This is a genomic window from Microcoleus sp. A006_D1, from assembly GCF_036702805.1.
Lineage (GTDB): Bacteria > Cyanobacteriota > Cyanobacteriia > Cyanobacteriales > Microcoleaceae > Microcoleus.
In genome coordinates, this window is the sequence record NZ_JAUBVZ010000028.1 from 1 (window position 1) to 48157 (window position 48157).

General features: G+C 46.0%; 42 protein-coding genes, 1 tRNA gene and 2 pseudogenes. 28 read left to right on the forward strand and 17 right to left on the reverse strand.

The annotated features are described in order from the left end of the window. Positions 1-168: 168 nt before the first annotated feature. From QUB68_RS29060 to gshA, 4 genes are all read right to left on the reverse strand, one after another. Positions 169-241: transfer RNA gene (locus QUB68_RS29060), tRNA-Met, on the reverse strand. Between the two features lie 138 nt (positions 242-379). Next, positions 380-2785 carry a peptidoglycan DD-metalloendopeptidase family protein gene (locus tag QUB68_RS29065; protein WP_332998382.1) on the reverse strand — a complete coding sequence of 802 codons (2406 nt, stop codon included), beginning with the start codon at positions 2783-2785 and terminating at the stop codon, positions 380-382. A 591-nt stretch (positions 2786-3376) separates the two neighbouring features. Beyond that, the gene (locus QUB68_RS29070) at positions 3377-3838 is read right to left on the reverse strand and encodes a tRNA (cytidine(34)-2'-O)-methyltransferase (protein WP_332998383.1); all 462 of its coding nucleotides are present in this window, start codon (positions 3836-3838) and stop codon (positions 3377-3379) included. Positions 3839-4176: 338 nt separating this feature from the next. Continuing rightward, positions 4177-5328 carry a glutamate--cysteine ligase gene (gene gshA / locus QUB68_RS29075; RefSeq protein ID WP_332998384.1) on the reverse strand — a complete coding sequence of 384 codons (1152 nt, stop codon included), beginning with the start codon at positions 5326-5328 and terminating at the stop codon, positions 4177-4179. Positions 5329-6086: 758 nt separating this feature from the next. On the opposite strand from gshA, the gene QUB68_RS29080 reads away from it, so the two are divergent. Continuing rightward, on the forward strand, positions 6087-6485 hold the full coding sequence (locus tag QUB68_RS29080) for a helix-turn-helix domain-containing protein (RefSeq protein ID WP_332998385.1): 399 nt from the start codon (positions 6087-6089) through the stop codon (positions 6483-6485). On the opposite strand, the gene QUB68_RS29085 is transcribed toward QUB68_RS29080, so the two are convergent. Continuing rightward, positions 6478-6723 (reverse strand): hypothetical protein, encoded by a 246-nt coding sequence (locus QUB68_RS29085; RefSeq protein ID WP_332998386.1) that lies wholly within the window; start codon positions 6721-6723, stop codon positions 6478-6480. The genes QUB68_RS29080 and QUB68_RS29085 overlap by 8 nt on opposite strands. 181 nt (positions 6724-6904) lie before the next feature. Here QUB68_RS29085 and QUB68_RS29090 point away from each other — a divergent pair, with 181 nt between their 5' ends. Further along, positions 6905-7465, forward strand: a complete 561-nt coding sequence (locus tag QUB68_RS29090; RefSeq protein WP_332998425.1) for a Uma2 family endonuclease — start codon at positions 6905-6907, stop codon at positions 7463-7465. 482 nt (positions 7466-7947) lie between these two features. Here the strand turns inward: QUB68_RS29090 and QUB68_RS29095 are convergent, their stop codons facing one another. Further along, complete coding sequence (locus QUB68_RS29095; RefSeq protein ID WP_332998387.1) at positions 7948-10419, reverse strand: ATP-dependent Clp protease ATP-binding subunit; 2472 nt, start codon at positions 10417-10419, stop codon at positions 7948-7950. A 533-nt stretch (positions 10420-10952) separates the two neighbouring features. After that, positions 10953-11519, reverse strand: coding sequence for a hypothetical protein (locus QUB68_RS29100; RefSeq protein ID WP_332998388.1), 567 nt, complete (start codon positions 11517-11519; stop codon positions 10953-10955). Between the two features lie 122 nt (positions 11520-11641). Here QUB68_RS29100 and QUB68_RS29105 point away from each other — a divergent pair, with 122 nt between their 5' ends. After that, on the forward strand, positions 11642-12664 hold the full coding sequence (locus tag QUB68_RS29105; protein WP_332998389.1) for a hypothetical protein: 1023 nt from the start codon (positions 11642-11644) through the stop codon (positions 12662-12664). A gap of 46 nt (positions 12665-12710) precedes the next feature. Here QUB68_RS29105 and QUB68_RS29110 read toward each other — a convergent pair whose 3' ends face one another. From QUB68_RS29110 to QUB68_RS29125, 4 genes are all read right to left on the reverse strand, one after another. After that, a complete protein-coding gene (locus QUB68_RS29110) occupies positions 12711-13532 on the reverse strand; it encodes a CheR family methyltransferase (protein ID WP_332998390.1) in 822 nt (273 codons plus the stop codon). A gap of 156 nt (positions 13533-13688) precedes the next feature. Then, positions 13689-14123: a chemotaxis protein CheW gene (locus QUB68_RS29115; protein WP_332998391.1), complete on the reverse strand. Its 435-nt coding sequence runs from the start codon at positions 14121-14123 to the stop codon at positions 13689-13691. 23 nt (positions 14124-14146) lie between these two features. Further along, positions 14147-15646 (reverse strand): chemotaxis protein CheW, encoded by a 1500-nt coding sequence (locus tag QUB68_RS29120; protein ID WP_332998392.1) that lies wholly within the window; start codon positions 15644-15646, stop codon positions 14147-14149. After that, positions 15573-16448 (reverse strand): Hpt domain-containing protein, encoded by an 876-nt coding sequence (locus QUB68_RS29125; protein WP_332998393.1) that lies wholly within the window; start codon positions 16446-16448, stop codon positions 15573-15575. The genes QUB68_RS29120 and QUB68_RS29125 overlap by 74 nt, the downstream gene beginning before the upstream one ends. Positions 16449-16927: 479 nt before the next feature. On the opposite strand from QUB68_RS29125, the gene QUB68_RS29130 reads away from it, so the two are divergent. The 11 genes from QUB68_RS29130 to QUB68_RS29180 all read left to right on the forward strand — a co-directional run bounded on the left by QUB68_RS29130 (position 16928) and on the right by QUB68_RS29180 (position 28867). Then, complete coding sequence (locus tag QUB68_RS29130; RefSeq protein WP_332998394.1) at positions 16928-18232, forward strand: ATP-binding protein; 1305 nt, start codon at positions 16928-16930, stop codon at positions 18230-18232. A gap of 75 nt (positions 18233-18307) precedes the next feature. Then, entirely contained in the window at positions 18308-19867 is a 1560-nt protein-coding gene (locus tag QUB68_RS29135) for a response regulator (RefSeq protein ID WP_332998395.1), read from the forward strand. A gap of 632 nt (positions 19868-20499) precedes the next feature. Next, positions 20500-20862, forward strand: coding sequence for a response regulator (locus QUB68_RS29140; protein WP_332998396.1), 363 nt, complete (start codon positions 20500-20502; stop codon positions 20860-20862). A gap of 11 nt (positions 20863-20873) precedes the next feature. Beyond that, positions 20874-21473, forward strand: a complete 600-nt coding sequence (locus QUB68_RS29145) for a chemotaxis protein CheC (RefSeq protein ID WP_332998397.1) — start codon at positions 20874-20876, stop codon at positions 21471-21473. A 145-nt stretch (positions 21474-21618) separates the two neighbouring features. Next, entirely contained in the window at positions 21619-22089 is a 471-nt protein-coding gene (locus tag QUB68_RS29150; RefSeq protein WP_332998398.1) for a HAMP domain-containing protein, read from the forward strand. 60 nt (positions 22090-22149) lie between these two features. Then, positions 22150-23937 carry a methyl-accepting chemotaxis protein gene (locus QUB68_RS29155; protein ID WP_332998399.1) on the forward strand — a complete coding sequence of 596 codons (1788 nt, stop codon included), beginning with the start codon at positions 22150-22152 and terminating at the stop codon, positions 23935-23937. A 317-nt stretch (positions 23938-24254) separates the two neighbouring features. Next, on the forward strand, positions 24255-24845 hold the full coding sequence (locus QUB68_RS29160; protein ID WP_332998400.1) for a Uma2 family endonuclease: 591 nt from the start codon (positions 24255-24257) through the stop codon (positions 24843-24845). A 103-nt stretch (positions 24846-24948) separates the two neighbouring features. After that, positions 24949-25962: a chemotaxis protein CheX gene (locus QUB68_RS29165; protein ID WP_332998401.1), complete on the forward strand. Its 1014-nt coding sequence runs from the start codon at positions 24949-24951 to the stop codon at positions 25960-25962. Between the two features lie 6 nt (positions 25963-25968). After that, complete coding sequence (locus QUB68_RS29170) at positions 25969-27069, forward strand: protein-glutamate methylesterase/protein-glutamine glutaminase (RefSeq protein ID WP_332998402.1); 1101 nt, start codon at positions 25969-25971, stop codon at positions 27067-27069. A gap of 126 nt (positions 27070-27195) precedes the next feature. Then, a complete protein-coding gene (locus tag QUB68_RS29175) occupies positions 27196-28305 on the forward strand; it encodes a glycosyl transferase (protein ID WP_332998403.1) in 1110 nt (369 codons plus the stop codon). Between the two features lie 145 nt (positions 28306-28450). After that, on the forward strand, positions 28451-28867 hold the full coding sequence (locus tag QUB68_RS29180; RefSeq protein WP_332998426.1) for a secondary thiamine-phosphate synthase enzyme YjbQ: 417 nt from the start codon (positions 28451-28453) through the stop codon (positions 28865-28867). Here QUB68_RS29180 and QUB68_RS29185 read toward each other — a convergent pair. Next, entirely contained in the window at positions 28854-29369 is a 516-nt protein-coding gene (locus tag QUB68_RS29185; RefSeq protein WP_332998404.1) for a heme-binding protein, read from the reverse strand. The two genes, QUB68_RS29180 and QUB68_RS29185, sit on opposite strands and share 14 nt — an antisense overlap. Positions 29370-29800: 431 nt before the next feature. On the opposite strand from QUB68_RS29185, the gene QUB68_RS29190 reads away from it, so the two are divergent. Together QUB68_RS29190 and QUB68_RS29195 are read left to right on the forward strand one after the other, a co-directional pair. Continuing rightward, positions 29801-31003 carry an EAL domain-containing response regulator gene (locus tag QUB68_RS29190; protein WP_332998405.1) on the forward strand — a complete coding sequence of 401 codons (1203 nt, stop codon included), beginning with the start codon at positions 29801-29803 and terminating at the stop codon, positions 31001-31003. 164 nt (positions 31004-31167) lie between these two features. Beyond that, a pseudogene (locus QUB68_RS29195) lies at positions 31168-31902 on the forward strand (prohibitin family protein). A 199-nt stretch (positions 31903-32101) separates the two neighbouring features. Here QUB68_RS29195 and QUB68_RS29200 read toward each other — a convergent pair. Then, complete coding sequence (locus QUB68_RS29200) at positions 32102-33130, reverse strand: LysR family transcriptional regulator (protein ID WP_332998406.1); 1029 nt, start codon at positions 33128-33130, stop codon at positions 32102-32104. A 296-nt stretch (positions 33131-33426) separates the two neighbouring features. Between QUB68_RS29200 and QUB68_RS29205 the strand changes: the two genes are divergently transcribed. From QUB68_RS29205 to QUB68_RS29240, 8 genes are all read left to right on the forward strand, one after another. Continuing rightward, positions 33427-34278, forward strand: a complete 852-nt coding sequence (locus QUB68_RS29205) for an APC family permease (protein WP_332998407.1) — start codon at positions 33427-33429, stop codon at positions 34276-34278. Between the two features lie 12 nt (positions 34279-34290). Further along, positions 34291-35004: a cadmium resistance transporter gene (locus tag QUB68_RS29210; RefSeq protein ID WP_332998408.1), complete on the forward strand. Its 714-nt coding sequence runs from the start codon at positions 34291-34293 to the stop codon at positions 35002-35004. Between the two features lie 11 nt (positions 35005-35015). After that, a complete protein-coding gene (locus QUB68_RS29215) occupies positions 35016-35678 on the forward strand; it encodes a cadmium resistance transporter (RefSeq protein WP_332998409.1) in 663 nt (220 codons plus the stop codon). 251 nt (positions 35679-35929) lie between these two features. Next, on the forward strand, positions 35930-36565 hold the full coding sequence (locus tag QUB68_RS29220; protein ID WP_332998410.1) for a hypothetical protein: 636 nt from the start codon (positions 35930-35932) through the stop codon (positions 36563-36565). A gap of 93 nt (positions 36566-36658) precedes the next feature. Continuing rightward, complete coding sequence (locus tag QUB68_RS29225; protein ID WP_332998411.1) at positions 36659-37084, forward strand: YidH family protein; 426 nt, start codon at positions 36659-36661, stop codon at positions 37082-37084. Positions 37085-37262: 178 nt separating this feature from the next. Beyond that, positions 37263-37685 carry a YidH family protein gene (locus QUB68_RS29230; RefSeq protein WP_332998412.1) on the forward strand — a complete coding sequence of 141 codons (423 nt, stop codon included), beginning with the start codon at positions 37263-37265 and terminating at the stop codon, positions 37683-37685. 179 nt (positions 37686-37864) lie between these two features. Then, the gene (locus tag QUB68_RS29235; RefSeq protein ID WP_332998413.1) at positions 37865-38368 is read left to right on the forward strand and encodes a hypothetical protein; all 504 of its coding nucleotides are present in this window, start codon (positions 37865-37867) and stop codon (positions 38366-38368) included. A gap of 134 nt (positions 38369-38502) precedes the next feature. Beyond that, positions 38503-39297, forward strand: coding sequence for a sulfite exporter TauE/SafE family protein (locus QUB68_RS29240; protein ID WP_332998414.1), 795 nt, complete (start codon positions 38503-38505; stop codon positions 39295-39297). 251 nt (positions 39298-39548) lie between these two features. Here QUB68_RS29240 and cysK read toward each other — a convergent pair whose 3' ends face one another. Next, entirely contained in the window at positions 39549-40529 is a 981-nt protein-coding gene (cysK, locus tag QUB68_RS29245; protein ID WP_332998415.1) for a cysteine synthase A, read from the reverse strand. Between the two features lie 17 nt (positions 40530-40546). Further along, complete coding sequence (locus QUB68_RS29250; RefSeq protein ID WP_332998416.1) at positions 40547-40984, reverse strand: RrF2 family transcriptional regulator; 438 nt, start codon at positions 40982-40984, stop codon at positions 40547-40549. A 739-nt stretch (positions 40985-41723) separates the two neighbouring features. On the opposite strand from QUB68_RS29250, the gene QUB68_RS29255 reads away from it, so the two are divergent. Then, a complete protein-coding gene (locus QUB68_RS29255; protein WP_332998417.1) occupies positions 41724-42275 on the forward strand; it encodes an REP-associated tyrosine transposase in 552 nt (183 codons plus the stop codon). Between the two features lie 191 nt (positions 42276-42466). Here QUB68_RS29255 and QUB68_RS29260 read toward each other — a convergent pair whose 3' ends face one another. After that, positions 42467-42838 carry a hypothetical protein gene (locus QUB68_RS29260; protein WP_332998418.1) on the reverse strand — a complete coding sequence of 124 codons (372 nt, stop codon included), beginning with the start codon at positions 42836-42838 and terminating at the stop codon, positions 42467-42469. A gap of 692 nt (positions 42839-43530) precedes the next feature. Here QUB68_RS29260 and QUB68_RS29265 point away from each other — a divergent pair. Then, positions 43531-43893, forward strand: a pseudogene (locus QUB68_RS29265) (phage integrase N-terminal SAM-like domain-containing protein). A 65-nt stretch (positions 43894-43958) separates the two neighbouring features. Here QUB68_RS29265 and QUB68_RS29270 read toward each other — a convergent pair. Then, positions 43959-44990 (reverse strand): sulfate/molybdate ABC transporter ATP-binding protein, encoded by a 1032-nt coding sequence (locus tag QUB68_RS29270; protein ID WP_332998419.1) that lies wholly within the window; start codon positions 44988-44990, stop codon positions 43959-43961. A 423-nt stretch (positions 44991-45413) separates the two neighbouring features. Between QUB68_RS29270 and gltD the strand changes: the two genes are divergently transcribed. Further along, the gene (gltD, locus tag QUB68_RS29275; RefSeq protein WP_332998420.1) at positions 45414-46898 is read left to right on the forward strand and encodes a glutamate synthase small subunit; all 1485 of its coding nucleotides are present in this window, start codon (positions 45414-45416) and stop codon (positions 46896-46898) included. Positions 46899-47468: 570 nt separating this feature from the next. After that, on the forward strand, positions 47469-48157 hold a 689-nt coding region (locus tag QUB68_RS29280; protein WP_332998421.1), incomplete at its 3' end, for a phospholipase D family protein.

The following is a 48157-nucleotide window of genomic DNA, read 5'->3' on the forward strand; positions in this document are numbered from 1 at the left end:
GACAGTTGACAGTTGCATAACCCGAATCAAACCATTGATGCAGTACGGGTATCGGCTCTATTCATCAAGTTATTTATCTCCTCACCTATGTGGCGGTTGCTATATCTTGGATAAAAATCACAAAAACACGCTCTCAAAATAGAGAGCGTGTTTTTGTGGATGAAATCATGGCTCAGGCGGGATTTGAACCTGCGACCTTGGGCTTATGAGTCCCCTGCGCTAACCACTGCGCCACTGAGCCAAACGTTCCTCACGATTTACTATCCTAGCACGGTAGGGCGAGCTATGTCTCAGGCTCAAACAACAGAGTTTTTAATACCTAGCGAGGAAAGTTATGAGTTTTGCTAATCAGTCAAAACCCATAACTTGCGACCCGTGCTTACCGAGAAGCGCTGGACGCATCATCGGGCAGAAAAGCCATCGGATTGACAGCACCCTGTCCGGCAGGATGGACTTCAAAGTGTAAGTGCGGCCCGGTACTGAAGCCCGTGCTGCCCATTTCTGAAATCTGTTCGCCCCGAGCGACTTTTTGGCCCTTTTGCACCAAAATTCGGCTGTTGTGGGCGTAGACCGTCTCCGAACCGTCTGGATGGGTAATTTCCACCAGATAGCCGTAGCCACCGTCGTTCCACTCTGCATAGGTAACCACCCCGTCAGATGCTGCCATAATTGGCGTGCCGATCGGCCCTGCAATATCAATTCCCTTGTGCATCCGTCCCCAGCGCCAGCCGTAGCCAGAAGTGAGAACGCCCTTAGCAGGCCAACTAAACCCGTTAGCCGACTGTTGTTTGCTGCCGTTGGGCAGATAAGTATCAGCGCCCGATAGCGGAGGCAGTTCCGGAGAAACCATGCGTCCCAAAGACGGGTTGCTCAGGGGGTCGTAACCCTCGGCTCCCAAAGGAGCAGTGGCTACCACGGGCCGCTCAGCAGCACTTGTCGGCGTCAGGTTAATCGGTTGCAGTTCCGCTGCGCGAGCCGGGTCAAAACGCTCTTGCTGCTTCTGAACCTGCTCTGACCACGCTCTCGATGGCGGTCTGCTGATTTCATTCTGCACCGCCCCAGCATACTCGGGGGTGTAGAGGTCGGGATTGAGACTTGGCAGATTCTCAGACGGGTTGCCCGAGGCGAATTGCGTCTCTTGCCCGTCACTTGGAGCCAGGGAAACCGCCCCAGACCCGATCGCATTGCGCGAGGCGCGATATTCCTCTCGCAGCCTGAGCACTTCTGCCCTCAAGCGTTCAGCATAAGGGTTGAGAGCCGACGGGTTCGACTCAGGTAAAGCGCTAGTTGGAGCGGCATTTAAACCTTGGGGCCCAGCATTTGACACGTAGCTGACCGTCTGCGGGTATGCTCCTGTCTCGATCGCGGTAGCAGTCGCACTTGCCGGCATTGGCAGGGCGCTGGTATCAACGGCACCTGTAAATGTGGGTTCTCCTTGAAGCTCCAGCTTTCTGGTGTCGCTAATTGTTTGAGAAACTTGAGTTAGCGGAATGCTGTTAATTTTGGGAACCATCGGCGCTGAAATATTGTTCAGACCTTCCAAGTTCGCCAAGGGAGAGACAACCGCGACTGTGGGCGCGGGTTCTACAACGCCAGCACTGGGTATGGACGGGGTAGACGAGCTGTTGTTCAAAGATGCCGGAACCGCAGCCGACCAGACAGATGTAGAGTTGGAGCCAGAATTAGAGGCTGCCGCCACCGCCGCTGAATTATTCCAGCCAACTTGGGGAATTTTCAGCCGTTGATTGACATTCAGCAAGTTGGGGTTGCCGAGCTTGTTGGCGGCGATCAGCTCTTTGGGGGATACGCCGTGACTGCTGGCGATCGCATCTAAGGTATCTCCCGGACGCACGCTGTAGAGCGCCTGGGATGGCGCGGCGGTACTGCCCGCAGGGGGGACTACCAAAGCGGATGGCAAACTCGGTGTTGCCAGAGATTGTTCTATTGACTCTAATGCTCGATCGGGCGATGCTGCTTGACCGACCGCGGCATTGGGAATTACAGGTATGTTCCTGAGGTCGGGAATTGCTGTCTCACTGGCCGATCCCGGGGATGCCAGCGTCGGTACAGCAGGTGTAGATGAATTTGCTCCCACCTCATAGTCCAACAGGGGCCGACCTGATGCTGTGGTGCGGTTTTCCTGTTTTTTCAAACTGTCGATCGCCCCGTTTGCGTTCGGGCTGTCGATCGAGCTTTGTGCCGGTACCGGAGTAGCCAGCGGGGTCGCTGCGGTTGGCTGCCCAGACAGGGCTGCACTATCCAACGACTCGGAGCCAGTCAGATTTAATTTTTGTTCGGGATTGACCGCGGCCGTATTGCCAGCGTTCTGTTGTGGCGCGGCTTCAGTCGCCTGCGGAATTCTGAGTTCTTGGCCAACTTGGAGTACGGTATCGGGTTTGATGCCGTTAGCAGTTGCTATTGCCTTCGGTTCAACTTCATAGTCCCGAGACAGCTCCCAAAGGGTTTGTCCCTGCTGAACCTTAACCCCTGGCTGTGCGGCTGAGGAACCGTCAACTTGTGCGGAGGTAGCTGGCCCGTTGGTCGAGACTGGCTGTACTTCAGCGGTGGATTCTGCTGTCGGTGTGAGTTCAGACGCGCGAGCGCTGTCTCCGTTTCTCGGCATCAGGATGCCAGAAGCACCTACCGATATTGCCAGCCCGAGCGTGGCGAGAGAGCGAACCCTGCCAGTGCTGAGCGTTGTCTGTTTTGACGGTTCCGCAGAACCGTCTCTGTCGATTTCACTAGCCTGAACAGACTTAATTTTTTTGGGGTATGTTCGTTTCAAAAAAACGACCTCCTACTGAGAAGCGCTAACTGTCCTTGGAAACACTCAAGGGGATCGCATGACGCTGAATTTAAATCAACAGCCAAAAATATTCTGATTGTTGATAGCGATCGTGCTTAGGCCAGATTACCTTGCTTTTTTAATTTAGACAAGCTCGAACCGTCAGAAATTTTGAAATTCTCGGTCAAACCCGCTGCATTTACACCCCAAAAGCCTTACACCGCAATAGGTGGAACGAATACATAAAATATGCGTTCCCGTACAGGCTAAGACTCTCACCTATTATCCGACTTTATGCTAATTTCCGGACTACCTACAACCGTATATTTACTAGATATCAATAGCGTTCAGGCACAAGCAGGTGATCCCTGACAACATAAATCGCTGAAATCCTGTGTTTTTGTAGGTAAATCATCTTCAGAGGAATTTGGTATTGCTGATAACAATATGTTTTTGGCTCGATAAAATATATTAATTTCGGCTATCTAAATCCTCATCGCTTTGATACAAATTTCTTATATTTAAAAGTAGATTTCGCAGCCCCATGCAGCTATTAAATATCTATATGTGTATGTAGGTGTCGATCGCGATTTATCCCAGCTCGCCCAACTGTCGTTTAGCCTCAAATAAACCTACAGCAGCGCTGACAGAAAGGTTCAAACTCCTGACTCCAGGCTGGCTCATGGGAATAAAAACTGTCGCGTCGCAGGCATCTAAGACGAATTGGGGAATGCCGACAGTTTCCGAGCCAAACATCAGCCAGTCGGTGGGCTGAAATTGAAATTCGGCATAACTGCATCGCCCGCCAGTGCTGAATCCGATCGCTCTCCCCCCACGAGAATGCCGACAAGCCTGAAAAGCTGCTAAGTCTTCATGACAGTGGAGATTGACGTAGGGCCAGTAATCTAAGCCGGCCCGTTTCAGGTAGCGATCGCTAATTTCAAAGCCCAGCGGGCCGACTAAATGAAGTTCCGTGCCTGTGGCAGCGCAAGTGCGGGCGATATTGCCAGTATTCGGGGGGATTTGCGGGTGAATCAAGACAAGTTGGGGCATGAAGCTAATTAAAAGCGAAAAATACAGCTATTGGGAAATCTCTAAATCTACCCAAAGGTAGATACAACTTATAGCTTTTATTTATAACCTGTATCGCGTTCGATTGATTAAATATTCTGATTTGTTTTTGGGTGCCGCTTTTCAATTTTTTGGCGGGAAGTTCAGGCTATGTGGATTATTGGCTGAGTACGCGCCTGGGGGCTAGTGAAAGCCCCCACGATCGCAATGACGGTTATACCCTTGAAGAATTGAAGAATTGAAAAATGGGCAATGACTGACTAGATATGGGCTTGGGGCACTGGCTGCAAGTAGCGTTCTTTGGTGAAACTAATATTAGTTTAGGCAACTAACAGGGCGCACAAGTTATCTTCGAGCTCGAATTCTTGGTGAGCCATGCCATCAATCCCTTGGAGAATAATACTGCGGGTGTCCAAACCGGACTCGTGCAGCTTCAACCACTGCTGGGCGGTGTTGCCTTCCCGGAGAATCTTTTTGAGCGGCGACAAAAAGCAGCTAAATCCGCGTTTTTTGGCGAAAGGCCAGACTTCCTGGTAAATTTCCTCAATCCAATCTCGTGCCAAAATCTTTCTGCCGTCTTGCCAGTGCGTGAGTTCGGCATCTAAACTTTGCCGGGATGCAGCAATTTCGTTGGCGTCTGTGAGGGCAACTAAGTCTTGGTTGCGGGTGTCTGCCGGTAAGGTACTGACTTCTAAAGGGTCTAAGCTAGGGTCTTCCATCATCTGCCAAATGCGAGCTTCTAGCAAGGCAGTGATGGCCAACAAAGCCAGAGGATTGACTTCGAGATCGCAAATTCTCAGTTCGAGGCGGTTGAGACAGTAGGGGCGACGATCGCCATTTGGGCGTACAGCAGACCACAAATGGCGGACATTTTGCATGGTACCGAGTTCTAACTGTTCTTCAGTCCACTGGATATAATGCTTGTGACTTTCAAACAGGGGGACGATGGCGGGAGTTTTGGGAAACAAGCCCCAGCGCGTGGAATGATAGCCGGTGACTGCGCCGTCGAGGAAGGGAGAAGAGGCGCTCAAGGCAAGGTACAGCGGTGCTTCGACGCGGGCGATGCGGATGGCGCGCATCAGCATTTCTGGTTGGGAGATGCCGATGTTGATGTGGATGCTGGCGGTGACGACTTTGGTGCCGTAGGTTTGCTCGATGTAGGTGTGGTAGGGGTTGTTGGGATCGGATCTGTAAAATCGATCGCTTCCCCCGAGAGATAGGGTACTTCCCGGGAGCAAGGTGTAGTCGCCCAATTGTTTGAGATACTCGCGCAGCCGGACTCGCGGCTTGACTAGAGCGCACAGCAGGCGATCGTAGCTGCACAGCGGGGCGGTCGTGTACTCCACATTGCGGCTATCAGGCTCCCGCACAAATCCCTCTAGATCGGCGACTATGCGATCGGACAGACCGACCACCTCACCTTCGGGTGTGCCGGTATACATTTCTACTTCAAAGCCTTTTGATAGCAGCACGTTTGTTCCTCAGCTATGTTGAGTGCTAGTTTCTAGTATCCCAAAAATTGAGCTGTTCGTACTATCTGCCGCAAGGCAGAGTTGATTTTTTTGCCCGCTGGCGCTGAAACCGGGTATTTCGCCCTCAACCAAGTTCGATCGTTGTAGGGCGCGCCTCTTGGTATAGCAACCGCCACATCGGTGAGGACATAAATAACTTCATGAATAGAGCAGATACCCGTACTGCATCAATGATTTGATTCGGGTTATGCAACCCTTCGGCTCCCCTCGACTACGCTCGGGGCAAGTCGCTCAGGGCGAGCTGTCCACTGTCCACTGTCCACTGTCCACTGTCCACTGCTATAGACCTCTTGCAAAAATACCTAGGACGGGCGGGACGCCCATCCCACGATCTCAACATTTCTTTCTCATATCTCGATCGCCTCTCTTGCTTTCTTTCCTTTATTCTGTGGCTTTTGTGAATTTATCCGCTTCATCCCACAGATTATTTTTTCATAAGATATTGAAAATCCGCCCTTTTTTTTGAGGTAAAAAGCTTGACGCGGCTACCTTGACAAGGTATTATTAAATAATGGAGATATTGGTATTTTTAAAACTTAAGTCACCACTCCCATTATCTAAATAATACCCCGGAAATCGAACAAAATCAATAGGTAAAAACTCCTTTTTTAGCGCCGCGACTTGAGAGTATAAATCAACAAAAATAAGCTTAGCTTTTAAGTTTTTTTTCGCTGACTACGATAAAGACAAATGGAAAAATGACCCTTACTTTTGATCGAGCTAATTATAGCAATTTGCTGGCAGAAGTCGCTCCACGGGCGATCGAAACCGAGGAAGAATGCGATCGCCTCCTAGCAGTGGCAGAGCGGCTGACGTTCGCAAAAAACCGCACTCCCGAAGAAAAAGCTTTATACAAGTTATTGGTAACGCTAATTGAAGTTTACGAGACCCAAAACTATCCGATCGACAAATCTGAACCTCACGAGATTTTGCAGCACATCATGGAAGCCAGCGGCACCCGTCAAGCTGACTTAGTGGGTATCATTGGATCGAGTGGCGTAGTTTCTGAGGTTGTGAATGGCAAGCGGGCAATTAGCAAAGCACAAGCTAAGGCACTCGGTAATTATTTTAAAGTGTCGCCTAGTTTGTTCATCTAATTAGCAATACTTGGGACAGTTTGAGATGGCGATCGGCAAAGGTACATTGTTGCGATTCAGCGCTCTTTGAGGGCAAAGGTACGTTGTTGCGCGAAGAGCGCTCTTTGAGAGCTCTTCGCGCAACAACATACAGCTTCAGACGTTGAGATTGCGATCGCCACAGAAAATAGTCCGCAGTATTGTAATTAGGATTAATCCCAAAAAATGCGATGCTATTTATACCGTCAGGTGCGCCCATAAGCACCCAGATATGTCTGGCGTGTATGCTGAGTCTAGAGAAAAGTCCCTCAAACCCTTGAAATCTCGAAGGCTGCGATCGTTAAATCTGTTTTTTTAACAGGTGATTACCCATAAACTAGGTTGATTGTCGTGAGCCAGCGGTAACACATCTGAATGTTAGAAGGAGCGCCAAACAAATGATGACAACTCAGTTAATAAAGCGCCTGTTCACAGTAAAAGAATATCATCAGATGATTACGTCTGGCATCTTGACAAAAGATGATCGAGTTGAATTAATTCGAGGAGAAATTGTTCAAATGGCCGCCGTCGGTAGAAGGCACACATCCCATGTCAAGCGCCTGACAGAGTTGTTTTATATCCGCTTATTATCGAGAGTAACCATTGGAGTCCAAGACCCGGTAGAATTGGACGATCGCTCTGAACCTGAACCGGATATTTCCTTGCTGCGGCGGCGCGATGATTTTTACGAATCGGGACATCCTCAATCAGAGGATATTTTGCTCATTGTGGAAGTAGCAGATACCACCGCTGAAACTGACCGAAATATAAAAATTCCCATTTATGCTGAAGCGGGTATTGCAGAAGTTTGGTTGGTAGATATTAATGAGCAATGCGTAGTAGTTTATCGCGAACCTTCTCTTTCGGAATACCAAAATATTCAAAGATTCCAGCGGGGTCAGACTTTATCCATTCTAGCTTTTCCCGATCTAGAAATTCCTGTGGATGAGGTGTTGGGATAAAAAGCTGGACTCATACCATTTGAGATTTTCCATTTTCCGATTTGAGATTTAGTAGACTAAAGAAACCGGGTTTTTTACCGATATTAACGGTTTGAACCCAATATTTGGACAAAAAACCCGGTTTCTGGCAACCTGTGCGTAAGTCGTAGGGTGTGTCGCTATCCACCATCTTTAAGAAAGATCGATAATCTAAATAGCGACGCACCTAGGAGGTTCAATGAACCGAGAAGCAAGCCCAATATTTTTCTTGTAGCAAGCTTTTTTATGGGGCATGAAATGTTGGGTTTGTTTCCTCACCCATTCAAAAGAATAAGGTGCGTCGCTATCAGATTGTCGCTTTTTTTGAGGATTGTTGATGGCGACGCATCTTACAGCTACTGTTACTGTATTCTTTTGTTAACTGGTATTATTGAATTAAAAACCCGGTTCCTGCAAGAAACCGGGTTTTTAATCAGACATTATTTATCCGCGTGTCGAGGCGATTAATGGCTTAATGCGAATTCCGGCAATTTCGGCTCAGATGAACCATCCGGTAACACCTTAACCTGACCGTTTTCATCCACATCAACGATCGCACTTTGGCCTTCTTTCAGCTTCCCAGACAGCATTTCCTCAGCCAGTACATCTTCCAACAACCGCATGATGGCGCGGCGCAAAGGTCGAGCACCGTAGCTGGGATTGTAGCCTTCTGTAACTAACAAGTCCTTGAACTTGTCTGTCACCGACAAAGTAATACCCTGTTCGGTTAAGCGGCCGAAGACTTGCTGCAACAGGATATCTGCAATCTGCTTGACTTCTTCCTTATTCAACTGGCGGAAGACGATAATTTCATCCAAGCGGTTGATAAATTCTGGACGGAAGAACTGTTTCAATTCTTCGTTTACCAAGTTGCGAACGCGGCTGTACTGCGCGTCTGTGGCACCTTCAGCAAACTCGAAACCGAGACCACCGCCGCCTTTTTCAATTACTCGCGAACCGATGTTTGATGTCATGATCAGCAGCGTATTCTTAAAGTCTACTGTCCGGCCTTTGGCATCGGTCAAACGGCCGTCTTCCAAGATTTGCAGCATCATGTTGAAGACATCCGGGTGAGCTTTTTCGATTTCATCGAATAAGATCACTGTGTAAGGACGGCGACGGACTGCTTCTGTTAGTTGGCCGCCTTCGTCGTAGCCGACGTAACCCGGAGGCGAACCGATGAGTTTAGATACGGTGTGGCGTTCCATGAATTCGGACATATCTAACCGAATCATGGCTTCTTCGGAACCGAAGAAATATGCTGCTAAGGCTTTTGTCAGTTCGGTTTTGCCGACGCCTGTGGGGCCGGAAAAGATGAAACTGGCGATCGGGCGATTCGGATTTTTCAAGCCAACCCGCGCGCGGCGGATCGCCCGAGAAACTGCGCTGACAGCTTCTTCTTGACCGATTAAGCGCTGGTGCAGCGTGTCTTCCATGTGCAGCAGCAATTCCGATTCCGATTCTGTTAGCTTGCTGACTGGTACTCCCGTCCAATTTGCCACGATGTGGGCGATGTCTTCTTCGGTGACGATGGGAGAGATTCGGATCTGGCTTTTGTTGATAGTTGCTGCGGCGATTTCGGCTTCGATTTCTAATTCGCGATCGCGCAATTTGCCAGCTTTCTCAAAGTCTTGCTCGCGCACAGCAGCATCTTTTTCTTTGCTGACGGCCGGAAGTTGTTTTTTGAGTTCTTTAACTTCGGGCGGGGTTTGCGAGTTCAGGACGTGGACGCGGGAACCAGCTTCGTCAATTAGGTCGATCGCCTTATCTGGCAAAAATCGATCGTTAATGTACCTGTCTGACAGTGTAGCCGCTGCTTCTATAGCTGCATCGGAAATTGTCAGTCGGTGGTGCTGTTCGTAGGCCGATCGCAAACCATACAATATTTCGATTGTTTCAGCCACACTCGGTTCACCGACTTTAATCGGTTGGAAGCGGCGTTCTAGGGCAGCATCGCGCTCAATGTATTTGCGATATTCATCCAAGGTAGTTGCGCCGACACACTGCAATTCGCCTCTAGCAAGAGCCGGTTTGAGCATATTGGAAGCATCCATGCTGCCTTGAATCGCGCCTGCACCAACTAAGGTATGAATTTCATCAATTACCAGAATGATGTTGCCGGCAGCGCGAATTTCTGCCATGATTTTCGTCAGCCGTTCTTCAAATTCGCCTCGGAATTTTGTACCAGCAATCAGCGAACCCATATCGAGGCTGATTACTTGTTTGTCTTCTAAGATTTCCGGGACGTTTCTGTTAACAATCCGCTGGGCGAGGCCTTCGGCGAGGGCTGTTTTGCCAACTCCCGGTTCGCCTACTAGCACTGGGTTGTTCTTGGTGCGCCGCCCCAGCACTTGGATCACGCGCTCGATTTCATTTTCGCGGCCCACGACTGGATCGAGTTTGCCGGCTGCTGCTAACTTAGTTAAGTTGGTGCCAAATTCTTCTAAAGTCGGGATTTTGCGATCGCCACCGCTATCTCCTCGGCCTCCGGGGACTGCCGCGACTTCTCCCACGGCACGAATTACTTGTGTGCGGACTCTCTGGCGATCGATTCCCAGGTTTTGCAGCACCTTCGCCGCCACTCCTTCATCGTCTTGAATCAAGCCAAGCAGGATGTGCTCGGTGCCGATGTAATTGTGACCTAACTGGCGCGCTTCGTTCAGCGCAGTTTCAAAAATGCGCTTGACGCGGGGCGTAAACGGAATTTCTGGCGGCAGGAAGCCCGAACCTCTACCGATGATATTTTCGATTTCATTGCGCGCCTCTTTCAAGTTAAGGCCCATATCCAGTAATACTTTTGCAGCGATGCCAGTGCCTTCGCCGACGAGTCCCAGAAGGATTTGCTCGGTGCCTACAAAATTGTGGCCGAGGCGCCGCGCTTCTTCTTGGGCTAGCATTATTGCTTTAATGGCTTGTTCTGTAAAGCGTTCAAACATATTTTTTCCTTCCTACTGTCTTGGCGAGGGATGTATCGCTGCTGGTGAGGAGCGATTTGGAACAATACACAAATTATAGATGTAAATTTTTGTGTATTTCCTTAAACTCAATGTATCGCTGCTAAGGGGGGGCGGACAGTGGGGAGAGCCGAATAGTAGAGGTGTGTTTGCCGTCTCGCAGTACGATCTACAAGTGTCAACGCAAATTAAGGCTAAGAATCATCCTATTTGTTGTATCTCAATCTACTTGTCGGCTCCCCCCCTGTCAAGCATTTTCTGAAATTGGCAAGCGAAAGTGCCTCTGCGGGCGATCGGCAAATGCTTTTGTTGGAAAATACCGCTGCAAGCAAAAGTATTTCGCCCCAAACCAATTTTATATTAACAGGTTAAGGGACTTCTGGGCGCACCCGATCGCAGCGGCAAAATTGGCGGCATTTTTTAATTAGGTTTATTCGCCCTATAAAAGAAATTTTCAGGACTTGCTCGGGCAGTTTTTTTATGATTTTGATTGTTAATTCTGACAATTTGCTTTTTTAAAGCCATTGCGCCAGCAACTGTTCAATTACTTTCACAAAGCCGATCGCAATTTGAATCAGCGGCCAACCCACAAAACAAATTAACACCGCCCAGCGAGTTTCAATATCCAAACCTTGGCGAACTGCCACAATTACAGCTAGCAAACTCCACACTGCTAATATCCGCTCTATTCCTTCTCCCAGCAAGGGAATTAACGTTAAAAAATTCAGCACTTGCGGGGCATAGGCAAATCCGATCGGAACCAGCAACTCCCCATAAGTTACGTGACCAGGTTTCACCCACTCCCCGATTTTAAAGATAGTGAAACTCCAAAAATAATAACCCCCCGCGACTGCCAAACCATCTATCAAAAGTGCTAAAAATAACACAAGTGGCTCAGTTCGATTGATTAACAAAATGACGGCACTGCCCAAAACGCGGGACACCGCAGCTAAAATTACAATTGTTAAAGCTATCCGCTTAGTTCTGGGAGTGTAGGAAGTTTTTTCGTAAAAATTGCCGTTCAAAGAAAGTGCGTTCCAAAGCGTTGCCCCCAAACCTGCAATTGAATCTTCTCCCTTCACGTTAAACTCCCGCTCCTCAAGATAGTTGACAACTTTGACAAAATAAGCTCTAATACAGCAGAATCACGAAACTATTTCTAGGTAATTAGGTAATTAATAGGCATTCTACCAGATTTTATTAAATGCTAAGATTGATTTTGCGGATACTGGCGTGGCTGCGCGGGGGAAGTTTAAATTTGCTGATCGTCGCAGGTGTAATCCTGATAATTTGGGGCATTCTTTCGCCGGTGGGAACTGTGATCTGGTGGCTGGGTCAAAGTGCCGAAACTTTGGGTCTCAAGAAAAATCCGCCGGAGATATTACCCTCAAACAACGACAATCTAGAAACGCGCAAGTCTTCGCCACTCAATTGTTATATCATTTTTTTACCGGGAGTTGGCGATTTTTCGGGGAACGAATTAACGCCGGGAGAAGAATTTTTTCTCAAGCGTTTAGTTAAAAGTCAACCGCAGTGCGTAGCAGTGGGCGATATTTTTCCTTATTCAGCTTCTAACAAAAGTTTGGGAGGAGAGCGGTGGCTAGCTCCTTTTTGGCGGTTTGCAGAACACGCAAAAAGCGGGCCGATTGCGGGGGATATATTCATCAAAATTCGCAATCTCTGGAGGTTTGCAATTTCTCTAGATTACCGCTACGGTTTTGCATACAATCAGGGAATTGCTAATGCAGTTATCGATCGCATGAATGCTAAATCTCCGATCTCAGCTAATCCTCAAAAACCTTTGAAAGTTATTTTAATTGGCACTAGCGGCGGCGCACAAGTTGCTTTGGGTGCTACTCGCTATCTTAAAGAATGGCTGAATGCAGAAATTAGTGTTGTTTCGGTTGGGGGCGTGTTTTCGGGAGAAAATGGTTTTGCAGAAGCCGATCGCATTTTCCATTTTCGCGGCACTCGTGATTCAATTGAGGATATTGGCGGCGTAGTTTTTCCCACTCGCTGGTACTGGTTCGCCACTTCTCCGTTCAATCAAGCTCGTTCGCAAGGCCGGTATACAGAAGCTGTCAGCGGCCCTCACAAACATGACGGCGATGATGGATATTTTGGGGAAAATCTGGCGGGGAACGGTCAAAAGTATGTAGATATTACGCTGGACAAGATTAATCAATTGCCTGTTTGGTCTGAGGGTGCAGCGAAAAGAGAGGACTGAAGTCCGAACTATCGAACCTATTTTATCATAGTCGATATACTGGACATCAAATTAATTGGTAACATATACCTTTTTCAAATTGCACCAGCTTAAAAGCAGGGTCAAGATTTACAGTTGTTTCTCCTCCCCCTAGAAATAAATAGCCGTCAGGCCGCAACACCCGCCGCACTCTGGCTAAAATTGATTGTTTTGTCTGAACATCGAAATATATTAAGACATTTCGCATAAAAATAATGTCCATTTGAGGCATCAAGCCAAAGGGTTCGGTTAAGTTAATCTGGCGAAATTCGATCGCCCTACGGATCTCTTCTTTAATCTGCCATTCCTTGCTGCCGCGGTCAAAGTATTTGTGTAACAATGCTGTTGGCAAACCCCGCACCACTTCGTGCTGCGCGTAGCATCCAGAATTTGCTAGCTTCAGCATTGCTGTAGAGATGTCGCTAGCAATTATCTGCACTTGATTTCTCATCTGCGGAAAGTATTCGCGCAGCAGCATCGCAATACTGTAGGGTTCTTGCCCGCTGGAACAAGCAGCGCACCAAATGTTAAAAGTGCAGCCCTGTCGCTGTCTTAATAATTCCGGCACTATCGATGTTTTTAACATCTCGAAAGGGTTGACATCTCGGAAAAAAAATGTCTCGTTTGTCATCATTGCTTCCACAGTCGATTCGTAAAGCGGGTTAAAACGCTGTTGTTTGATTTGTTTTAACTCTGCAACTAACCCGCTGACGGAATTTGCTCCGGCTGCTTTAGCTACCATCCCCAAACGCGATTCAACGAGGTACATTTTTTCTTCGGAGAGGGATACACCTGTGCGATCGTACACGAGTTTGCGGATGTAATCAAAATCTGCAATAGTTATTGGCATGGTTATTGACAGTTGACAGTTGACAGTTGACAGTTGATGGTTGACAGTTGACAGTTGACAGTTGACAGTTGGCAGTTGACAGTTGGCAGTTGGCAATTGGCAGTTGACTAATGACTAATGACTAATGACTAATGACTACTGACTGCTGACTATTGACTATTGACTGCTGAAATCTACTACTTTATCAACATCTAAAAATAGCAGCAACTGCCCTTGTAACTTATATGCTCCTCGAATTAGCGGGCGTATTTTGCTGGTGAAAGTATCCGGAGGAGTTTCAAAATCAGCTTTAAATACTTCTAAGACATCTCCAATCTCGTCTACTAATAAACTGACTGTTTCATCCCCAGTTCTCACAATCACATTTAGAGGCAATTGTTCGACAGGCCGAGCGCATAAATCCAATCGCCTTCGCAAATCAATCGCTGTGACAATTTGCCCCCTCAAATTTATCAATCCACCTACTACTGCGGGTGCTAGCGGCACTCGCGTCATCTCCTGATAGCGGATGATTTCTTGTACTTTATCCACCTCTATGCCAAAAAATAGGCTGTCAACAAAAAAGGTACAAATTAGAGTTTTTTCAGGCATTTTTAATTATTCCTTTAATCGCATTATCTTGCGCTTGCCCACATCTGCTTGACTCCGAATAAATTGTTGTTAATTACTTCATCGACATCGAGGATTTCTGTAACTTGACCCTGAATCACAGCACAATATGAAATTCCTGCTTGAGTAGCTGCACCTTTAATGTCGATCGCCTGTTCTACAATGTCCAGGATGCGATCGACTACCAGACCGACTTGTTGCTCTGAGCCGATCGACACCACGACTAACGGCAGTTTATCATCTGCGGCGTGCGATCGCCCGTCAAGACTATTGGGCCCCAAATTAGCAGCATCTGCGCCACTCCCAAACACCCCCGACAAATAAATCACCGGCATAATTTGGTTGCGGTACTGCACCACACTCTGCTTCCCTACGCGCTCCAACAGATGACGGGGAAACTCTTCCAAGCGGCAAACTCGCGATAGGTGAATCGCCATCCGCCGACAGTCTGGGCCCTGAAATACTAGCAACTGCTGTGGCGGTTCTGAAGACTCCTGGCGGCTGTTTTCGTCAGCTAAGATAGCCTTTTCCTGAGCCTCCGTCATGTGGGTTTTCTGAGCAATCCCGTGCACGTCCAAAATCAAAGCAACTTTACCATCGCCCATAATAGTTGCTCCCGCAAAACAAGCTAGAGATTTTAGTTGTTTACCTAAAGGTTTAACCACAATTTCTTGCGTGTCGTTGATGGCATCCACCACCAATCCAAAAGGTTTATCGGTAGCTTGAACCACCACAATATTCAGAGCGTCATCTAGCTCAAATTGAGATTTTTTACCACTTCCAGAATTCCCTTCTTCTAGCAGCAATTCCCGGTTTAAATAAATCAGCGGTAGCAGTCGCCCGCGCAACCGATAAACGGGCGTTCCGTGAAACATTTCGATGCTTTTAATTTGCGAGCCTTCCAAACGCATTAGTTCTAACAGATTTACTTGAGGAATCGCGTATCTATCGCCTCCGGTAGTAATAATTAATGTGGGAATTATCGCCAGAGTCAAAGGAATTTTTAGTTTAAAAGTCGTGCCTTTACCCACTTGACTATGAACGTCGATTGTGCCGCTAATTTTTTCAATATTTGTCTGTACCACATCCATCCCCACTCCCCTACCGGAGATATTGGTGATTTTTTCAGCGGTGGAAAAACTGGGCATGAAAATTAAATTTAGGGCCTCGCGATCGCTCATTTTTGCCGCGTCAACAGCAGAAAACATTCCTTTTTGCACCGCCTTACTTCTAATCCGATCTGGATCGATTCCTCCGCCGTCATCGGAGATTTCAATGTTTACTTGACCGCTTTCGTGATAGGCTCGCAGCAGCAGCTTCCCGACGGGGGGCTTGCCTTTGGCGAGGCGCACTTCTGATGTTTCGATGCCGTGATCGAGACAGTTGCGGACTAAGTGGGTTAGGGGATTGGCGATCGCCTCGATTAAGGTTTTATCTAGTTCTGTTTCTTCGCCTGCCATCTCTAACTGTACTTGTTTGCCCAAGGCAAATGCTGTGTCGCGCACTTACGCGGGGAAATTTATTCCAAATAGTGCGAATTGGCTGCATTCTGGTCTTCATTACTCCTTCTTGCAATTCGGAAGTAACTAAGTTTAAGCGGCTGGATACTGATTTTAAAGTATCGTCATTTTGGGCGTTTGCTGTTTGTGTATTGGCAAATTCTAAGATTTGGTTGCGGCACAATAGGAGTTCGCCTACCAAGTTCATTAGTTTGTCGAGCAAGCTGACATCTACTCGGATTGCAGCGTCGGAAATTTTGAATTTATCGCCGTCTGTATCCGCAGCAGTTACCTGTTCTGTGGCACTATTGTTAACAGCGGGATCTGGCATTTGGTCGATCGACAATAAAGCCTCAACATACAAAGGATCTGCTGTCAAGTCTAATTTTTCTGGTTCCTGGGCGGCAACTTCTGGGATGGCGGCGGTGGATTCTTGCAGTTGCAAAAGTCGATCGAGCAATTCGGTGTGGGCGATCGGACTTTCTTGGCCTGTCGTTTCTAGCGCCTTCATGTGCGATCGCACCGCGTCGATTGTCTCAAACAAAGCGCTAGTAATCTCGGGAGTCATCGCCATTGTGCGATCGCGCAAACGGCTGAGCAAATTTTCTCCTGCGTGAGCCACTGACTCCAGTTTTTCCACCCCCAAAAAACCGCTATTACCTTTAATCGTGTGCAAGCCGCGGTAAATGCGATTCATCACCTCTAGATCGGAATCATTTTTTTCTAAGGCTACTAAATCCTCCTCAATTTGGTTCAGGTATTCGTAGCCTTCAATCAGAAATTCCTTTACATCTTCATCAATTTCCATTTCTCCCGTTCCTTGTTCATCGGTTTGACGCCGGATTAAAATAAATTATCGAATAGTTCAAAAAAGTAGTGCGCCCCAGTCAACTTTACTATCGAGGGTGCGATCGGCTAGATGATTGCCAACTTGACCTCATTAGTATACTATATCTATACAAATTAGCAAAAATCATTAACATCGCAGCCTCGCAGTCGTGTTTTTGAACTCTGGCAACAAAAAATCTGCATCAGGGTTTACCCGACAAAGTGCCAAGGGCGATGCAGGACTTGTACACTCTTAGCGCGCCGAAACCCGGTTTCTCCCTAAATACCTGTCCCCAAACCTCTTATTTTTCGTGGAAACCGGGTTTCTTGGGTAAGTCCTAAGATAGCAGTTGGCAGAAGAGATCAAGCCGAATTTGTCGGTTTTTTGACCTCCGAAACAACATTTTTTATAACTTCTGAATTATACCTAAATTTTGGAATTTTTCAATCCTACATAAAATGCTAGAACAAATAGAACAAGCGCAACAAAAATTCAGCGTCCTCGATCGAGTCCCCATCGGATTGTGCGTCATCAGTCGCGATTTTACCGTACTGTTTTGGAACCGCACACTAGAGCAGTGGACAAAAATAATCAAAAAAGAAATAGTAGGAACCAACCTCAAAACTCACTTTCCCCAACTCGACGAACCCAAATATCAAACTCGCCTGAAACAAGTATTTAACAATGGGTTGCCCGCCGTATTTTCTCCCCAACTGCACCAGTCCCTGATTGCCTCAAATTTACCCAACGGCAAACCGCGAATTCAAAACACAAATGTCACTCCCATACCAGCGATTAAAGGAGAAGGTTTCTATGCTTTAATTGCGATTCAAGATGTTTCCGAAGTGACGCAGCGCATCCAAACCTACCAGCAAGAAATTAAGCACCGATTAGTCATAGAAGAAGAACTAAAACGCGCCACAACCGACGCCGAAGCTGCCAACCGAGCAAAAAGTGAATTTTTGGCAATGATGAGCCACGAAATCCGCACGCCGATGAACGGAGTTATCGGCATTACTGAGCTGCTGCTAGACACGCAACTGTCGCCAAACCAGCGTAATTTTGTGAATACAATTCGCACCAGCGGCGATGCTTTGCTGGCAATTATTAACGATATCCTCGACTTTTCTAAGATAGAAGCAGGCAAGCTGGATTTAGAACAAGAACCGTTTAATCTCAGAAATTGTGTCGAAGAAGCTTTAGATTTAGTGGCGATGAAAGCTGCGGAAAAACAGCTCGACTTGGCCTGCGAATTGGATGCCAGTGTTCCTGCGTTCCTGTACGGAGATGTCACTAGATTGCGGCAAATATTGATAAATTTGCTCGGCAATGCTACCAAATTTACCGAAGCAGGCGAAGTAGTAGTTAAAGTAACAGCAAAGCTGATTCCAAACCCGGCTCTAGGAGTTACAAACACTAACTCAATTTCTGAGATAACTCAGGGGTTTGACAGCGAAGCATTCAGTCAAAAACCTGCTTTGAATCCCCGCATACTCGACTCCGATGCTGCCGATTTTCAATATCTAGAACAATCAAAAATTAGCAATTACGAAATTAAATTTACTGTCAGAGACACAGGCATCGGAATTCCGCCCGATCGCCAAAACTTACTATTTAGAGCCTTCAGTCAAATTGACAGTTCCACAACTCGCAAATACGGCGGTACCGGCTTAGGTTTGGCGATCGGCAAACGCCTCAGCGAAATCATGGGCGGCACGATGTGGGTAGAAAGCGAAATCGGCAAAGGCTCTAAATTTAATTAGACCATCAAAGCTCACTCAGCACCGACTCATCAAGAAACATTAAACCTGAATGCACCGCAGCCTCAACTAATAGGTTTGCGGCTGCTGCTAGTAGAGGATAATGCCACTAACCGCAAAATTATTACCCTGCAAGCTAAGTCTTGGGGCATGGTTGTCCGCGCTGCAAAATCCGGTGTGCAAGCGCTGAAAGTGCTGCAACATGAAAGTCTGTTTGACTTGGCAATCTTAGACTTTCATCTGCCGGGAATGGACGGCATTACTTTAGCTGAAAAAATTAGGGAATTTCCTCAAGGTAAAAATTTACCTTTAATGATTTTGATTTCTGGCGGCCGGCCATCGACGCGGGAAGTTCAAGGGCGAGTTGAATTCGCAGCTTTTGTATACAAACCAATTAAACAAGCGCAGCTCCATGAGGTTTTGCTCCGCATCCTGGGCGGGGAATGCAGCACAAATCAACCGTGTTTTTCGCAACCTCAATTTAATCCTGAATTAGCCGCTAGACTACCTTTAAAAATACTGGTAGTAGACGATGTAGAAGTCAATCAAATGGTGGCAGCGCAGATTTTAAACAAGTTAGGTTACAGTTCAGATTATGCTAGCGGCGGCCAAGCAGCTTTGGATGCTTTGGAGCGTTCAGAATACGATATTGTGTTTATGGATATGCAAATGCCAGAAATGGACGGGCTGGAAACTACCCGCATGATCCGCCAGCGGTTTTCGGGAGATTTGATATTAGACAATCCTCGCGCTCAAGCTGTAATCGAAAATTCCAAATCGACTTCTCCTTGGATTATTGCGATGACGGCTAATGCGATGCAGGGCGATCGCGAACTTTGTTTAGATGCTGGGATGAATGATTATATCACTAAGCCGGTGCGAGTGCAGGCAATAGTTCAAGCGATCGCTCAGTACGATCGAGAAACCGGGCCTTCCAAATTAAATTCTGAGCTGAACAATCCGCAGGCGGAGCCTACAGACTATGCTACCCAAGCTCAGCCTGGAGACGAGATTAAAAATGTTGCGCCTGCGGTTGATGAGATTGCCTTTCAAGAGTTAAAGTATTTAATCGCTCGCGCAGGTGTCTTAATTTCACAAATTGAAGCTGGAACTCAATCGGAAGCGGCAAATTTTCCTCCTAATCCTGGGAAAATTCTAGCGGCTACTGATCATATTCAATTTCCGACTTTACCTGCTGTGAAACATCCCAACCTAGAAGCAGAAAAATCTCAAATTACACCGCCAGCAATACCGGAAAACTCTCTACCGAAAACAGCCACATCGGCAATAGAAGTGCCGCCTCTTGACAGTCAAACTTTTGAAGAATTGAGGGAGTTATTAGGAGAAGAAGCCGAAGAATTTTGGTTCGAGCTAGTTGAGAAATTTCTGGAAGTAGCACCGCCCAAATTGCAGGAACTAGCAGATGCTGTCAATCAAGCCGATGCTCCCGCCATTAAAGCCTCAGCTCACGCTCTTAGAGGTGCTTGTACGACAGTCGGAGCCATCCCTTTGTTTCAATTGTGCGCGCAGCTAGAACAGATGGCGCGCAATGAAACTGTCTCAGGTAGCGAGGTTCTGATGTGCAAAATTGCCGCCGAGTATCAGCGGGTAAAAGTGGCTTTGCTATCTAGTTACTGATCTCGCAGAAGGCAGTTCGGCAACGGATTGTGAAACGGATAGAAGGAATTTAACGGATAGAAGGAATTTAACGGATAGAAGGAAGGATAGAAGGAAGGAAGGAAGGAAGGAAGGAAGGAAGGCTTTAGTTATCGTCGCGAGAGGAAGAATGCTTTAGTTATCGTCGCGAGAGAAGGAAGAATGCTTTAGTTATCATAAATTCTCTTGTGGGCCGTTGCTCCTAGCCCGCCGCGCTTAACAGGCAGGATGCCTGTTCCACAATACATGAATTCTCTTGTGGGCCGTTGCTCCTAGCCCGCCCCGGAGCAGCATAATTGAGCATAGATTGCTGCTTGATAAAAGCGCTCGGATCTGCTGTTTAGCCGCGCCATTTGTGCGATCCCCGTTTTCCCCAAATATTCCAAACTTTAGGCCATTTAGCCAAAGACACAACTTTAGAGTTTCTGACATAATCTGATACAATTTTCAACAGAATCTCAAAAGCAGTGTGACAACTAAATCAGTAATTTTTCAGATACTGTTGAGCAACTTACCAGTATAAACAACTACATCTAGTGCGTCAGTTACTGTAGTTCAACGGTTCGATTTACCAATTATCAATTACCAATTGTTAAAGTTAAGGAGCGCAAAAAATGGGTTTAATTCTAATTGTAGACGACGCAGCATTCTCTAGGCGAATGATTCGCAAAGCAATTGAAGAAGCCGGACATCAAGTCATAGAAGCAGCCAACGGAAAAGAAGGCTTAGATATGGCTGCATCTCAGTCGCCCGACTGCATGATGACAGACTTGTTAATGCCAGAAATGGACGGTTTCGCTTTGCTCAAAGCTATGGGCGAAAAAGGCTCGAAAATTCCAGTAATTGTACTTTCAGCAGATATTCAAGACAGTGCTAAGCAGAAGTGCCAAGAATTGGGAGCATTTATGATGTTGAAAAAGCCCCCAAAAGCTCCAGATATTCAGGCGGCTATCCAAAAAGCTCTGGATAGCAAATAGGAGATATCAGAGTGGAGCTAACAGCAGATGAAATAGATGCTTTGAAGGAGCTGATCAATATTGGCGTGGGAAGTGCCGCTGGAATGTTGAACGAAATGATTCAATTTCCCATCCAGTTGCAGATTCCAGATATTGAGCTGATCTCCGCGAAGGAGCTGCGAAGCGAATTACAAAAACGCTTCGGGATAGAGCCTCTTTCCACTGTGCAGCTCGGCTTCAGCGGCTCATTTAGCGGCAGCGCTCAGCTACTTTTTCCGACTGACAGTGCAGTAAATTTAGTCTCTGTTCTCACTGGCGAAGAAAAAGGAAGTCCTGACCTTGATGCTCTCAAAATTAGTACCCTCAGTGAGGTGGGGAATATGGTAATTAACGGCGTTATGGGTTCAATTGGCAATATCTTAGACCAACCGTTAGACTATGCGGTTCCCTATTACGCAGAGGAAGAAATTGAGGAATTGCTGTTAAAAGAACAGTCTCTAGATTGCGGGAGTGTGCTGTTAGCTCCGACTCACTTTAGTATTGAAGAACAGCAAATTCAAGGAGACATTCTGCTGTTTTTCGATGTGGGTTCCTTTCAGATGCTGCTGAAGGCGATCGCCGCAGTCTCTTAATACCGCAAATATTCCTAATTAAAGGGGGATTATTTGCCTCCAATACGGCAAGCAAAAACCGGGTTTCCGACAGCAATTGCCGAAAATTCTCTACAGATTGCGACGGCCCTGTTTGCGTAATAAATTCTATAAAACTACCTAAAACATGGATACACAAAATCAATCAACAGCCTCAGAATCTCCGGCAAATGAATCGGATGCCAGCGGGGATTTGGTAGGAACAAAAATTGCCGAAACCGACGTAAATCCTGCGACAGCAGAGATTGTCAACACCCAGTACCGGCAGCAACTGATTATTGCTCTGGCAGCAGTCAGAGATGGGGACTTTAGCGTTCGTTTGCCCGCAGACAACGGCTTGGGTGAAATTGCCAAACTATTCAATGAAATGGTGAGCGTTAATGAAAAATTTGCGGACGAAGTAGATCGGGTCAGCCAAGTAGTTGTTGAAGAAGGGAAAGTGCCTAAACCGACAGCAATTAAAGAATTCAAAGGTTCTTGGGTTAGCAGCATGGACGCGGTGAACGCGACGCTAAACAGCTTAATTACTCCGACAATAGACATGGCGCGAGTGCTGCACGCTGTAGCTAAAGGCGATTTGTCGGAGAAATTTAGCTGAGAATTTGAAGGCAAACCAATCAAAGGATTGTTTCGGCGCATTGGGACGACTCTCAACAAAATGGTAGACCAATTAAATGGTTTTAGTTTAGAAGTAACTCGGGTCGCCCGCGAAGTTGGTAGTGAAGGCAAATTGGGAACCCAAGCACAGGTAGAAGGGCTATCTGGTATTTGGAAAGAACTTACTGAAAGCGTTAACTTGATGGCGGAAAATCTCACCAATCAAGTGCGGAATATTACTAAAGTTGCAACGGCGATTAGCGTCGGCGATTTGAACGAAAAAATTACAGTTGAAGCCGAAGGGGAAATTTTACAACTGAAAGATACTCTGAATCAAATGGTTGACTGTCTCAACGATTTTGCAAAAGAGGTGACGCGGGTAGCAAAAGAGGTGGGAACTGAGGGTAAACTCGGCGGTCAAGCGCAAGTTCACGGAGTGGCTGGCGTCTGGAAAGATTTAACGCAAAATGTTAATTTAATGGCGAGCAATCTTACCAGTCAGGTACGCAATATTGCTGAAGTTACTACGGCGGTAGCTCAGGGAGATTTGTCTAAGAAAATTACTGTGGAAGCTGAAGGGGAAATTCGGGATCTCAAGAATACGATTAATGAAATGACTGTTCAGCTTAACGAGTTTGCTTTAGAGGTGACGCGGCTTGCTAGAGAGGTTGGTGTTGAAGGTAAACTCGGAGGTCAAGCAACAGTTCAGGGTTTGTCGGGTACTTGGCTGAGTTTGGCTGGCAATGTGAATATTATGGCGGCTCATATTACGGAACAAGTTCGCAATATTGCGGAAGTTTCTATGGCTGTGGCTAAGGGAGATTCATCCAAAAAAATTACTGTAGAAGTTCAAGGAGAAGTTCTGGAACTGAAGGATACGCTGAATACAATGGTTGACCAGCTTAATACTTTTGCTGACGAAGTAACCGGGCTGGCTAAACAGGTAGTTTCAGGACAATTGGGAGGGCAGGCGATAGTTCCTGATATTGGCGGGACTTGGAAAGATTTGACGGATAATGTTAATTTGATGGCGGCTAATTTGACCGCTCAGGTGCAGCAAATTTCGCAAGTGGCGATCGCAGTTAGCGGTGCTTCGGAGGAATTGATTGGCGAAAGCCAAAGTATGGGGGCTGCGGCGGAAGAAACTTCGGCTCAAGCGGGTACGGTATCTGCGGCGGCGGATTTAGTTAATAGCAATACTCAATCGGTAGCTACGGGGATTGAGGAGATGAATGTGAGTATTAAGGAAATTGCTAAGAATGCTTCGGAGGCTGCGACGGTTGCTAATTCGGCGGTGAGGATGGCGGAAAGTACGAATCAAACTATTACTAAACTTGGCGTTAGTAGTGCAGAAATTGGTAATGTTGTCAAGGTGATTACTTCGATCGCCCAACAAACTAATTTGCTGGCTCTGAATGCTACAATCGAGGCGGCGCGGGCTGGAGAAGCGGGCAAGGGTTTTGCGGTGGTGGCGAATGAGGTGAAGGAGTTGGCGAAGCAAACAGCAGCAGCGACTGAGGATATCAGCAAGAAGGTTGAGGCGATTCAAGCTGATACTAAAAGCTCTGTGCTGGCGATCGCCCAAATTACTTCAATTATCAACCAAATTAGCGATTTCCAAACTACGATCGCCAGTGCCGTTGAGGAACAAACGGCTACGACTACCGAAATTGCGCGGAATGTCAACCAAGTTGCGATCGGTTCTGAGGAAATTGCCCGCAATATTACCAGCGTCGCCGATGCGGCGGGAAGTACCGCCGCCAGTGCTAGCAATACTCAAAATTCGGCGATCGAATTATCGAAAACTGCCGCTCAATTGCAAGGACTTGTTAATCAGTTTAAGTATTGATTTTGTCAGTTGACAGTTGACAGTTGTTAGTAGTCAGTAGTCAGTAGTCAGTAGTCAGTAGTCAGTAGTGCCAACTTAACGTCTTATGTAGTGCCGGTCTTCTGTCTGGCGATTAAGGCCCAGATATCCCTGGCACCCCCCTTCCCAAGGGGGGGACAAGAAGCTCTCAAAGTCCCCCTTGCTTTCGGGGGATTTAGGGGGATCTGGCCTCGGATAAAAGCGAGATTTTTCAATGGTTTCAGGCGATTGTTGACACTAATGCGCACCCTACATTGGACTTTAAATATGAAGCAAAAGTCAATTAGCAGGATATCGAAATGTTAACTGAAATACGGAACCGACTTTATACTCTTGATGAGTACCGACAGTTAGAAAAGACTGCTGAATTCAGAAGTGAATATCGCGATGGAGAAATTGTATCAATGACAGGAGGCACGATTAATCAGAACCGGATTACAGGCAATATCTATGCCTTCTTGAAATCTGCTTTGCGTGGAAATAATGCCGAAGCATTTATGAAGGATTTGCGGTTGTGGATTCCTCGACATCGCCGGGGAACTTACCCCGATGTCATGGTAATTTCTGGACTACCAGTTTTTAGTGAAGGGCGTAAAGATGAAATCCTCAATCCTGCGCTGATTGTGGAAGTGCTTTCTAAATCTACAGAAGATTTTGACAGAGAGAACAAGTTTCGGTTTTATCGATCGATTCCTGAGTTACGCGAGTATATTTTAGTCGATCAATATGAGTTTTTGGTTGAGCAGTATATTAAGAATGAATCAGGACAATGGTTATTTCAGGAGTACGAGGGAGAAAACTCTACAGTTTCCTTTGCTTCTGTGGGAGTACAAATGTCTATGGGCGATATCTATGAGGCCGTTATATTCGAGACGGAGGAGACGCCATAATATCAACATTAGCGGTAAAGTTATGGTGCGCATTTCGCACCAAAATGATTAGTCCAAGAATGCTTAAAATCAATTACCAATTGCCAATTCCCAATTCCCTAAAATGAAAACCTACTCAAAACCAATTTCATTAATTCTAATGGGAGGATTTTCGGAATCAGAAAATCAGAGATTGCGCGAAACTTTAAAAGCAGACGAATATGTATTTGCCACAGCTACCGATTTGTACAATTGTTTAGATATCGCTGAGTGCCACCATCCCAAAGCTGCAATCCTAGATTTTGCAGCCATAGAACACAATTATTTACCCATTATCCAATTCTTGCAGTTGTTACAAATACCCACGATTATACTCAGCGACGACTTAGCAAGAAATATGATTCAGTATTTGTCGCTAGCAGGAATATTCGCCACTCTCAAAAAAACCAACAATCAACTAGAATTGCGGCGCACCGTGGCAATTGCTGCTTACCCAAACGCTGGCAGTGCAATGGATTCCGACAGTCAAATGCGGAATTTTAACTTGGGCAAGCTCGAAACAGGAAAACACAACAAATTACAGGATGTTGTCAACAAAGCGATCGGCACAGCCGTGTCTCAAATGAGCGAAATGATCGCCTGTGAGGTGGAATTTGAAATGCCTTCATCTCAAGCACTGTCGCCGCTATTTTTGCATAAAAACTTGATTCAAACTTTGGGGAAAAATCTAGTAGCTGTAGCACAAATTGATTTTCACGGTAATTTATCGGGTTCGGTTCAGATGTTGTTTTCCTGCGAGGCTGCTGATGCTCTTGTTTTAGCTCTCAACGGCGGCGGCGATGTCGCTAGTGAGGAATTCAAGCAAGAAAAAGCCGACATCATGGGGGAAATTGGCAATTTAGCTATTGGTGGTATCGTTGGGACGTTTAGCAATACATTAAAATACGATCTCGGCTATGTAGTTCCCCACTATATAGAAGGTTCGGTAGATGAAATTTTTAGCGCTATGAATTTTAATATGAGGTCAACAATTATCCTGTTTATGTCTCATTTCAAAATCATCGATTTTGGGGTTGATGGGGATTTTATTCTGTTTGTTCAAGCTCGCTTACTGCTCGATTTGTTATTTCGAGTTTAATAGAAAATGCCCAGAATTAAGATTTTAGTTGTTGATGATTCGGTAGTGGTTCGCAGGTTATTGAGTAACCTACTCGACGGCGATGCAGCACTGGAAGTTGTGGGGACTGCCGCCAACGGTAAAATTGCTTTAGCCAAGATTTCTCTAGTGCATCCAGATTTGATTGTGCTGGATGTGGAAATGCCGGAAATGGACGGTTTGGAGACGCTGGCGGCAATCCGAAAACAGGACGAGAATATTCCTGTAATTATGTTTAGCGCGCTCACAGAGTTGGGTGCTGTTGCTACTCTGAATGCTCTGGCGCTTGGTGCTACGGATTACGTGACCAAGCCTCACAACATGAACAGCAAGGAAGAGGCGCTAGAGCAAGTCCGCGAGCAATTGATTCCGAAAATTAAGGCTTTTTGCAGTGGCGAGAATAATCGAAAATTGGGTAAAATTAAAGTAGACGAAAAAGAGAAGGTTGCTAGTACGAAATTGCCTGTAAAACCGCTTTTAATCTCGTCTAATTTAGCGATAAATCTTCAATATAAAGTCAAAATTGTGGCGGTTGGGGTTTCGACGGGTGGGCCAAATGCTTTGGAAATTATTTTGCAGGATTTGCCGGCTAATTTCCCTGTACCAATCGTCATTGTGCAGCATATGCCTCCGGTTTTTACGAAGCGTTTGGCCGATCGCCTGACCGAAAAGTGCAAGATTAGAGTGGAGGAAGCTGTGACGGGAGGTATTGTCGAGCCGGGAGTGGTTTGGATAGCGCCCGGTGATTACCATATGGTGCTGGAAAAACAGGGTTTTGGTGCGCGAATTCGCACGCATCAAGAGGCGCGGGAAAATTCTTGTCGCCCTGCGGTTGATGTGCTGTTTCGATCGACTGCTAAGATTTACGGTGCTGGGGTTTTGGGTGTGGTGCTGACTGGAATGGGGCAAGATGGGCTGCTGGGTTGTCAGAATATTCGGGAGGCTGGGGGTAAGATTATTGTTCAAGATCAGGCTAGCAGCGTAGTCTGGGGGATGCCGGGAAGTGTTGTTAATTCTGGTTTTGCCGATCGAGTGGTATCCTTACAAGACATGGCAGCCGAAATTATCGATCGAGTTATTAATCATTAGTTATGAGTTATGAGTTATTTGTTATTTGTTATTGTTCTACCAATAACTGATAACAAACAACCCGCAAAATGCGCGATGCCCTGTTTGGCCGATGCCCGATGCCCCATTCCCAATTCCCAATTCCCAATGTCTAGACCAACATTATATATTGCCATCACAAATCATGGATTCGGTCATGCTGTCCGAGTTTCTTCCGTAGCTGCAAAAATTCAAGAATTAAATCCAGATATTTTACTAATTATTACAACAACTGCGCCTCGCTGGCTGCTAGAATCTTATATTACTGGCGATTTTATCCTCCGTCCCCGCGCTTTAGATGTGGGTGTCGTGCAAGCTGATAGTTTGCATATGGACAAAGAGGCGACGCTGGAAAAATTGCAGAAAATTCGGAAAAATCAAAATTCGATAATTGCGGGCGAAGTAAATTTTATCAAGCAAAATCGGGTGGGTTTGGTGCTGGCTGATATTCCTCCTTTGGCAACGCTAATAGCGGCATCTGCTGGGGTTCCTTGCTGGATGATGAGCAATTTTGGCTGGGATTTTATCTATCGAGATTGGGGCGGGGAGTTTACGGAAATGGCTGATTGGATTGGTGAATGTTTCGGAAAGTGCGATCGGCTTTTTCGTCTGCCTTTACATGAACCGATGCCAGCTTTTCCAAATATTCAAGATGTCGGCTTGACTGGTGGAAATCCTCGTTATAGTAATGATAAAATTAGGGAAGTATTCGGCATTGAATCACCGCTGGAAAAAACTGTGTTGCTGACTTTCGGTGGGCTGGGTTTAGAGGCAATTCCTTATCACAATCTCCAGCAATTTAGTGATTGGCAATTTGTCACTTTTGATGCGGGAGCTCCGAATTTGCCGAATTTGATTAGAGTGAAAAATCAGGAGTTTGCACAATCTTTCCCTATTTTACCGCGTCCGGTTGATATGATGCCTGTATGCGGCCGCATGGTTTCTAAACCGGGATACAGCACTTTTTCGGAAGCTTTGCGGTTGGAAATACCTGTTATTTCTATTATGAGAGAAGGTTTTGCGGAAGCTGCGGTGTTGTTGGAATGGCTGAAAAATTATGCACAACATCAAATTGTGACGGCGGCGGAGTTTTTTGAGGGGGATTGGGGGTTTTTGCGGCAACCGCTACATCCGCCGCTTTTGTCGGATAAGTTGGATAAGCACGGTACGGAGGATCTCGCCCAAGCTGTTGTAGACTATTTTAAAGAGGGCGATTAGGATGACGGTGATTCAAGAGTTTTGCAAACAGTCTGATTGAATGTTTAAAATATTAGATGTTTGTAGTGAGGACTTCAGTCCTCAAAAAAGAGAGGACTTCAGTCCTCACTACGAACCTTATAATGGTTATTTTACCGGATATGATATGCTTCATCATCAGCAAATACTCAAGATTAAAACTACAGGGAAGTCTCTGTGCAAAATCACTCCTAAGATAGAAGATGCGGTGGCGAATTCAGGTATTGAAACCGGACTTTGTAGCCTGTTTTTGCGCCATACTTCTGCTAGCTTGGTGATTCAAGAAAATGCTGACCCGGATGTACTTCAGGATTTGGCTAATTTTTTAGCTAAACTGGTACCGGAGGGCGCGAGTTACATTCACGATGCGGAAGGCCCAGACGATATGCCGGCGCACATTCGCACTGCGCTGACTCATACTTCCGAGCAAATCCCGATCGCCCGCGGTAGATTATTGTTAGGAACTTGGCAGGGAATTTACCTGTGGGAACACCGCCAGCGGGGCAATATTCGCGAGTTAGTTGTTCATGTCAGCGGCGTTTGATGGGAATCTGTACCTCGCTGATTTTAGTGGCTTCCGGTGTCATCGGAGAGTTGTAAAAAAAGCGGCGCGGTGGCCCGACTATTTCGTATTCGGGATGTTCTTGAAGCCAATCTTTGAGTTTCTGGAGGTTGTTTTCGTAGCTTTCCCAAGTGTAGGCGCCACCCACGCCGATGCTGACAACTGTCATCGGTGAAGTATCCGTGACTTCAACAGCAGAGTTAACGCTGCTGGGAGCGATATTTGGTGCGGGATAGAGGAATGAAACTTCTGCAACAGGAACTGTATTGATTTGCTCGGAAGTTGCGGTGTAGCGCGCTTCTACTGGCGTTGTCATCGCAATTTGGTTGTTGCTGATGTGTTGAAATAAGGGATTGAAGGCGATTCCTGTTGCTTGCCGCAAATCGCCCGCGTGGGTGTAGGTGACAGCGCGATACTGAGGATATTGCTTAACTTCTATGACGCCAATCTGTGCGGGCTCAGGGAATCCACTAGGTAATGCCATTTGAGATTTTAGATGTGAGATTTTAGGTTTTACATTTAAGAATGAGGAAAGACTGACTCTGCAAGGGTTTGCAACTTGCTTGCAGTTGCGTTGTTTTTGGCAACTGCTATAAATAAGCTGAGATTGTTTGCAGACAATCGATCGACCGGCACAATCATTTTAGCAGTTATTCAGGGTGCTGCTAACTGGCGATCGCCTAGAATTAGTTGAGAGATTTCTTAATTAACCTCGTAATAATACGGACGACACTGAGTAAGCAGAGAAACATTAATCTAGTTGTCCTTGAAAAATTAGCGTTTTTCAGGGGCGTCTGCTATTTTTGTCGGAAAATATTCGCCTGTTGAGCCGATCGAGCTGGGCATTTTCAGTGATGGCCACACCGATCGCGTTCAGCAACGCCGCTCAATTATACCGCTTGCAGGGAATGACATATGAAAAAGATTCTAGTGATTGAGGACGATCGAGTAATTCGGGAGAATATTCTCAAACTCCTCAAAGCTGAAGGTTTCGACGTGACGGGTGCATCCAATGGAGCGCAGGGTTTAAATGCGGCGGTGTCAAATCTTCCCGACGTGATTGTTTGCGACGTGATGATGCCGCAACTTGACGGGTATGGGGTGCTGGCGGCCTTGCGATCGCATCCTATTACTGCTACAGTACCTTTTGTTTTTCTGACTGGTAAAGCCGATCGCTCCCAAGTGCGGCAAGGTATGGAATTGGGAGCAGATGATTACCTGACTAAACCTTTTACTAAAGCTGAACTTGTGGGCGCGATATCGAGCCGCTTGAAAAAACAAGCAGCTTTGGCCCAACAGCAGAGTAATTTGCGATCGCAAAGCAGCGAATCGCTTCAAGATGCCGACAAATTGGAGCTGCTCAAAACAAGTTTGTGCGCCGCCCTAGAACGAGAAGAATTCCAAGTTTACTATCAGCCGCAGGTCAATGTCCAGACTGGAAAAATTATGAGTGCAGAAGCTTTAGTGCGCTGGCTGCATCCCGAAAAAGGGTTGATTTCGCCCGCCGAATTTATTCCGGATGCCGAAGAAACAGGCTTTATTGTACAGTTAGGCGAGTGGGTTTTGCAGACAGCTTGCAGGCAAATGCAGGTTTGGCAAAATGCTGGTTTTTCCTTGCAGCAGGTAGCGGTGAATCTGTCGCCGCGCCAATTTCACCAGACGAATCTCAGCAGCAGAGTTGCCCAAATTTTAGCAGAGATTGGTTTGGCACCAAGCAGTTTGGAATTAGAGCTGACAGAAAGTATGATGGTGGAAGATGCCGAAAGTGCGATCGCTACTTTACAACAATTGAAAAATTTAGGAGTTTCTATATCTATTGACGATTTCGGCACAGGTTATTCTTCTTTAAGCTATCTGACGCAATACCCCTTCGATGTTTTAAAAATAGACCGCTGTTTTATCAGCAATATCACCGATGGTTGCACAAATGCAGCGATTGTGAAAGCGATTATAGAAATGGCGCACAGTCTCTGTCTTGAAGTAATTGCCGAAGGAGTTGAGACGGAAGCAGAAAGAGATTTTCTCTGGCGCTACCAGTGCGACGCCATGCAAGGATATTTGTTCAGTCCTCCTGTGCCGGCTGCGGATTTTGAACGGTTGCTAGTGTCCGGCAAATAGAAAATCGGTGCCGTCAATCTTTGTCCTATAATTAAGTGCGATCGGGGTGAAATATGGTTTTAGAATCCAGCAGTAACGTTGACTCACTCAAATCAAGCAAGAAAAAAGATAAGGATGTTTACATAGCTGTTCAACTAACTATAGCTATCGTGTGTTTAGCTATTATGTCCAATTTTTTTTCGATCGTCAACGCTGGAGAACGGGGCGTGATGATGCAGTTTGGTAAAGTGCAAGAACAAATCCTCGGAGAAGGACTGCACGTAATTGTCCCCATAGTTCACACCGTGCAAAAATTGAGCGTCAGGGTACAGAAACAGGAAATTTCGGCTGAAGCTTCCTCAAAAGATTTGCAAGATGTTTTCACGGATGTAGCCCTCAACTGGCACATTATCCCAGAAGAAGCAAATGCAATTTTTCAACAAATTGGTGACGAAAAAGCAGTTATCGATCGCATTATTGCTCCGGCAGTTGAAGAAGTATTAAAAGCAGTCATGGCAAAATATACGGCTGAATAAATTATTACTAAACGGGGAGAAGTTAAAGCCGGAGTTGATGATTATTTGACCTTGAGGCTGGTTGCATACCACATTGCCGTTGATGATCTCTCTTTAGTACACGTTCACTTTTATGAGCGGTTTAGCGATGCAGTGGAGGCGAAACAAATTGCCGAACAAGAAGCAAAAAAAGGGGAGTTTTTAGCGCTGAAGGCTGCAAAAGAGGCGGAGGCTAAGGTGAATTTAGCTAAAGGAGAAGCGGAAGTACAAAGATTGCTCAGGGACAATTTGACTGCGGAACTGTTGGAAAGGCAAGCTATAGAAAAATGGAACGGGAAATTGCCGCTGATTGTTGGTGATGGCAGTAAAAACTTATTGGATTTGAGGAAATTTGTCGATCGATAATTATAATCCAATACACTTGGGTTAACACTGTTTATCTCCCGGAGATCCCCCTAAATTCCCCAAAAGCAAGGGGGACTTTAAGAACTCTCTTGTTCCCCCCTTGCTTTTGGGGGGTTAGGGGGGATCATCCTTAACTGAACCGTATTGGGTTGTAGGTTGTATGAATGCTGGCAAATAGCTACCAATTACCAATTACCCATTACCCATTACCAGAAACTTCAGTTAATATCTGTTCAAATGCTTTAGTAATTCCAGTTTTAAAACGCTGTCTGTGCTTCAGTTTCAAAACAGGTTTAATTATTTCAAAAGATACATTTGAACTTGGTTTGCTATCGATAATTTTAATGGATCGCAGTGTAGATAGCTGCAATTCTTTGTTTACCATCAATTCAGGAATAGCCGCTGCACCTGTGCCGCTTTCCACCACTGCTTTGACCATTTCACTGCTGGTCAAAACTAAAGTTACATTCAATTCATTAGGATTAATACCCCAACTTTGCAAAGCTTGTTCCAACATTTGCTGAACTCCCGAACCGGGTTCTCGCATCACCCAATCTGTTTCTGCAATTTCGGTTAAATTAATTTCTTGACGATCAAACCAAGGGTGAGATTTGCCAACTACAATCAGCAAGCGTTCGCTACCGACAATTTCTTCCTCCAGCGTGTTCTTAAGCGAAGCTTTGATGTCTCCCGTCACCAAACCTAAATCAAATATTCCCGTCGCCATCCCCGCACAGATTTCTTCGGCATTGGCGAGAGTACAATTCACGCAAATACCGGGATATTTCTGTTTGAAATTGCTAATTTTGTCCGGCAACCAATAATTGCCAATTGTCAGACTGCAACCCAAGTTTAAATCGCCCCGCTGCAAGTCGTTCAACTCCCGCAAACCTCTCTCAGTCAAAGCAACACGATCGATAATTTTTCGCGTTTCGACTTGCAGCAACTTCCCGGCTTCAGTGATTTCGATGCGGCGCCCGATGCGGTGAAACAGTTTCACTCCATATTGCTCCTCTAAGCTTTGAATTGCCGCGCTGACAGCGGGTTGTGTGATGTAAAGTTCCTCCGCTGCGCGGCTGAAGTGCAGGTGTTCCGCGACAGCTAGAAAAACTCGCAGTTGGTCAAGTGTCATTCCGGCCATTGTGAGTACCCCATACAAAATACAGGTTTTTTTAAGACTTTCACCTATTGCGGCTAAACCTTGGCCTGTAGTTTTTTGCTCTTCCATTGTACAAGTTGGAAATCAGAAAAAAGGACGGTTGCTAACAGTTATTTTGACTTTTGCTTACAGCGTCAAGGCTTTCAGCTTGCGGCGCCCGATCGCCTTTGTACAGCCAAGAGTGATTTGTAAGGCTCCACTGCATCACTTGTATTTATTAATTCAATAAAAAACAACATTTGATTTTAGTGTTGAGGTGAATTAGAGTTATACTCAAGCGTCTGAACACTGAAGCCGACGCTGAAGCAGAACTCACTTTTTCAAATGGATCGCCAAAAGTCGATCGACAAAAATAGAAAAGATAAATGACCAAGAAAGCGCAAAAAAATCAGATTACGCTGTTAGCGATCGGGGCTGGCATTACTTGGTATGCAGGTTACAAAGATATCCAACTCTCAGCTATGGCGATGCTGTGGCTGGAAGGAGCATCTGTTGCCATGATTTCCATCTTAGGAATTATCATCTGGGCGCACAAAGGTTTTGCTCTGGATATGTCCCAATTGACTTTGGAAGGCGTAACTCCGGGGAGCATAGCGACGGGACTTGTATTAGTAATGTTTGGTTTCTCTGGTTTTGAAAGCGCGACATCTCTGGGCGACGAAGCAAAAAAACCTTTAAAAAATATCCCCAGAGCTGTCATGAGCAGTGCTGTAATGGCTGGTTTATTCTTCATTATGATGACCTATATTGAGGTGTTGGGTTTTAGCGGCACCGGACAGTCAATTACTGATTCTGAAGAGCCTCTAACTTTTCTGTCGCAACAGGTGGGATTTGGTTGGCTGGGTGAGTTAGTGGCGATCGGTGCTTTATTTAGCTTTTTTGCTTGCGTCCTCGGCAGCATCAATCCAGCGGCGAGAGTGTTTTTTATGATGGCGCGCCACGGTTTGTTTCACTCTTCATTAGGTGTAGCGCATTCATCTAATAAAACTCCCCACGTTGCGGTTTCGATGTGTACATTTCTGACATTTTTGGTTCCGGCTGTGATGTCTCTGTTTCACATCAAACTGTTCGATTGTATGGGTTATTTGGGGGCAATTTGCAGCTACGGATTCTTAACGGTGTATGTCTTGATTTCGATCGCAATAAGATTAGTTCGTAGTGCGGACTTAAGTCCGCTCCGATTTGGCGGACTTAAGTCCGCACTACAAACCATTTAAGGAAACACAGAAATGAACGAATTAGTGACAGCAATTTCCACTGGGATAACGGCTTTTACGGCTACGAACCTTGACGATCTTCTGATCCTGCTGCTGTTTTTCTCGCAGGTGAATGCAGCATTCCGGTACCGACACATTGTTGCTGGTCAGTATTTAGGCTTTATAGCACTGATTTTTGCTAGCCTTCCGGGGTTTTTTGGCAGCTTAATCTTTCCGCCAGAATGGATTGGAATGCTGGGTTTGCTGCCAATTGCGATCGGGCTTAGCCGCTTGCTGAATCCAGAAACCGACGATTCGGAAGTTGAGGCAGAATTAGAGCAATCTGAGAAATCTTTTTTTAGCAGTTTTCTGTCTCCTCAAACTTACAGCATCGCAGCGGTGACGGTGGCGAATGGCGGCGACAATATCGCGATATATGTGCCGCTGTTTGCGAGCAATACTTTAGAAAGTCTGGCGGTGATTATCGCTGTATTCTTCGCGCTGGTGGGCGTTTGGTGCTATGCTGCTTATCGGTTAATTCAGATGAGGGCGATCGCGGATAATTTGACTTGCTACGGCAATCAGCTTGTGCCTTTTGTTTTGATCGGATTGGGATTTGTGATTCTGCTGAAAAGCGGCACGTTGGCAAGTCCAACTTTAAGTATAATATCTTTAGTTTGTTTCGGTTTTTGTCTGATAACTCTGAGCAGAACTAACGCCAGCGAAACTGAAGTTCAGAATAATTGAAGGGACAGCACATGAGTTGGATTGCAGCAGCGATTATTGCCGGGATTACCTCTTTTGCCGCCACCAATATTGATGATATTGCGATTTTGATGCTGTTCTTCGCTCAGGTAACTTCTACTTTCCGTCCCCGGCACATCATTATCGGTCAGTATCTCGGATTTGTCGCCCTCATCGCTGCTAGTTTGCCCGGTTTTTTTGGCGGTTTAATTGTGCCGAAAGCTTGGATTGGTCTGTTGGGTTTGCTTCCGATCGCGATCGGCATCAGTCACCTAGTCAAGCGAGAAAATGAGGCAAATGACGTACAAGCGGTATCGGCGAAATTTAAGGGTCAATCTAACTCATCTGCGGTGTCAAAAATAGCAAGTCTGTTCAACCCCCAAATTTTTAATGTGGCTGCGGTAACAGTAGCCAACGGTGGAGACAACATCGGCATTTATTTGCCGCTGTTTGCTAGCAGCGATTTGCCGAGTTTAGCTGTTATTTTAGCAGTTTTCTTTTTGATGGTAGGTGTTTGGTGCTATGTCGCTTACTGGTTAACTCGCCAAAAGGCGATCGCCAGCGTTTTAACTCGCTACACCAAGGCTGTTGTCCCTTTTGTCTTGATTGGCTTGGGAATATTTATTTTGATTGAGAGCGGTACTTATCGGCTGCTGCCGCTATTTCAATCTCAATAATAATGGGTTAAATGTCCTGACTTCCATACCTCTCAAGATAGATAAGTTATCTAAATTTTTGCAAATAAATCTGGGTTTAGATATTGTTAAGAATTAGTAAAATTAACTTGACAATTAGAGTTGAAATGATAAAATGAAAAGTAAAAATACCCAGGTTTTTGACCTAAATAAATTTCCACAAAAATAAAAATTGGGAATTACCGAAGCGTCTACAAAGGAAAAAAAATTTGAGATTCTGGAAAATTGTTTTAGTGGTCTTAGTCATTGCAGTCAATTTTGTTTTTGCTCCGGCATCTTGGGCGGAGTCAGCCAAGCCTAAATACACGAGCGATCCCGACTACATAGAAGTGAGTCAAACTCTCAACACTCTGTTAGCGGCGAAAAACTCGACCGAACCAAGTGAGAATTACACCCCGGAGGAACTTCAAAAGAAAATCTCTCAATTGGAGTTTCAAAAGTATACTTTAGAAACGGGGAAAAGCTGGGGTCAGTGCCGCAATGACACTGGAAAAACCCTGGCTATCTACGGCCCGAAACGCAAAAAAGCTCCTTCCTCTTACGAGAATGCTCTTTATTTTCTAGGGGCTGGTCAAACAACCGAGGACAAATGGGATTGTGATGGAGTTTATCTGCCGAGCGATGTCAATGCAACAGATTTAAGTGCGATCGACAAAGTTGCACAAGCATTGACTGGCGGTGTAGCTCTTAAGATAGTTGACGGCACTCAATTAGTGGCGACAGCTAATCCCGAAACGGCGGCTGTAGAATTCAACGTTCCTACTGCTAAAGTTTTCAAACCGGGCGAGGTTAATTGGTTTTTTACCGACGTGTCGCAGGCGTACATAGATACGCAAGTTCCCAACGTACCGACTGAGGAAAACGATTAGTTTTGGTGCCGGCCGGGGGCTCTATCCCCCGGCTCAAAGCGAAAATATATCTGTTTCCATTCACATTTACAGTTAAAATTAAGAGTTTTATTTATGCTGTTAGGATTGATGAAATCGGCTCAAGCAGATACGCAGAAAACCAAGCGGCCCAATCCGTCGCGGGTGCGCGATCATTTGGCAAACGAGCGCACTTATTTAGCTTGGATGCGGACAGCGATCGCCCTGATGGGTTTTGGCGTCGTCATCGTCCGCCTGCGCGCCTTCCACCCGCCTCTGCTGCCCACTCCCGGCAATGGCTGGAAATTGGGTTTGCTGTTTTCGGCGGTGGGTTTGCTGACGGTGTTAATTTCCACTAAGCACTATTTTGCTGTGCGTCACGATATCGATTACGATACTTACGAACCTACAGACAGGTGGGTACTGCTTTTTAGTTTGGCGATCGTACTTCTGGGAGCTGGAGTAATTTATTTTATTTTCACAGTTCCCGGCAGCCAAACTACTTTAATGAGTCCCGAATAATCCGAGTTTTGACTAAAAATATATCAAAGGGTGCGATCGATCTGACATCTTGCACCATTTTCAATAATCCTGTAGGGGTGGGTTCGCCAACAGCCTTCAAGCCTGCAAACAGGTTAAATAAACCCGCCCCCACCCCACGAAAAATCCCCACTTGACATTGGTGCAAGATATAAGATCGATGCAATTATCGTTCAAACCCATGAAAGTAGATGAGGAGAAACTAAAGCAGCAAAATTTGTCTAGGGCGATCGATCGCTCTGCAAACGAACGCACCTTTTTATCGTGGATGCGAAGCGCGATCGCACTTATGGGTTTTGGCGTCGTCATCGTGCGGCTTCGCGTCGTGCAAATCCCCGTAGATCACCGTCACGGCACGGGTTGGAAGTTGGGTTTAGTCTTCTCTCTGGTGGGTTTAGCAACAGTGTTAATCTCAACAGGAAAATACTTTATGATTCGCCGCCAAATTGACGAGAATACCTACGAACCATCAGATTGGTTGATATTCCTGTTCAGTTCGGCTGTCGGCTTATTGGGGATGGGAGTAATTTATTTTATCTTTGCAGCCGCCGTCAGCCCGAGCAGTTTTGTCATACCCGATTGATTGCAAAAAGCACATCAGACAGCATTCTCCACAACCTCTCCCCGATAGATATTTTTGTACCACCAAGAAAGTAGAATTAGCCCAGTTCCACTAAAATACGGTAACTCGATCGAGTTACTAGACATAACTCTGTTTTGCTGTTAAACTACGGTAAGTCGATAGAGTTACGAGGGTGCAACGTGGAAAACGCTAAAAAAGTCAGTGAAGAGTACCAGCTTGCAGGACAACTCACCCAAAAGTTGCCAGAAGCTAACGGCTTTCAGCAAGTCGGGTTAAAAAAAATCAGAGGCGGGTTGCTTCTGGCAATTGGATATTTGCTATCACCGCTTTGTTGGTGGAACGACCTATTTTTCAATCTGCCAATTGCCTATGGCTTTGGGTATATCTGTAGTTGGCTTTCCCCAGATTTACTGTTTCCTGGCACAATTTTCGGCTACTGGCTTTCCAATATTGCTGGAATTCTCTTGATGCAGTTCGGGGCTGTAGATGTCTTTGCAGACAAACCCAAGGAAAAAAACCTCAAAAAAGAGTTATTGACGGGTTTAGTTTCCTCAACCGCCTTCACTATTGTCGTTGTGGCATTGATTCATTTTAAAATTCTCGATACTCCAGATATATTTTCCGGCGAGTCTGTTAACCTCAGCTCTCTTTTATCTATGATGCCCCAGTCGCCTCACTTATAAGTATCGCTTGGGGTAAAACTGCTATTTTATTGAGTGCTACCCCGCTGCGCCCAATTGCGAGTCAATCATGCGATACGTAAGTTCTCTTATTGGTTGGATAGGTGCGCTAACAAGCACAGTTGGTCAGCAAAGTTATGAACTATTTGTTACTATCATTTCTCAGCTTTTTCGTGGGCATTATCGTTGGGCTAACCGGAGTAGGAGGAGCCTCGCTCATCACCCCAATGTTGATTTTTGTCTTCCAAGTTCCGGCATCAATTGCGATTAGTTCTGATGTCGTAGCTGCCACACTGATGAAAGTTGTTGGCGGGTTCAAACACTGGCAGCAAAAAACACTCGACTTGCAAGTAGTTAAGTGGCTGGCTTTGGGGAGCGTGCCCGGTTCGCTGGCTGGCGTGTGGATTTTACACTGCATCCAACTCAGCGGCAATCAGGACTTGGATTACATATTGCTGCGCTGTCTAGGAGTTGCGATCGCACTAATTGTCGCTTTATCGCTGACCCAATTACTGCTCAAAATATTTTTACCAAATATAAAATTGCCTTCGCCCCCAAAATGGGACTTAAATACTAATTTCGGTCGCATTTTCACGGTGAGCGCGGGAGCAATTTTGGGCTGCATAGTGGGAATCACTAGCGTGTCTTCCGGTGCGATGTTTGCACTGTTGCTGATTGCTTTTTTCCGCCTAGATTCTTCAAAATTGGTGGGTACAGATATTTCTCAGGCGGCAATTTTGTTGATGTTTACATCTGTGGGACACCTCAGCCTCGGAACAGTAAACTGGAGTTTAGTTTTGCCAATTTGGTTGGGTTCGGTGCCGGGAGTTTTGGTAGGGGCTAAATTCTGCCAAGTTATGCCTCAACGCCCGCTAAAGTTTGTGATTTACGGAATGTTGGCGATGGCTAGTTGGAAGTTGTATCAAGTCTGAAAAATAGGGGTAGTGCCAGGGGCATTGGTGTCAACTTAACGTCTTATGTAGTACGGGGCTGCTGTCTGACGATTAAGGCTAGATCCCCCCTAACCCCCCTTAAGAAGGGGGGGACAAGAGCATTCTCAAAGTCCCCCTTCTTAAGGGGGATTTAGGGGGATCAGACCTCGGCTACAAACGAGAGATAAAAAGGGTTCCAGGCTTAAGTTGACACGCTTTGCCACAGGCCGATCGATCGCCCCTACTGCGTATTAATAATTACTAACTAATGCTTCAAGTTGGTCGATCGTCGGCAATTCTAAGTCTTTGAACAAAACTGTACTGAGATAGCGTTCGCCAAAAGAAGGCTGTACAAAAACTATCAATTTACCAGCATTTTCGGGACGCTTGCCAACTTTAATTGCACCGAACAATGCTGCACCTGCCGAAATTCCTGACAACAATCCTTCTTCTCTGGCCAGGCGGCGGCTGTAGGCGATCGCATCTTCATCGCTAACTGCAATCACCTCATCAATTAACTCAACTCGCAGCACTTCCGGGATGAATCCCGCACCGATTCCTTGAATTTTGTGGGCACCCGATCGCCCTCCAGAAAGCACGGGGCTGCCGGCTGGTTCAACTGCGATCGCCCTAAAACTCGGTTTCCGCTGTTTAATTGCCTCAGCAACGCCCGTAATTGTGCCACCGGTGCCAACTCCAGCCACTAAAAAATCTACTTTCCCGTCAGTATCCGCCCAAATTTCCTCCGCTGTGGTTTCCCGGTGAATTTTGGGATTAGCGGGGTTCTGAAACTGTTGCAGCATGAAAGCATCGGGGGTTTCTTCGACAATTTCCTCCGCACGGGCGATCGCGCTTAACATCCCTTCATGTCCCGGTGTCAATTCCAACTGAGCTCCGTAAGCCTTCAACATCGATCGGCGTTCCGTGCTCATCGTATCCGGCATAGTTAAAATCAGACTGTAGCCTTTCGCCGCCGCAATCATAGCCAAAGCAATTCCAGTATTTCCCGAAGTCGGTTCAACTAAAATAGTTTTCCCCGGTTGAATTAACCCCGCATCTTCTGCCGCCTGAATCATGCTCGCCGCAATCCGATCTTTCACCGAAGCCGCCGGATTCATCCCTTCCAATTTCGCTACAATTCTAGCAACCACTCCCTCAGCTTGAGGAATTTTATTGAGCTGAACTAAAGGAGTTCTACCAATTATTTGTGTAACATCTCTAGCAATTTTCATTGTTTAGTTTCTCTCCGTTAAATGTAGTACATGGGATTTGCTTGTTTGCGAACATCCCGCTGTTCGCACAAATCTTGTAATGTGTATTTTTCCAAAACCGCCAAAGATGCCTGTCTAGCTTCCTGCCAGATTTCTAGCACCGCAGTTTTTTCTATTGTTGCAGATTCCGACACTTTTTGGGTCTGGCCGCTGCCGTCGCCTTCGAGAGTCGAAAACACCTCTAGCAAAGTAATCTGCCAAGGCTCTTTCGCCAGCAAATAACCGCCTTTAGCGCCCCGCAGACTCTGGACGATACCCGCACGGCGGAGCACGGCAAGAATTTGGTCGAGATAGCGTTCCGGTATCTGTTGAGATGCAGTAATTTCGTTGACTGTTAGGGGCGATTGTTTTGGGTGGTGGCTCGCCAGTTCCAAGAGGGCTAACAGGGCATATTCTACTCTAGAAGATAGTTCCACATTCCCCACTTGCGATCGAGTTTAAATTGTAGACTATCTCATAGTACACAATTCCGGTAGGTATACAGGTGTTATTATGTTTTTATTACAAAAACGGTTGGAGAAATCCCGCGAGCAACGTAAATGTAGGCAATTTAAGCTGTCGGCACTGTCGGTATTACGAGCAGCACGGGCACAGGGGCGGAAACTGCCTGATGCTCGGCGTGGGGGTACAGGGTGGGTGGAAAGCTTGCCCCTTTTTGGTTCCGCCCTTTGCACCGTCTTGGGAACACGCAGAAGCGGGTAGAGATCGAAAGTCTCAAATGTTGGAGCGATCGAGCTTTTCCACAATCCGGCAGGGGTTTAAACCCCTGCCTCAAAGCAAAAGTCCTCTGAAGAGGACTGAGGAGTTTTTCATGCCTCTGAAGAACGTTCCACGGACGCAGTATGTCCGTTATGGATGAAAGAAACTGGTTGAGTTGCTTAGGAGGACTGATGAGTTCTTTAGTCCTCTTCAGAGGACTTGCGCTATGAGACAGGGAATTCATTCCCTGGCGGACTATCGGAAAACACCTTAATTTCACAGGACGAAAGGCATTACCTTCTCCCTACCTCGCGCCTAAAAAAAGGCAAGTGCGATCGCTCTATAAGATCGGCGATCGCACTGTAGGGTGTGTTAGCGACAGCGTAACGCACCAACCAATATGACAATACAATAAATAATTTAAGAATAATTTAATTTCACCCTGACTAGCTCCCTATGCCTAATTATCGAAGACCTAATGTTTTTGGAGGTACATATTTCATCACACAAGTCACTTATCAAAGAGATTCTTGGCTCTGTAGTGACATAGGGAGAAAAGCTCTCCGAGAAGCAATAGAAAAAGTAAAGGAAAAATATCCTTTTTGTATTGATGCTTTTGTTTTATTACCCGATCATTTCCATTGTTTGTGGACTTTATCTCCTGATGATAAGGATTTGTCGGTGAGATTGCGATTAATTAAAACTTATGTTACCAAACATTATGGACAAGCATTAGGGGTTAATCGAGCCGTTTCTCAATCACGACAAAAGCGAGGGGAAAGTAATCTTTGGCAACGTCGCTTTTGGGAGCATTTAATTCGGGATGAACGGGATTTTGAGCTTCATTGCGATTATATTCATGATAATCCGGTTCGACATGGATTGTGTGAAAATCCCCAAGATTGGCAGTATTCCAGTATTCATCGGTTTATCGCTCAGGGAATTTATCCGCCTGATTGGGGTAAAGATGGCAGAAAGGAAAAACCTCAAGGATATTGCGATGATTAGCAGTCGTAGGGTGTGTTAGCGACAGCATAACACACCTTAAATTAACATAAAGATGGTGCGTTACATTTGTGTATATTTGATGGTGCGTTACACTCCGTTAATGCACCCTACAAGATCGGCGATCGCACTATGACAACAGATCGCTTTGGCTCACGGGTATAACGGCTAAAGTCAGGGGCAGCGAGTTGAGATCAAAAAGCAGCCTTAAAGACTACGTGTTTATCTCCATCACCATCCCTGTCATACCAGCCTTTCATAGACCAATTAATCCATCCACCATCACCATCATGGGTAAATTCACCATCTTTGAAACACCAGATGCCAAAAATTGTGCCATCACCATAAGTTGCTGAACCATAAAATACAATGTCCTTAAGACCGCCAGTCTGAGGGTGCTGACCCATGTTAACAGTTAGTACATTGTATTTCTGACCTGCCTGAAAAAAAGCAGTTTCTACAAGATTGTTAACAAATGCTCCACGCTCCTGATCTGAGTTTATGGCACTTGCAATAGCTTGACCAATTGCCAAAGGATCTATGGAAACACTAATGTCTACTGGCATGATGAAAAACTCCTTGTTTGCGCTCGTATAGTGAACATCAGATTCGGCCGCACAGACGCATAACTTGCGCCTTATTAGACGGAATTTTTCCGCAGATCCATCCCAAAAAGGGGGATAGGCAGATTGTTTCCTCAGATCCCTCCACAACAGGTGGATCTGAGGAAAGCTTCTTCATAATACGCCGATCGAGATGGATCTGAGGAAAATTTCCGCATATCTTCAGATTTGTACGGTTAGCACTACGGGTATCATCAGACATATACTTCGTCAGGCATATCTGGTCTAGCCCGATTTGGGTACTGAGAGGCGAGACACAGATCTACATTGCTCAGGCAGCAGGGATTGAGGAGGCGATCGCTAAAGTCAAGACGCAGCATCACCAGGAAACTGGAAGACTGGAAGCGATCGCAGTCGGAGGTATTCTGGCACCCGATCAGGTAATCTCTCTGGATATAAAGTTGTTATAACGTTTTCATCTTGAGAGAAGTTCCCAGGATGAGCATAACTATTTATTAAACCGAAACTTTCCGTCTTGTCAACCCCTACAGAACAAAAAGCCGAAACTTTCGGAATAATCACCCCATAGAGGATGATAGCTAGAAACATTCCGTATATTCTCCGATGACAACCAGAAACTTTCGGGATAACATACCAGAAGTCATACTATCAAGAAACATTCTGGTTCTCAGCTTATGGAACAACGTCCCAAAAAACTCCTTGAACAAGTAAGTGATGTCATTCGTCTGAAGCATTACTCTTACAAAACGAAAAAAAGCTACATTAATTGGATTAAACGCTATATTTTATTCCATAATAAACGACATCCTAGAGAAATGGGTGGAAAAGAAATTGAATAATTTTTAACTCATTTAGCCGTTGAAGAAAATGTCGCTGCTTCAACTCAAAATCAGGCTTTAAGTGCCATTTTATTTCTGTATAAGGAAGTTTTCAAACAAGAGTTAGAGTTACAGGTTGATGCGGTACGGGCAAAAAGAAGTCGGCTCTGCCTCCGATTTGGAGCCACGAGACAGCATTACCAGGCACGAGCCTGGTAACGATGTGGCAGCAGTGTTTTGTAGAATCTCCCCGATAGTATTTTGAGTAAGATGCAGCCGCTGATTTAAATTGAATAAGCAGGGAAAGTCATAGCGTGTTTGGGCTTGACATAAACCTGTTGCTCTCGCTTTAACTGTAGATGATCGAAGCGATCGCGACTCACGTAAGCCGTCACCGTCTGACCCGATTCTAATACTAACTCGGTTTGAATTTCCCGCCCTAGATGAATGATGCGGCTGACTTTTGCTAAGGCAAAACCAGACTCCGGCTGAGTTTTAATTTCCACATCATGAGGACGCAAAAACACTAATTCAGAATGAGCCGCGCCATTATTGTGAGCAGTTGTACCGTTGCTGGCGAACAAACCCGCAGCATTCGGCAGCACATTGACCGGCCCAATAAAACTCATCACAAAAGCTGATGCAGGTTTGTCGTAAATTTCCGCAGGAGTGCCAACTTGTTCGACTCTACCTTTGTTCATCACCACAATTTCATCGGCTACTTCCATCGCTTCTTCTTGGTCGTGAGTCACAAAAACTGTGGTGATATTAACTTCTTTGTGAAGGTTGTGCAGCCACGATCGCAATTCTTTGCGAACTTTAGCATCTAACGCTCCAAAAGGTTCATCTAGCAGCAGCACTTTCGGTTGCACTGCCAGAGCTCTTGCCAAAGCCACCCGCTGCCGCTGGCCCCCGGAAAGTTGCGACGGGTATCTGTCGCCCAAACCTTTCAACTGCACTAAATCCAAAAGTTCATCAACCCGTTTGATAATTGAGTCTTTAGGAGCTTTGCGAATTTCCATCGCAAAAGCAATGTTTTTCCGAATAGTCATGTGTTTGAACAAAGCGTAGTGCTGAAACACAAAACCGATATGCCTTTCCTGCACCGACTGCTGGGTAGCATCCTCGCCGATCAGGTAAATATGACCCGTGTCTGGCGGTTCGAGCCCCGCAATCATCCTCAGCAGAGTTGATTTCCCGGAACCGGAAGGCCCCAACAGCGCCACTAAAGAGCCGCGTTTAATTTCCAAACTCACGTTGTCAATGGCGTGAAAGGAGCCGAAGTGTTTCGATACGTTTTGAACTGTAATGCTCATGACTTTATTTACCTATTTTAGGAGTTGACGATTTTGTTAACTCCGAATACCCGATAGAATTATAGTAGTATATCGTGAAATTAATATTTTGCAAGGCCTGTAACTTTTTGTATCCTATGGAGAGAGCCTGCTGATTGGGACTGCGCTTGAAAGATAAGACTCGGCGGTTGAAACCGCGACTATACAAACGAAGTCCGCCTTCGCGGACTAATAAACAGGGTTTTTCAGCCAGATTTGGTATGAGATGTGCAGCAGCTTGTTTCGCGGTTTTCCCCGACTCCCGGCGATATTGAAGATTTCAGGTACGAATTGCTCAATCTGAACTGCGATCGCCCATAATTTAGATCACAATAGTTAATTCAGAAGCCCGCCAGCTTCACCTTTGAGAAACTACCAAGAATAAGTTCTAACCAAAACACCACTATGGGAAAACCAACAGGCTTTATCGAATTCCTTCGCGAATTGCCCTCCGAACTCTCACCAGTCGATCGAGTGCACAACTGGGACGAATTTCACCTACCGATGGATGAGGACAAACTCCGCAGCCAAGGCGCGCGCTGCATGGACTGCGGCATCCCATTTTGCCACACCGGCACCATCATCAGCGGCATGGCAAGCGGCTGCCCGATTAACAACCTCATCCCCGAATGGAACGACCTAGTATATCGCGGACTGTGGAAAGAAGCCCTAGACAGACTCCACAAAACCAACAACTTCCCCGAATTCACCGGCAGAGTCTGTCCCGCACCCTGCGAAGGCGCTTGCGTGCTCGGCATCAACAACCCGCCTGTGACGATTAAAAACATCGAAGCCTCGATTATCGATAAAGGCTGGGATGAAGGCTGGATTACCGCCGAACCGCCAGCCAAACGCACCGGCAAAAAAATCGCCGTCATCGGTTCCGGGCCCGCCGGTTTGTCGGCCGCCGCGCAACTCAACAAAGCCGGTCATTTGGTAACTGTATACGAAAGAGCCGATCGACCCGGCGGCCTGCTAATGTACGGCATCCCCAACATGAAGCTAGACAAGGAACAAGTGGTGATGCGCCGCCTGAAAGTCTTGGAAGACGAAGGCGTAACCTTTGTCTGCAACACCGAAGTTGGGAAAGACTTGCCCGCAGAACAACTGCTAAAAGAATACGACTCGGTTGTACTGTGTACTGGCGCGACAAAACCCCGCGACTTGGGCATCGAAGGCCGCGAATTAACAGGCGTCCACTTCGCGATGGACTTTTTGACAGCCAACACCAAAGCAGTTTTAGACAAGAGCACCAACGACAACTTCATCTCCGCCGAAGGCAAAGACATCGTGATTATCGGCGGTGGCGACACCGGCACCGACTGCGTGGGCACCTCCATTCGCCACGGCTGCAACAGCCTGGTGCAGCTAGAAATCCTGCCCAAACCGCCCTCGGAACGCGCCGCCAACAATCCCTGGCCGGAATGGCCAAAAGTCTACCGTCTCGACTACGGCCAAGAAGAAGCCGCAGCCAAATTTGGGGATGATCCGCGCGGCTATCTCACCACCGCCACAAAGTTCGAGGGCGACGAAAACGGCAACGTCAAAGCCGTGCACACTGTTGAGGTGGAGTGGGCGAAAAACGAGAAAGGGCAGTTCATTCCCAAGCAAATCGCGGGTACGGAGAAAGTGTTGCCGGCGCAGGTTGTGTTGCTGGCGATGGGCTTCCTGGGCCCGGAACAGCCGCTGCTGGATGCCCTGGGATTGGAACGCGACGCGCGCAGCAATGTGAAGGCGGAGCACGAAAAGTATACAACCAGTATTCCGGGAGTTTTTGCGGCGGGGGACTGTCGCCGGGGACAAAGTTTGGTGGTTTGGGCGATTAATGAAGGGCGCGGTGTGGCGCGGGAGTGTGACCTTTATTTGATGGGCGAGACGGATTTGCCTTAGTTGATTGGGGCGGGTCGATATTGTTTGATTTCCGCCGGTTAATGGGCTGGTAGGGGCGGGTTCGCCGAGATTTTGAGTAAAAAACCCGAAATCTTGTAAACCCGCCCCCACTACTACGATTTAAGTAGGTAGGCGCTGTAAAACACAATTATGTAAAGGATTGTAAAGTATCCAAATGCCCTAAGCGTTGCTAAGTTAGCCGTGTTTACATACTGTTACATAGCTCGGCTTAATTCCGCTTACCTACTTATGTTCCAATCAGACAGAGCTTGCAGTTTAAGTTTCAATCCCTGGTAGGGTTTTAGGTGCTTGTAGAATTACCTGTTGTAGAAACCTTACTGTATTTAGTTTTCAAGGTCTTGTTCCGTGAATTTAAAACAAAACTACCATTCCAGCCTGTGGTATGTCAATATCCAAGTTTTCATATTCACTCCAAAACCTTATGTGGCACTCCTACACCTAGCTTGGAACTGCTACGGCTAGGGGGGAATAACTGTATTTTATGTCATAAGTGTCTTGGTGATAGCTATACTAGGAAAGAAAGTTTATACCCTTCAACATCTTTCCATTATGAGAAAACCACCTTACTACTATTTAAAAAATATTAGCCGTCGCTGGCACACAGAAATTAAGAAAGTGGATGATAAGGTAATAATTCTTTCCCCCTACTTGACATCAGAAACAGCAGAAGCCATTTTAAGAGGCTCAAAATTTGCTGAGTGTGAGATATACACAATCTTTTCAGTCCATAATTTTGTTTCTGGTGCTTCGTCATTAAAAACCTTAAAGTGTTTACATGAGAAGGGCTATAAACTTTATCATTTACCAAGGCTCCATGCAAAAATAGTTATTTCACCTGGTAGATTCGCTACTATAGGAAGTCAAAATTTAACGAGGAATGGTGTAAAAAATAAAGAAGCTAGTGTAATTATATTTGATAAGGGAGAAGTTAAAAAAATTGAAGAACTACTTGACAGATGGATTCCTCAACGCAAATCTATTACTTCTGAAATGCTTAAAGAACTTGATGATAAAATAAAAATTTTAAGAAAAAAGTTTAGTTTAATAAATCGTGAATTAAAAAAAGAAATAAATGATTTAGAGGTTGAGCTTTGGGAGAATGAAGATGAACGTATTGAGAATGAACGATTAGCTGAAGAAGCGGAAGAACAGAGACAACTAGAAGAACAGAGACAACTAGAAGAACAGAGACAACTAGAAGAACAGAGACAACTAGAAGAACAGAGACAACTAGAAGA

What these genes read in the sequence shown, in the direction of transcription:
- QUB68_RS29260 (WP_332998418.1), bottom strand. Translation starts at nt 42,838, where the DNA reads ATGCCAGTAGACATTAGTGTTTCCATAGATCCTTTGGCAATTGGTCAA.
- QUB68_RS29080 (WP_332998385.1), top strand. Translation starts at nt 6,087, where the DNA reads ATGACCCTTACTTTTGATCGAGCTAATTATAGCAATTTGCTGGCAGAA.
- QUB68_RS29070 (WP_332998383.1), bottom strand. Translation starts at nt 3,838, where the DNA reads ATGCCCCAACTTGTCTTGATTCACCCGCAAATCCCCCCGAATACTGGC.
- QUB68_RS29240 (WP_332998414.1), top strand. Translation starts at nt 38,503, where the DNA reads ATGAACTATTTGTTACTATCATTTCTCAGCTTTTTCGTGGGCATTATC.
- QUB68_RS29130 (WP_332998394.1), top strand. Translation starts at nt 16,928, where the DNA reads ATGCTAGAACAAATAGAACAAGCGCAACAAAAATTCAGCGTCCTCGAT.
- QUB68_RS29215 (WP_332998409.1), top strand. Translation starts at nt 35,016, where the DNA reads ATGAGTTGGATTGCAGCAGCGATTATTGCCGGGATTACCTCTTTTGCC.
- QUB68_RS29150 (WP_332998398.1), top strand. Translation starts at nt 21,619, where the DNA reads ATGGATACACAAAATCAATCAACAGCCTCAGAATCTCCGGCAAATGAA.
- QUB68_RS29185 (WP_332998404.1), bottom strand. Translation starts at nt 29,369, where the DNA reads ATGGCATTACCTAGTGGATTCCCTGAGCCCGCACAGATTGGCGTCATA.
- QUB68_RS29165 (WP_332998401.1), top strand. Translation starts at nt 24,949, where the DNA reads ATGAAAACCTACTCAAAACCAATTTCATTAATTCTAATGGGAGGATTT.
- QUB68_RS29125 (WP_332998393.1), bottom strand. Translation starts at nt 16,448, where the DNA reads ATGGAAATTGATGAAGATGTAAAGGAATTTCTGATTGAAGGCTACGAA.
- QUB68_RS29110 (WP_332998390.1), bottom strand. Translation starts at nt 13,532, where the DNA reads ATGCCAATAACTATTGCAGATTTTGATTACATCCGCAAACTCGTGTAC.
- QUB68_RS29175 (WP_332998403.1), top strand. Translation starts at nt 27,196, where the DNA reads ATGTCTAGACCAACATTATATATTGCCATCACAAATCATGGATTCGGT.
- QUB68_RS29205 (WP_332998407.1), top strand. Translation starts at nt 33,427, where the DNA reads ATGACCAAGAAAGCGCAAAAAAATCAGATTACGCTGTTAGCGATCGGG.
- QUB68_RS29255 (WP_332998417.1), top strand. Translation starts at nt 41,724, where the DNA reads ATGCCTAATTATCGAAGACCTAATGTTTTTGGAGGTACATATTTCATC.
- QUB68_RS29105 (WP_332998389.1), top strand. Translation starts at nt 11,642, where the DNA reads ATGCTAAGATTGATTTTGCGGATACTGGCGTGGCTGCGCGGGGGAAGT.
- QUB68_RS29210 (WP_332998408.1), top strand. Translation starts at nt 34,291, where the DNA reads ATGAACGAATTAGTGACAGCAATTTCCACTGGGATAACGGCTTTTACG.
- QUB68_RS29085 (WP_332998386.1), bottom strand. Translation starts at nt 6,723, where the DNA reads ATGGGCGCACCTGACGGTATAAATAGCATCGCATTTTTTGGGATTAAT.
- QUB68_RS29225 (WP_332998411.1), top strand. Translation starts at nt 36,659, where the DNA reads ATGCTGTTAGGATTGATGAAATCGGCTCAAGCAGATACGCAGAAAACC.
- QUB68_RS29180 (WP_332998426.1), top strand. Translation starts at nt 28,451, where the DNA reads ATGCTTCATCATCAGCAAATACTCAAGATTAAAACTACAGGGAAGTCT.
- QUB68_RS29190 (WP_332998405.1), top strand. Translation starts at nt 29,801, where the DNA reads ATGAAAAAGATTCTAGTGATTGAGGACGATCGAGTAATTCGGGAGAAT.
- cysK (WP_332998415.1), bottom strand. Translation starts at nt 40,529, where the DNA reads ATGAAAATTGCTAGAGATGTTACACAAATAATTGGTAGAACTCCTTTA.
- QUB68_RS29140 (WP_332998396.1), top strand. Translation starts at nt 20,500, where the DNA reads ATGGGTTTAATTCTAATTGTAGACGACGCAGCATTCTCTAGGCGAATG.
- QUB68_RS29270 (WP_332998419.1), bottom strand. Translation starts at nt 44,990, where the DNA reads ATGAGCATTACAGTTCAAAACGTATCGAAACACTTCGGCTCCTTTCAC.
- QUB68_RS29090 (WP_332998425.1), top strand. Translation starts at nt 6,905, where the DNA reads ATGACAACTCAGTTAATAAAGCGCCTGTTCACAGTAAAAGAATATCAT.
- QUB68_RS29200 (WP_332998406.1), bottom strand. Translation starts at nt 33,130, where the DNA reads ATGGAAGAGCAAAAAACTACAGGCCAAGGTTTAGCCGCAATAGGTGAA.
- QUB68_RS29155 (WP_332998399.1), top strand. Translation starts at nt 22,150, where the DNA reads ATGGTAGACCAATTAAATGGTTTTAGTTTAGAAGTAACTCGGGTCGCC.
- QUB68_RS29115 (WP_332998391.1), bottom strand. Translation starts at nt 14,123, where the DNA reads ATGCCTGAAAAAACTCTAATTTGTACCTTTTTTGTTGACAGCCTATTT.
- gltD (WP_332998420.1), top strand. Translation starts at nt 45,414, where the DNA reads ATGGGAAAACCAACAGGCTTTATCGAATTCCTTCGCGAATTGCCCTCC.
- QUB68_RS29230 (WP_332998412.1), top strand. Translation starts at nt 37,263, where the DNA reads ATGCAATTATCGTTCAAACCCATGAAAGTAGATGAGGAGAAACTAAAG.
- QUB68_RS29095 (WP_332998387.1), bottom strand. Translation starts at nt 10,419, where the DNA reads ATGTTTGAACGCTTTACAGAACAAGCCATTAAAGCAATAATGCTAGCC.
- QUB68_RS29170 (WP_332998402.1), top strand. Translation starts at nt 25,969, where the DNA reads ATGCCCAGAATTAAGATTTTAGTTGTTGATGATTCGGTAGTGGTTCGC.
- QUB68_RS29160 (WP_332998400.1), top strand. Translation starts at nt 24,255, where the DNA reads ATGTTAACTGAAATACGGAACCGACTTTATACTCTTGATGAGTACCGA.